Genomic DNA, 56122 nt, shown 5'->3' on the forward strand with positions numbered 1-56122 from the left:
CGCCAGAATGGCTTGATCTTCAATCTGACCATCCGCTCGAGCGTATTATGCGAAACTACCCAGCTCATTATGCAGAAATTAAATTTGATAACCAGACTGTGGCGATCGGAAGAATTGCAATTTTTGGAAAATGGTCACTGGCAACTCGTGTATATGTTAACCCTGAATTTAGAGGTAAAGGTATCGGCGCTTTACTAATGCGCGCGCTAATGGCTGCTGCAAAAGGTGAGGGTGCTACTAAAATTGGCCTACAGGTAGATAGCGAAAACGGTGCAGGGCTGGCGCTCTATAAATCAATGGGCTTTCGCTTCCATCACTCCTATAACTACCGAGTTTTTTTGGATGAAAGTAAATGAGCAAATTCTCGATCTACAACACCCAGAGCCGCGACCTGCAGGCAGTAAATGTCACTGGCCGACCTGTACATATTTATTGCTGCGGGCCAACTGTTTATCGCGATGCCCATGTTGGTAACTTGCGGACATTTCTCTTAGCCGACCTGATCTCGCGAACCCTCAAGCTATCTGGCATGGAAGTTTTACTAGTTCAGAACATAACCGATGTTGGGCATATGTCGGAAGATTTTGAATCCGAAGACAAAATGCTTAGCCAAGCCAAATTGGAAAAAGTAGATCCCTTTGAGATCGCCCGTAAATATGAATCGAAGTTTCATTCCGATCTCGCACGATTAAATATTTCACCAGCTAATAGCTACCCACGAGCAAGTGAAACTATTCCAGGCATGCTCTCAAGTATTCAAACGCTGATTGAAAATGGAAGTGCATATGTCAGCGAAAGTGGCTCGGTCTATTTCAGCGCGCAATCATTTCCGAGTTACGGTGCCATTAGCGGCAATCGCCTTGATTCGCTAAAGCCCGGACATCGCTACGAATACTCAGATGATGGAGAAAAGAAGTTCCACGCTGATTGGGCGCTCTGGAAATCAGCTGGCAACCGTAGCGAAATGGTTTGGGATTCACCGTGGGGTCGAGGATTTCCAGGTTGGCATATCGAGTGCACTGCGATGTCGCTAGATCTTTTGGATAGCCATGTTGATATTCATGTTGGCGGAATTGATTTGCGTTTTCCGCACCACGAAAATGAACGTGCGCAATCAAATTCCATTGTCGGAGGCGAGGCGGTAGACCTTTGGGTGCATGGAGAACACCTGCTTTTTGAAGGTCGCAAGATGTCAAAGAGCGCCAATAACGTTGTACTTGTCGAAGATTTAATTTCCAAAGGTTTAGATCCGCTATCGCTGCGTCTGGCGCTGATGGAGAACCGCTATAGATCGCAAATGGATTTAACTTGGGATTCGCTTCGTGCGGCAAATTCAACCCTTAACCGTTGGCGTAGTTCAATGGCTAGTTGGGGTAACTCAGAAACGATTGGTTTTGACTCCGAAATTCATTCTTCCTTGCTTGCAGATTTAGATACTCCCCGCGCCTTACTGAGATTGCGCGCTATAGAAAAAGATCAATTACTTACTTCGGTGCAGAAGCGTGAAATCTTTAACTACGCCGACCAAGTATTTGCCTTAGATTTGAAACGAGTGGTCGAGGTTAAGCCACTGACTTCTGAACAATCTGCTTTGCTAGAAAGCCGAGCAACGGCCCGTGCCAATAAGAATTGGGGCGAGAGCGATCGCATTCGAGATTTGTTAGCCCTTGATGGAATTATCGTGAGCGATAACCCAGAAGGTCAGAGCTGGGCTTGGTCTAACTGACCATTTTTAATTCGCTGGTAAAAGAAGTGCTGCGATAATTGCAATAAATGAGAAGGCTAGAAAATAGTTTCCTAAAGAATCTCCCTGGATAAAGATCTCATTTCCATTTCCGAAAGATGCACCGCGAGTGAAGATAAACATCCAAGCCAACGTTGCTAATACTTTATATTTGCGTTTTCCATAACTTCTGCCAACGGCCCAAATAGCGGTAAAGGTTCCAATGACCGCTAAGGCGATACCAAAAGGTGGAAGAAAAAGATGTAGAAAGACTGCGGCAACCCCGGCTGCTGCCCCCGCGACAAGAGAAGCAATTATCTTCATTTAAAGTTTGACTCCGGCAAATATGTCGCGCTCTCTACCATTTTCATCAAATGGCTCTGCTTTATCACCGCGAACCAAGGTGTAATACTCGTCGCCCCAGACTTGAAGCCCTAAATTATTTGATAGCGCAAAGAAAGGGCCATCGGTAGAAATTTGAGTTACATGGGCCTTCATCGCCGCCATTTTTTTCTCTACTTGTGAATTACCGTCGATTAGCGTTGTTACAAAGTGATCATCTTTTGCAAAGGGGAGATCATCAACGCTCTCGGCTCCGAAGAAATCTGAGCCAAGCTCTTTCATCTTTGCCATGCTTTCGGCGATTACCGATTTTGGCATTGTGTTCCAATAAATCTTTTGAATCTGCCAAATCGATTCATCCGCCGCCAACATCGCAATCCGGTGAGCCTGTATGTGATCGGGGTGGCCATATCCCCCAATTTCATCGTAGGTAATCAAGACATGTGGCTTAACTTCATCAATTACCGATACGAGATATTGCGTTGCTTCTGCGAGATCTGCCTGCCAGAAAACATCTGGGCGGTTATTTGGATCCGTACCCATCATTCCGCTATCTCGGTAAACCTTCTTACCTTCAGCTAAGAAACGGTGATCGGTTATGCCCAACTCGTTCATTGCATCGGCAAGTTCAGTAATTCGGTGCTCGCCTAACTTATCTGTGGCGCCACTTGCTAGATGTGTTAGTTCTGGAACAAGAATGTCGCCTTCTTCACCGCGCGTGCAGGTCACGAGCGTTACAGATGCGCCAAGCTCTGCATAAAGTGCCATAGTCGCGCCATTGTTTATCGTCTCGTCATCGGGATGTGCGTGAACAAGTAGCACGCGATAACCCGAATAAGACTTTGTCATTAACGCTGCTCTTTAATAAACCGGCAGAGAGGTATCGATTTGCTTGGCCCAAGCGATGACTCCACCAGAAACATGCGAAGCGCCTGAAAAACCTGCTCCTTTAAGGATGGCAAGACATTCAGCCGAACGTACCCCACTCTTGCAGTGCAAAATAATTGGTTTATCTTGCGGAAGATCTGCCAGAACGGTTCCGTCTAAAAATCCTTGTTTAGGTAGCAGATGCGAACCTGGGATACGAACAATTTCAAACTCGCTTGGCTCGCGCACATCAATAAGATAGAAATCTTCTTTATTATCCATCTTAGATTTGAGTTCGCCTACAGAAATTGTTGAGTCTTTAACTGCAACTTCTGCAGCATCTGACAGAGTTCCACAGAATGCTTCATAATCAGGGAGAAGCTCAGTCTGAGTTGGATTGTCACCGCACAATGGACACTTCGGATCTTTGCGAATCTTTACTTTGCGGAATGACATTTCAAGTGCGTCATAGACCATGAGTGAGCCAACCATCGGTTCGCCAACACCAGTAATAACCTTTATTGCTTCAGTGGTTTGAATAGATCCAATGGTTGCGCAGAGAACTCCTAGTACGCCACCTTCGGCACAACTTGGCACCATTCCAGGAGGTGGAGGTTCTGGGTATAGACAGCGGTAGCAAGGTCCGTATTCGGCCCAGAAAACGCTCGCTTGTCCATCAAAGCGATAGATCGAGCCCCAGACATAAGGTTTCTTTAACAAAACGCAGGCATCATTTACGAGATAGCGCGTTGCAAAGTTATCTGTTCCATCAACAATGATGTCGTACTGCGCAAAAATTTCCTTCACATTTGTAACATCAAGTCGAACTTCATGAGTAATCACATTTACATAAGGATTAATCTCTGAGATTTTCTCTTTCGCAGATTGCGCTTTGCTCTTTCCAATATCGGATTGACCGTGAATTATCTGGCGCTGCAGATTAGATTCATCGACGGTATCGAATTCAACTATTCCGAGAGTTCCGATTCCGGCTGCAGCTAGGTACATCAGCGCTGGCGAACCAAGTCCTCCTGCGCCTACGCAAAGAACCTTTGCATTCATCAGCCGTTGCTGACCCGTCATAGCAACATCAGGAATAATTAGATGCCGGCTATAGCGGCGAACTTCATCAACAGTTAGCGCAGGGCCGGGTGAAACTAACGCTGGTATTGAATCGCGCTGTGAAGTCATGGTTCGTATTCTGCCGTAGCCATCGGCTGAGTGCCAATTCGATAACTTTCTTGCTGCAAACGACTCTCAACTGCATATCTCTCTTTCGCATTTGCCAGTATTGCCTCTACGATATGCGCAATGACTACTGTTGATCTAAATTCAAAAGGCGACAAAGCCCGCTTGCCACGCGATGAGCGTCGTGCAATTCTCTTAAACGCGGCGCTAGAAGTATTCACTGCAGCTGGCTACCACTCCGCTGCAATGGATGAGATCGCAGATCGCGCCAATGTCAGCAAGCCGGTTCTTTATCAGCATTTTCCATCGAAATTAGATCTTTACTTAGCGGTTTTAGACCTTCACATTGACTCTCTGGTCTACGAAATTCAAAAGGCAATATCTTCAACTCCAGATAACGCAAAGCGTGTACATGCCACAGTGGTTGCCTACTTCGAATTTATCGAAAATGAGGGTGAAGCATTCCGCCTCTTGTTCGAAAGCGATATGAGCGTTGAACCACAAGTTCGTGAGCGTTTAAATCGCATGACCTACGATTGTGCAGCTGCAGTAAGCGCTGTAATTTCAAATGACACTGGACTTCCTAAAGATGTCGCAATGCTCCTTGGCGTAGGTTTAATTGGCTATGTTCAAGTAGCTGCTCGCCACTGGTTAGAACGTGACGGCAAATTAACTAGACAACAGGCCGTTGAACTCGTTGAGAATTTGATGTGGCGCGGAATTTCAGGATTCCCGCTCTCTGGCGGCAATTAACTAACCTTTTATCGCTTAATTCCTGGCAGATCTCACTGATCGTTTTGCCGATAGGATATGGACATGAGTACAAAGAAGAGTGATTCAGGCGCAGCAACCCAAGTGCGCATCTCCGTAGCAAATATTGCAACAGATCTTGTCTTTGAGACTAACTCCTCTGTTGCTGAGGTAAAGAGTGCTGTCGCTGCAGCACTGGCAGGCGGCACCGCCTTAAATCTCCAAGATTCACGTGGCCACGAGATCATCGTTGCTGGCGACAAGATCGGCTTCGTCGATGTCGGCGTAGCAACTGATCGTCGCGTTGGTTTCGGCGCTCTCTAAGGTGTCTATAACTTTTGCCGATCTCCCGCTGCGTCCTGAGACTCAAGCGGCTCTTGCTGAACATGGTTTCAAATCGCCCTTTCCAATTCAAGAGATGGTTCTACCAATCGCACTCGGCGATGGTGATGTAATCGGTCAAGCAAAGACTGGCACTGGCAAGACGTTGGCTTTTGGTATTCCCCTTATCGAACGAGTAATCGCACCGCTGGATAAAGAGTGGGATGCACTTGTTGCAAAGGGGCTGCCCCAGGTTCTTGTTGTTGTTCCAACGCGCGAACTTTGTGTGCAAGTAACAAAAGATATTGAAGAGTTAACCGGTAACCGCGGAATCCGCACCTTAGCTGTTTACGGTGGACGCGCCTTTGAACCGCAAATCGAAGCCCTTGAAAAAGGCGTAGAAATTGTGGTTGGCACACCGGGCAGACTCTTAGATCTATATCGCCAAGGACAATTAAAGTTAAAGGAAGTCTCTCGCGTTGTTCTAGATGAAGCTGATGAAATGCTCGATCTAGGATTTCTTCCGGATGTAGAAAAAATCTTCACGAGCACTCCAAACCGCGCGCAAACAATGCTTTTTTCAGCAACAATGCCTGGAGATATCATCGCTTTGGCGCGTAGGTTTATGAACCAACCAATTCATATTCGCACTCAAGATAATGAAGATGAGGGCGCGGTTGTCTCTCGCATCAAGCAGTATGTTCTGCGTGCACACGCCCTCGATAAGATCGAGATGTTGGCGCGAATTCTGCAAGCCGATGGCCGCGGACCAACCATCGTTTTCTGCCGTACTAAGCGCACCTGCCAGAAGACATCTGATGATTTATCAGAACGTGGCTTCCGCGCTGCTTCAATTCATGGCGATCTTGGACAGAGCGCGCGCGAGAAAGCGCTTAACGACTTTAAGGCCGGTAAATCTGATGTTTTAGTTGCAACAGATGTAGCCGCTCGCGGAATCGACATTGATGGAATAACTCACGTAATTAACTATCAATGCCCGGAAGATGAAAAAACTTACGTGCACCGTATCGGCCGCACTGCTCGTGCTGGTGCAGATGGAATCTCCGTAACTTTTGTTGACTGGGATGATTTAGCGCGCTGGAAGATGATTGATACTGCGCTAACTCTGGGCCTAGGTGAACCTGAAGAGACGTACTCATCATCAGAGCACCTATATGAAATGTTAAATATTCCAGCAGGTTCTACCGGTCGAATGGTGAAAGCTAAGCCAGTAAGTGAAGCTCCAAGCAAAGAGCCAGCAAAGTCCTCTCCAACTAAAGACAAGTCGGCAAAAGAGAAGAACGAAGACCGTACCGCTCGGGTACGAACCCGCACCAAGAAATTTACTTCTTAACTACTCAAGCCCTAACTTTTCCAGTATTGAGTAGCCAACGTTTCTAAAGCTTTCTGCACTTTCACTCGCCTTGTCATGAGTCAAAATTGAAAGCTTGGTTGCGGCAGCTGCCTCTAACTCAGTTGATTCAAGGAGCGGCTCATCAATTAGCTCTGCCGGAGCGATTAGTGTGTTTTCACCGATCGCTAGAGCCTTAACCTCAACGCCTGCTGAAATAGATTTAATCTGTAAATAGCCCCTCAGGGAATGCAGGTTATTTCTAACTGGCACTACGACTAGTTGAGAAATGGAAAGCGCCATAGATAAAGGCTGAGATAAAGATCCTGGCAGATCCAAGATGACTACGTCATAACTCTTGGGCAGATCAGATATGACATTTAAAAGTGCTTCTACCGAGAAATTAGCAACGAGTCGTGAGTCAGCAGGAATGAAATCAAATCTCTCTGAAGTTGTTACCAGGTTGGAATCAGTTACCTTGCTGCCGTTGAGGAAATCTGCGATTGAGGTGCGCGGATTCTCAAAACCCAGACGAAAAGTTAGCGCCCCAGCGGGATCTAGATCAATCAATAAAGTCTTCTTACCGAACTCGGTAAATGCGACTGCCAGACAGTGCGCCAGAGTTGTCTTGCCTACGCCGCCTGCAGAGTTGGCTAGTGAAACGATCTTCATTAGGCGGCCACAGATTTCCAGCGAATCACTGCCTGCTTGTAAACAGGTGGAGCGAGTAAAACTTCAGGAATTACTCCGAAGGTTGAACGAACTGCCTTAAGTGAAATATCGGTAATCAAATTCTGACCAGGTATCTGCGGAGTTCCATAAAGCTTGCGCGCCCATTGCGGAAGAGAACTTGCCGCAAGAAGTGCAAGCGAAGCCCAGGCAGGAGCTGCAGGGGTGGCAAATCTAACTGCGCTTGGCATTGGTGGAATGGTTAGAAATAGCGCTGCTCTCTTTGCATCATCAGATGCGCGCAGTTCTGGAGCAATATTCTGAAAGTAGCTCTGCATCTCTGACGCATTAGCCGGAACATCGGCAGTTGGAACTCCAACTAACTCTGCGAATAAGACCATCTCAGATACATATTGATCCGCCTGCAGATCGCTAATCGTCATTCCCGAGCGGCGAGCGATATCAAGGAATGAATCGACCATCGACATATGCACCCAGAGAAGCAGATGAGGATCATCCAAACTAAGAGAAGTGTGAATTTTTCGCACTCGCGCGGCAAGTGCTTGCGCCTGACTTCTTTCTCCAAAGGTAATTGTTGAAACATAGTCACCAGTGCGTTGTAAGCGGCCCCACGCATCTTCGCGAAAGTTTGAATTCTTTGCCACGCCATCCATGGCAATCGGATGAAGTGCTTGCTGTAGAAGGGCGCGTATTCCACCGACTGCCATCGCGGGATCTGAATGAATCTTCCAGGCCATTGTTTCGGGTGAGAAGAGTCCGCGGGGATCTTCAAGTATTTGCGTTGTCATAAATTATCTTTGCTCGCTACTGCGCGGTGAAGGCTTTGATCGCATCAACCAACATCTGAACGGCAATAGCGGCAAGTAGCAAGCCGGCGATGCGCGCTAACAAAGTGACTCCAGAATCTTTAATGATTCCGAGGATTGTTGTCGAAGCCATAAGTGAAATAGCAATCACAACGTGTACTGCAACTACTGCTGCAATTAAGCCGAGGCTTTGCGCAGGAGTCTCGATTTGTTGGACGAAAATCATCGTTGCAACGATCGCCCCAGGGCCAGCTAATAACGGCGTACCTAGAGGTACAAGGGCAATGTTCTTATCTTTACCATCGGTCTCACCTAGATCTCTGCCGGTGAGAAGTTCTAACGCGACATAAAGAAGCAATAAACCACCAGCGGCTTGCAGAGCTTCGATGGAAACGTTCATGTATTCGAGAATGAAACGTCCAAAGATTGAGAAGAAGGCGATAACAATTAAGGAAACCAGCGCTGCTTGCCAGGCAAGTTGAATTCGCTCGCGCTTACTTTTATCAGCAACTAAGCCAAGAAAAATTGGGGTGGCACCTGGCGGATCTAAAATCACCAAGAGAGTAACGAATGCTTGAATAGAGAAAGTTAAGGTGCTGACTTCAGCAATATTCATGGCGTAACCACCCTTCTTTGACTTGCCAGCGACTCCAAGCGCTCCCATTGTGCAGGATCAGTGAGGTTTTCGCCTAATGAATTTAGCTTTCCTTGGCCGTGATAGTCGCTTGCCCCAGTAATTACTAGATTTAACTCGGCTGCAACTTGCCTTAACTCAGTGCGCTCACTTGAAGTGTGGTCACGATGATCGATCTCGATCCCGTGCAATCCTGCCGCAACTAAATCTGAAAAAATAGAAGTAGAAATTACATCTCCGCGCCGCGATGCCATGGGATGGGCTATTACGGCAACTCCCCCTGCTGCAACGATTGTGCGGATGGCCACTTCTGGTGTTGGCGTTGCATGGGTTACGTAATACTTTGAATCGTTTGTTAATAGTTCTGCAAAGGCTTCATCTCGCGATTTAACTACGCCATTTTTGACTAGCGCATCGGCTAAATGTGGTCTTCCTAGAGTTGCACCTTCTGGAGTCGCTGCAATTACATCTTCCATCGTTATAGCGAATCCATCGCTACGTAGTAGTTCAACCATCTTCTTCATTCTGGGAATACGGGTATCTCGGGCGTCAGATAACATCGCTTGGATCTCAGAATTTTCTCCATCGAAGAGTAAACCGAGCATATGAACGCTAATTCCATCTTCGGTTAGCGTAGAAATTTCTGCACCAAGTGCCAGCGAAATTGGTTTTCTTGCAGCTGAAACCGCTTCTGCCCAACCTGAAGTTGTATCGTGATCGGTTAATCCAAGAACTGTGATTCCAGCAGAAAGCGCTTTGTTAACTAGCGCAAAAGGTGAATCAGTTCCATCGCTTGCGGTGGTGTGGGTATGTAAATCGATCATTATTCAGTCGCTACTTTATCTGCAGGGCTTGTGGGGCGCGTACGAAGAACAACAAGGGCGCAACCGAAGAGAATTAGTGCGATTCCTGGAACTACACCGAGAGGTGGACGTTGATCCATCCACCACATTGCAAGGATCGCGCTAACTGGAACTTCAAAGAATACGATCAATGAAACGACAGCGGGTGAAACTCTCTTCAGCACCGAGTTAAACATGGTGTGGCCAAGGAACTGTGCGCCAAATATTAGTCCCAGCAGGATCCACCATTCACGCGCTTCAAAGTTAAAAATTTGATTTCCGGCGATCAGCGCCATTGGTAGCGCAGTTATGGCGCAGAAGAAATAACAGATCGCTGTATATGTTGAAGTTTCTAAAGTCTGTTGGGCCTTTGACCCAACCAACATATAAACAGCCGCTAGCGCTGCAGAGATAATCGCTGCTAAGTCACCGAGAAATGCTCTAAATGAGATTTGTAGGTCGACTCCGGAAATCAAGAGAACTCCCCCGAAGCTAACAAACATTCCCATCCATGCGCGTGATGGAATATCTCCACCAGTTAGCTTTACAAAGAGCGCCGCAAATATTGGTTGAAGTGCAACGAGGGCAGTTCCTGCAGCAACAGTTGTCATTCGCATAGCGAGAAAGAATCCGATGAAGTGAAGTGCAAGAACGACTCCTGCAAATGTCGCCCATTTTGCACCTGTCCGATCGATGCGATGGCGTAGTGCAAATGGCGCAGTCATTAGCGATCCACCTAGATTTCTCCAGAAGATCAAGGTGAGTACTGGCATTGCGCTCATGGCAATCAATGGACCTGAAGTCCCGATGCCAATAATTCCGAGGCCTAAGCGAATTAAATCTGGACGCGCAGGAATTTGTGTGTGGTTATCACGAGATAAAGGCTGCGACATGGAAGTAAAGGTAGCCGATACCCTTATCCAATGAAGGGAGGCCGAAAATGAGCGTTAGCCAAATAAATCGAGTCTTTATCGCCCGTCTAGCGGGTACCGCAGTATTTGATCCAAATGGAGATCCAGTTGGCAAAGTTCGCGATGCAGTTGCAACTCTGCGCAGCAACAATCAGCCTCCCCGAATTCTCGGCCTAGTTGTCGAGGTTCCGTTACGTCGTCGTGTCTTTGTTCCGATTACCCGAGTTACTTCTATCGAATCTGGCGCAGTTGTCATCACCGGCTTAGTAAATATGCGTCGCTTTGAATCACGAGCTGGCGAGTTGCTGGTTCTTGGCGAACTACTCGATCGTTCAATTAATTTAATTGAAAGTGGCGAATCGGTTGTTGTTGAAGATATGGGCATGGAACAAACTCGCACTGGTGACTGGTTTATCAACCGAGTCCATATTATGAAGAAGGGCAGCGGCCTACGTCGCAAGGGCGCTACCTCAACTGTTCAATGGGAAGAAGTAACTGGTTTCGCCCTACCTGAACATAACCAAGGCGTCACTAACTTACTATCAACGATCAGTAATTTGCGCGCTGCCGACCTTGCTGCCGTTATTCAAGATCTAGCGCCAAAGCGTCGTGTGGAAGTTGCGCGTGCACTCGATGACGAGCGACTTGCTGATGTGCTGCAAGAAATGGATGAGGCAGAACGCGTTGCTCTCTTAGCTGAACTTGAAGGTGAACGTGCTGCAGATGTCCTTGGTGAAATGGATCCAGATGATGCTGCAGATTTGTTGCGTGAGGTTGGTGAAGAAAAGGCGCAAGTTCTAATTGATTTGATGGAACCAGAAGATGCCGAAGATGTTCTGCGTCTTATGACTTACGAGGATTATTCAGCCGGCGGAATGATGACTACCGAGCCGATCGTGATGAGCGCTGATTATTCAGTTGCTGATGCGTTAGCAAGTGTCAGAGCCCGTGAAGTATCTCCGGCTCTGGCATCGCAAGTATTTGTCTGTCGCCAACCGCTAGAAACGCCAACTGGGCGATATATCGGAATGGTTCATTACCAGCGTTTATTACGCGAGCCGCCTTCAACTTTGCTCGGTTCTATCGTCGATACAGATACGCAAGGGTTAAATCCCAACGCATCTCTGCATGAGGTTTCGTCATACTTGGCTAGTTACAACTTGTTATCTGTGCCTGTTGTAGATGCAAATGAGCGTCTACTTGGCGCAGTTACTGTCGATGACGTGCTGGATCACTTGCTGCCTGAGAACTGGCGTCTAGAACATCGCGACTCAACCCGCGGAACTGGGCCAAAGTTAAATCTCTCTGATGTAGCAGGTTCAGAAGTTAGTGAAGAAGATCTTGAATTAGATAATCAGATGGAAGAGGAGGCGCGCTAATGGCACGTTCAACAAGCCCTCGCAATAATGGACTCGATACTCCACGTGAATCACGTCGTTCCATACGTCCTAATTACGATCCAGAAGTTTTTGGCCGACTATCTGAGCGCTTTGCACGTTTTCTAGGTACCGCTCGCTTCTTGGTCTACATGACTGTCTTTGTACTTTCATGGGTCTTCTGGAATGCGCTTGCACCACGTGATCTGCGCTTTGATGACTATCCATTTATCTTTCTTACCTTGATCCTCTCGCTGCAAGCTTCATATGCTGCACCGCTCATCTTGCTTGCCCAAAATCGTCAAGCAGACCGTGATCGAATTTCGCTAAATGAAGATCGGGCCCAGAACGCGCGCTCAGTTGCAGATACCGAATACTTAACGCGCGAACTAGCAAGTCTGCGTATAACACTTGGCGAAGTTGCTACTCGTGATTTCTTGCGAAGTGAACTTGAAGATTTAGTAAAAGAGTTAGGTGCTAAGCCCGAGTCGGACGCCAAGTAGCGAACTGCTTCGCACAACTAATTTTTCAGCGATCGCATAAATAGCTTGCGCACTAGGAGAATCCGGTGCGGCAATTACGATCGGTGTTCCTTCATCTCCCCCAGTGCGCAGCTCGGTACTAAATGGAACTTTTCCAAGCAGTGGAACATCGCTGCCCACTAAGTTAGACAGACGAGCCGCAGTTTCTTCTCCGCCGCCTGCACCAAATAAGGCAATTTCATCGCTGCAATGTGGACATGGAAATGCTGACATGTTTTCGATAACACCGACCACGCGCTGATGAATTTGGTGAGCAATGCGACCGGCGCGCTCTGCAACCTCGGCAGCGGCGATTTGTGGAGTTGTTACAACGACAATTTCAGATGTTGGAATCAACTGACCAAGCGAGATCGCTAAATCGCCAGTTCCAGGTGGTAGATCAATCAACAGTAGATCTAAATCTCCCCAATAAGCATCAGAGAGCAGTTGTTCAAGGACTCTGTGAAGCAGCGGACCGCGATAAGCCACAGCATCAGCGCGCTCTGGCTTAAACATTTCCATTGAGACAACTTTTACGCCATACGCCTCAAGTGGAATAAACATCTGGTCGATAGCAGTTGGTCGTTGCCCCATCAAACCCATCAACCTGGGAATTGAGTGGCCATATACATCTGCATCTAAAATTCCAACACGTAAATCTTTACGCGCTGCAGCAACCGCCAAGTTAGTGGTAAGCGAGGATTTTCCTACTCCGCCTTTTCCTGATGCAACGCCGATGACGCGAGTAAGTGATTCGGGCTGTGCAAATGGGATGAACTTCTCACGGCCGCCGCGCAATAACTTCTTTACATTATTGCGCTGTTCTTCATTCATGACACCGAATTGAACTTCGACAGTTGAAATACCAGCGAGTTTAGATACCGCTTCAGTGATGTCGCCGCGCAACCTATCTTGCATTGGACATCCCGAAATAGTTAAGAGGATCTTAAGTTTTGCCACACCTTGCGTGATTTCTACTGATTCAACCATTCCAAGTTCCGGAAGAGGGCGATGAAGTTCAGGATCAGAGACAGTTGCTAGCGCAGCGTTAACTTGCTCTAGCAATTCAGCGGCGTTGGTCATGGCAGGTCTGGATCAATCTTGGCGTTGAACTTTGGGGCTTTCTCAGCCGCATCTACTTCATCTAGCGCGTTTGCAATATGTTTTTTGATGAAAGCCTTGGGACGCAAATCTGAAGGTGAAAGATCTTCAAAGCCTGGTCCAAGATTTTCGCGCAGTTCGCTGGTGGCGCTATTTGCCATGGCTCTAACTTTCTTAATCAGCTTTGCCGCATCTACTGCTAACTGTGGAAGACGTTCTGGTCCTACCAAAATCACAGCAAGAACGCCCAAACCAAATATCTCACCGGCGCCAAAATCGAAGAACATAGTTGTTGATACTACTCTTTAATCAAAGATCCACACGCCGACTATTTGCCCGCGGTGAGAGTCACGGTTGTGGTGGCAGTTACATCGTTTCGGATGTAAGTAAGTTGTACTTTATCGCCGACGCTCTTGGAGCGAATAGCCACAATCAACTCTTCCGAGGTCTTGATTGTTCGGCCATCAAATTTGGTAATTAGATCTCCTGCTTTGAGACCGGCCTTAGCTGCTGGGCCACCTGGCAAGATCGCCTTATCGTTAGCGGCAATTCGTGCGCCATCACCTTCAAATTTCATATCTATTGATACGCCGAGTACTGGGTAGGTTGCCTTGCCGTTCTTAATCAACTGATCTGCAGTCTTGCGCGCTTGATTGATCGGGATTGCAAAACCAAGGCCGATAGATCCAGATTGCGAACCAAATGATGAACCAAGAGTTGCAATTGCGGAGTTAACGCCAATTACCGCACCAGTTGAGTCAATTAGTGGGCCACCTGAGTTTCCAGGATTAATTGCCGCATCTGTTTGAAGTGCGTTAATAAATGAATTATCACTTCCGGTTTCACCAGCAGTTACCGCGCGATCTTTTGCACTGATAATTCCGAGTGTGACTGTTCCAGAAAGTCCAAGCGGTGAGCCGATTGCGATTACTGAATCTCCAACTGCGACTTTGTCGCTATCTCCTAATTGAAGGGCGGTTAAACCAGTTGTTGCAATCTTTATTACCGCTAAATCATATGAGGCATCTCTTCCGATAATTTTGGCAACGTATTTCTGGCCATTATTAAGAGTCACATCAATATCACCGTTATTGGTTGCCGCTTCAGCAATCACGTGGTTGTTGGTGAGGATGTATCCATTGCTTTCGATGACAAATCCTGTTCCCGTTGAGCCACCATCTTTTGAACTGGCTTCAATTGAAACAACTGAAGGAATTACGCGCTGCGCCAGGTCGGCTACTGATCCAGGTGCGCGTTCCACAGAATTTGTGACGCGTGAAAGGTTTATTGATTGACCAAATAGGGAACCTGATGATGATGCGCCAAAAATTGCACCGACAAGACCTGCAACAAAGGCGAGCAATATGGCATTGGCGCGGGTAATGAAATTAGCTTTACCGTTTCGAGAAGCCGGCACCCACCAAGGTCCTGTGTTTGGTCCACCAATTTGCGGAGAAGTCATTACGCCATCTTCCTATAACTTAGTTGCTAGTAACAAACCATCGCCAGTTGGAATGAGTGAAACCACCCAATTCTCTGACTCGTTTTTCAAGGATTTCCCAGATTCGCGCAGCGCTACGGTTTTTGGATCGCGCTGTGCCGGATCTGAAACCTTTGATCCACCAAAGAAATTATCGATCACAAACACTCCACCACTGCGCAATATGCGATGCGCTTCGGTGATTGCATAAGGCAAATCTTCTGGGTTGTGGCGAAAAATAACTAAGTCATAAGCGCGATCTGCGAGTTTATTCATTACATCCATGACCGGATTGGTAATCAATCTAAAGCGCGCTGGTGCAATATCAGCATCCTGAAACGCTGTCTTTGCAATATTGCTATGTTCCATTTCGTCATCAATTGATGTCAGCGTTCCGCTAGCTAGCATTCCTTCAAGCACCCAAAGGGCACCAACTCCTGAGCCAGTACCGATTTCGACTACTGATTGCGCAGAAAGATTATGTGCCAAATGTTTTAAGTATGCACCTGCTCCAGATGTCGCATCGATGACGCCAATTTCTTCACCGCGAGAACGGGCGCTCTTCTTAACTTCATCTTCGGAGATAAAGCTCTCAGCATAAGAATGTGGATCGATGATCATGAGAGAGATGTTAGCCATTCGATGAGCAATCGCACGCCGAAACCTGTGCCGCCTTTAGGATTTTCTCCAGAGTCGCTTTCGCTGCGCGCAACGCCTGCAATATCAAAGTGAATCCAGGTGCGATCTCCCGCAAAGTGCTCTAGGAATAGGGCTGCGGTGACTGAACCTGCACTGAAATGTTTCTTCGATGTGATGTGGCTTAAATCTGCAATTGGACTTTCCAGCGCTTCCTTATAGTCATCCACCAACGGCATATGCCAGACGCGGTCTCCGGATCGCTCCCCTGCTTCTGAAAAACTCTTCGCTACTTTCTCATCTCGCGTATACATCGCAGCGTGTTGTCTACCTAAGCCAAGTGTTGCCGCGCCAGTAAGTGTTGCAATATCGATTAGGTAATCAGGATTCAAATTTATATCGGCATAGGCCAGGCCATCGGCAAGTACTAGGCGACCTTCTGCATCTGTATCTAATACTTCAACGGTCTTGCCACCGTAGTGGGTAATGACATCACTTGGGCGTTGGGAAGTTCCAGATAGCGCATTTTCGGCGAGCATCATCAAGACTGTTACTTGCACTTGTGGCTGGAAATATGGAAGAGCTGAGATAGCGCCTAACGCCGCAGCAGAGCCAGCCATATCTGATTTCATCGCTGTCATAAATTCGTAAGGGCGCTTTAGGGATACACCGCCGGTGTCGAAGGTGATTCCTTTACCAACAATTACAACGTGCGGAAGTATCCCTGCAGATTTTTTCTTACCCTTTGGGTGATATGAGATTTGAACGAAACGTGGTCCGGGCTTTGGTGATGAATTACCAACTGCACGCAAGCCACCAAACTCTGCCAATTCTTTACCTGCTAAAACCTTTACTTCTAAACCGCTATCGGCGGCGATCTTCACCGCTTCATCTGCCAGCCAGAGCGGGGTCTTGATATTTGATGGGGTATGAATCAGATCTCTTGTGCGAGAAATAGCGCTTGCGATCGTTGATGCATCATTAATTACCACTGGGGAATCTGTATGAAATAGAAAGAGTGGGATTTCTTGGGTTGGTCCAGTTTTCTGTGTCCAAATATAAGCACCGAGTTGGACTGAGATGGCAAAGGCTTTTAACTGTTGTTCGTCTGAAACGCAGAGCGATGCGATTGTTACCGCTTTGCCTCGACCTTTTCTTCCAAGCGCCGCACCTGCTTGTCGTATCGCAGAATTTGACTCATCTCCAAGTCCGATTAAGAGAATTCGATCGGCAACAAATTGATTTAATGAAACAGGAATTTCAAAAATCTCTCCAGCTTTTCCAGTTGCTGCGAAGAAGGCCAATTCATCGCGCAGGTCTATCTCAAAAGTTTCTTCTAATTTTTCAATTAACTTAAGGTGCGACGGGAAGTTGTATTCCGGTTTCTCTTCTTTATCTGGATTTTTCTCTAGATTTTTCTCTAGATTTTTCTCTAGATTTTTAATTGCTTGCGTAAACCCAATTGCAATAGATTGCGCATCAGCGAGCGCATCAGATAAAGATTTAAGGTCTACAGCAATGGGCTGAAGCACAAAAGTTACTTACTTCTTGATAAGTGCTACAGCTGCTTCAAGGGCGGCGCTGAGATTATTTGCTTCTTGGGGGTTGAGTTCGACGACAAGGCGACCGCCACCTTCTAGCGGAATACGCATAACTAGCGAGCGCGCTTCCTTGGTCACTTCCATGGGTCCATCACCAGTACGGGGTTTCATGGCTGCCATGGGGAGAACTCCTTTGATACATAAATGTCGGCCAGATTGCGCCGTTGGTTACTTAAGAGGAGAAGTATCTCGCAGAACTGGCTGAGTATGAAATCGGAGGTTGAATTAGCCCATTCCAAGCAGGGCGGTAATGCGAGATTTTCCCGAAGCCATCACCGTTGAGACTGATTTTTCAGGAACGCCTAAAAGGGTGGCGATATCTCCGACCGCCATCTGGCGAAGGTAATGGAGCGAGAGGATTATCCGCTCCTCCTCGGGCAACTGCGCCAAGGCCTCAGCCAAGGTAAGGGGCGCAGTCATAGCCCCAAGGTTACTCGCGTGGGCGCAGTGATGTGGAGAGGCGAGCCAATGAGATTCGCACCCCAACCCAGAGAAACGGTGCGATCGCTAGAAACTTTAAGCGAGAACACTCAATTGTCTCTGACCAATTGAATTTTGTTGATGTGGAGTTAATCGGTGAAAGTACAAAAGAACCGGTTCCTTTAAGAACTTTTCCCGTGTGCACCACATCGCAAATTTCAGGTGGTTGCCACTTTGTTACAACCATGGTGTCTAAAAGACCGAGCGATGAAAACTTCGGATAGAACTTATAAAACGGACCCGTAAATGCTGATATCGAAGTTCCGGCGCCTTCGCGAATTTGTGAAGTAACCCAAACTTTAGTATGCAGCATCCAGTTGCCTTGTGATTCCCAATCTGCAATCGCCGCCCAAGCGCGTTCTTGAGGGCACGGTAGGTCAATTGTGATTCTAAGTGTGTTTGACATTTGCTTACGCTACTTACTACTCGAGTTAATAGTTGCGATATCGAGAGCTTGGTCAACGCTCTTTGCCCAATGTAGAAGCTCTCGCTGCCCTGGCTTCACAAAACCATGCTCTTCTAGATGATCAATCAAGGTAGCAAGCGGGGCATATAAATCGTAAGGATCTAAAATGATGACCGGCTTATTGTGAAACTTTAAGAATCGCCCAACCCAAATTTCAAAGAGCTCTTCCAGTGTTCCGATGCCACCAGGTAGTGCAATAAATGCATCGGAAAGATCTTCAATCATCGCCTTTCGATTGCGCATCGAATCCACGATATGCAGTTCATCGCACTCTTTATCGGCAAATTCAATATCTACTAAGCGCTGCGGGATAACTCCGATTGTTTTGCCACCGGCTTCGCGTGCACCGCGGGATACCGCTCCCATCGCCGAAATATGTCCACCGCCTGAGACCAATTCCCAAGAGCGAGCGGCAATTCCTGCACCCAACGAATGAGCCAGGTCGATGTATTTGGGATCGATGGCAAGGGATGAAGAACAGTAAACGGCGATGCGCATGTGGGAAAGGATAGGGGTTAGGCTTATCGCATGTCTGCTTCGCAAAATTCGCCACATCTGGCATCTGGCCACGGAATTGCAACTTATTCTGGAGAAACACTTTTGGATGTCTGGTTCCCAGAACCAGTTCTCGGTACGAATACTTCAAAAGCGCCTGCTGCGCTAAATGAACTTGCCGGAGTTGATGAAGTTAGAAAAGTAAGACGTGAAGTTATCTCTATTGAGATAGATCTCAATGTGGCGCCGACAAGTGCTGCTGATGCCTACTTGCGCCTTCACTTACTTTCACATCGCTTAATCAAGCCACATGGCGCGGTTATGGATGGCATCTTCGGGTTGCTCACCAACGTTGTTTGGACATCTGCTGGCCCATGTGCCGTCGAAGGTTTTGAATTGATTCGAGGAGCGCTGCGCAACAAATATGGCCACGTCACAGTATTCGGCGTCGATAAATTCCCGCGCATGGTTGATTACGTAATTCCATCTGGTGTTCGAATTGCCGATGCTGATCGCGTGCGACTTGGTGCACATCTAGCACCAGGTACAACAGTTATGCATGAAGGCTTTGTTAACTTTAACGCCGGCACTTTAGGAATTTCTATGGTGGAAGGTCGAATTTCAGCGGGCGTCGTCGTAGGCGACGGTAGCGATGTAGGTGGCGGCGCTTCAATCATGGGCACCTTAAGTGGCGGCGGTAAAGAAGTGATTTCGGTTGGCGAAAAGTGTCTGCTAGGCGCCAACTCTGGACTTGGAATTTCACTTGGCAACAACTGCGTAATTGAGGCAGGAACTTATATAACCTCGGCATCAAAGGTCAAACTTCCAGATGGTGAAATTGTGAAAGCTGCATCTCTTTCTGGTGCCAGTGACTTGCTCTTCCGTCGTAATTCTCTAACCGGTGGTTTAGAAGTAGTAATGCGTACTGGAACTTGGGGTGGGTTGAATTCCATCCTGCACGCTAACTAATTTACCGAAAACCAAGCTGAAGGCAGTTTGCTACGGCTTCTAAAAGTTTCACCGCGAAGTACGGCAAATGATCCATCTGAACTAATCGCTTGAATTAGCGCGACTGATCCTGCAGGGTTATTTGATAGAACTGTTAACGAGATAACATCCGGCAACGCAAATGCTTGAGCAATAACTGCTTGAGATATTTCTCTGGTCCATGAAGCAAAGCGAGGATTAAGTGCGACATCAACGCTTGCGCTATCAGGAACGCTAACTGTGTAAGCGGTTGCAGTACCCCAGGCGTGCTCAGATGTTTCTGTTGTACCGCCCGATGATGAAGAGAAGTAAGCGGTAATTGGACGACCTTCGTAGGTAATTATCGAGCCTGCAGTTCGGTTAACTGCCGCCTTCCAAATTTCCCCAAATCTAGGTTCGCTCTCTTTTGAATAACCAGCAAAGGTTTGATCGCTGATCGTTGCGTATAAATGGCAATCACAGGCGGAGCGGATCTTTGTAGATTTTGCATAGGCATATGTTCTAGATGCGATCGCTTGCGCTTCGAGCGCTTGAGTTGGCCAAGATGAGGGCACCTCACCAATCCCCCATAGATACTCATCTTGTAGGCGCACAGAGTTGATAATCGCCAATCGCTTTCCCAAGGTTTTATCTCTAATTACTTTGAGGGATATCTGTCCATGGCGATATTTCTTCGTTGCGCCATTAGTTGTCAGCGAAATAACAGTTGGTGAACCAGCTTGATAGCGAGTTCCGGACCAACGTAGAGTGAAAGCACTTCCGGTCGTAATTGCCTTGCTAGTAGTTCCCCGCGTTGTACTAATTGCAAGTAGCCCATCAGTTAAATTCAAATTGAGTGAGGTCTTGCTTGGAAAGGTAAGTAAAGGTGTTGCCGTTTGTGTTTCACCTAAATCACCTGCAAATAGTTGAAGTTCTGCACCCTTAGAGTCACTTCTTAGCTTCGCAGATGTGAGTAAATTTCCAAGGTTAATTCGAAGGATCTGCGTATCAGTAACCGTTTCAACAATTGTTCCGGTGTAGTAATACTGCAAAATAGCGGTCGCAGATTCACCGGCTAAAGCTTTCGCTCTGGCACCGATCTGGCTCATTCCGACGCCATGGCCGTAGCCACTTCCTTGAAATGCAAAAGTTGCTGGAACTGTCTCAGCGTTGGCAGCGTTTGGTAGGAAAGTGATCGGTGAGACGGCAATTGAGATTGCAAGTGCAATCAGAGGCTTTTTAGACATCCTCATTTGCTGCTGCGCTCTTTCCGACCTGCATAAATTCGCGATACTGCTTGATAATCTCCGCTGGATTTCCGCGCGCCATCAACTTACCTTTATGTAACCAAGCAACTTCATTACAAACATCTTCGATCGTCGCCATTGCGTGGCTCACCAAAATAAGTGCACGGTCTGCGGTGCGCAGCTCTTTAATGCGGTTCAGGCTCTTCTCTTTAAAGTGGGCATCACCAGTACTGAGGGCTTCATCAACTATCAAAATATCTGGCTGCACCGTTGCCGCTACTGAAAATGCCAGACGCGCATACATTCCAGATGAATAAGTGCGCATAGGAGCATCTATTGCATCTCCAAGCTCTGAAAACTCAGCGATCGCATCAAACTGGCTATCAATTTCAGTACGCGACATTCCCGCAGCAAGTCCACCTAAGTAAACATTTGCGCGCCCGGTCATAGACGGGTTAAACCCAACACCGAGAGCCAAGAGCGTACTAACGGAACCGTGAACTTCAATGCGTCCTTGAGTTGGGGGAACGATTCCGGAGATAACTCGCATCAGTGAAGATTTGCCAGCGCCGTTTGATCCAATGACTCCGAGCACCGTGCCGTAGTGCACATCAAGATTTACGTGATCTAAAGCGTTTACAACACGAGTGTGCTTGCTGGAGCGTCCAATAGTTTTAAGGCGAGCCTTTAGCGTTGGTCGCTTAACGATCGAAGTCTTATAGGTAAGCCCAACGTTCTGCACTGAAACTGCAAGACCATTTTTCGGGTGAATTGAATTCTGTGAATTAGAGGCGGACAGCGAAATCACGCTCCCTAGATAAGAAGAAATATGTTCCTACAAAGAAGATCGACAGAGCCCAGATGAGTGCATGCGCTAACGAGAATAAATCTGGGGCTTGGGCATAGACCATTACTTGCGACCAAGCATCGAGGAGATAGAAAATTGGATTTACAATCTCAAAACGCTTTAACTCTTCCGTTAAGTCACTTGCCTGATAAAGAATCGGAGATAAGTAAAGAAGGCTGCGAGTCATGTAAGGCAGGAAACTTGCGATATCTCGGAAATAGACGTTGATACAAGAGATCAGAATCGCCATTCCAAGACCCATCAATAAGGCGATCAGCAATATCGGAATAGCCCAGAACATATTCCACGAGTACTCAAGGCCCAGCGCTGTTCGCATAATGAAGAAGATAAATAAGGTTGGAATAAATTTAAATAGCGCAATCACCGATGCAGAAATTGGAAGCATCACGCGTGGGAAGGCGGTATTTAAAATCAAACGTTGACCAGCGGTGATCGACTTAACGCCGCCACTTAAGCTATTGCTGATCAAATAAAAGAGAAAGAGGCTGGCAGTTAGATGGCCGTATCGAGTGGCATCGCTTTGGCCACCGATAATGTAGATCAATAGAAAGTAAACGCCAGAAAGAAGTAGTGGATTTAAGACCAACCAGAGCTGGCCGAAGACCGAGCCATAGTTTTGTTCACGTAGTTCGGACCTTGAAAACTCTGTGATAAATGAGCGGCGGGCCCAAAGGGAGCGCAGGTATGAACCCAGCGGTGGCATGCCAGCGCGAAAGGGTTCGTAAACGGTTACAGGAGCGCTCATATGGGTAAAGGCTACCGCAGCGTTTTAGTTGAGGTGATGAACCCCGCGCCCCAAGCGAAATGCATTGTTGGAATAATCGCTAGAAGTGAAAAAAATTCACGCATTGACCGCGAAATCAGCGCAGCAGATAGCCCTACGAAAACTCCATAAACAAAGACTGGAATATAGAGAATCGGATGAATCAAAGCTCCACCGATTACTGAAGTTACACAACCGATTAGTGTCACCGGTGGGGCTAAGTAACGTAAATTAATTGTTCCGCTATGGCTACGTGAAACTACTCTTCGCCAAGTTCCATACTGAAAATACTGCTTTGCTAACTTTCTTAAATTCGGGCGCGGGCGATATGTAACTTGAAGTCTAGGATCGAAGTAAATCAAACCACCGTTTTTGCGCAATCGATAATTTAACTCCCAATCCTGTGCGCGGGTATATCGCTCATCAAAGCCTCCTGCTTGGTTAATTGCTTCACGCTTAAATGCTCCGAGATAAACGGTGTCTACTTCTCCGGCTTCTCCACCAGTATGAAAACGAGATGCTCCAACTCCTAAAGGGCTACGCATCGCACGAGCAACCGCCTTTTCAAAGCTACTTACTCCTTCTGCAGCCATAACTCCGCCAACGTTTACGGCGCCAGTTTGCTTAAGAATTTCAACTGCCAGAGTCAGATAGTCATGTGGAATTTTTGCATGGCCATCAACGCGAACAATTATTGGATGTGTAGAAGCAGCTACTGCCAAATTAAGCCCAGTCGCTGTTTTTCCATTTGGATTGGCTACCAATTTAACTCGCGGATCTCTGGCTGATAGCGACTTTGCAATTTCATCTGTGCGATCTTGAGATGGGCCGAGAGCGAGAATTACTTCAAAAGCCCCGCGATAATCCTGGGAAAGGATTGCCGAAATGGATTCTGCTAAGTGCGCCTCTTCATTTAGAACGGGAAGAATCACGCTAACTGCTGGTGAGACAGATAACTCGCCCATAGATGTCGACATAACCCCTCTACGCTATCGCCCAAGTAGAGTTCGTATGTGAAATCGACGCGAGCAGTAAAGGTTATTACATCACTTTCTGTGGGTGTAGTTCTTCTCGCATCGCTATCTTGGATCGGATTAGGCCAAGTAAGCGGCAGGATCGATCGCATTAGCGTCTTCGCTGGGCTAGATAATCGCCCTGAGAAAACATCTAAAGCTCTTAACTATTTATTGGTTGGATCAGATACGCGTGAAGGTCTAACTAAAGAAGAGATGAAAGCCCTGCGCGTTGGAAGTACCAAGACTGCAGCTGGCGGAAGATCTGACACGATGTTGTTGGTTCACATCAGCAAGAACCGCGATAAAGCTTTTCTGGTATCACTTCCGCGTGATTCGCTCGTAACAATTCCGGCACATTTGAGCACAGATGGAAAATCGCAGATTCCTGATCGTGAGAATAAGTTAAATGCGGCCTTCGCATTCGGTGGCGCACCACTACTTATCGAAACCATTGAACGTGCGACTAATTTAAAGATGGATCACTACATTGAAGTGAGCTTCGCCGGTTTTGCTGGAATTGTTAACGCTCTTGGCGGTATTGAAGTCTGTACCAAGGTAGATATCGATGATCCAAAGAGCCACCTAGTCCTCAGCGCTGGCACACATACCCTTGATGGAATTGAAGCCCTTAAATATGTACGCACCCGTGACTTTGATGGGCGCGGCGATATCGGACGTATGCAACGTCAACAACAATTTATGAGTTCTGTAATCAAGAAGGCAACAAGCACTGGAGTACTTCTCAATCCAATTAAATTGGTTAACTTTTTAAATGCCGCGATCTCTACCGTGAAAATGGATGAGAACTTAAGCAAGAACGATTTATTGGATCTTGCTAAACAGATGCGCGGACTCTCTTCCGGAAATGTTCGTACCTTGACAGTTCCACTTACGACTGCAAATGGCAGACATCCAACCGCGGGTTCGGTAGTAATTTGGGATCCAGTGTTAAGCGCTGATTTATGGACAAGAATTCGTGATGATGCAGCGCTAGTAGATGAAGTGACTCCATCACCATCAGCAAGTTCATCTTCATCGGCATCAGCATCTGCCAAGCCAGTTATTGTCGATAAATTTAAGACGCGTACCGCAGCGGAAAATCCATGCGGGGAAATCAAATAGAAGGTGCTTTAGACTAAAACCCTATGAAACTCTCAGTTATTGGTTGTGGCTATCTCGGAGCTACTCACGCAGCATGTATGTCATCACTTGGCTTTGAAGTTGTTGGCGTTGATACCGACCAGCACAAGGTAGATCTACTCTCTCGTGGCGAACTTCCTTTCTATGAACCAGGCTTAGATACCTTGCTCGCAGCAGAGATGAAGACCGGCCGACTCTCATTTACAACAGATTTTTCAGCAGTTGCTGATGCCGACGTTCACTTTATCTGCGTGGGAACACCGCAGAGTAAAGATGGCCTTGCCGCCGATTTAACATATGTGAAATCTTCCGTTGCAGCGATCGCGCCACACTTAAAAGATGGCGCACTCGTTGTTGGTAAATCAACAGTTCCGGTGGGCACCGCCCAATCGCTGCGCGATATTTTGGCAACTTCTGCACCACAGGCTGATTTAGCTTGGAACCCAGAATTTCTTCGTGAAGGTTTTGCAGTAGAAGACACTTTGACCCCTAACCGCCTAGTGGTTGGTGTGGTTAACGATCGTGCTGAAGAGATTCTCAAAGAGGTATACAAACCGATCATCGATCTTGGAACCCCATGGATTCGCGCCGATCTTCCAACCGCGGAACTTGTAAAGGTTGCAGCAAACTCATTTCTGGCAACGAAGATTTCATTTATCAACGCTATGGCTGAAGTTTGTGAAGCAGCCGGTGGAGATGTCACTGTGCTTGCTAAAGCCATTGGTTACGACCCACGAATTGGAAATCGCTTCTTGCAGGCAGGTATTGGTTTTGGTGGCGGATGTCTGCCAAAAGATATCCGTGCCTTTATGGCGCGCGCGCAAGAACTTGGCGCTGATCAAGCGCTCGAATTCTTGCGAGAGATTGATGCAATCAACCTACGTGCACGTCAGCGTGTAATCGATGTTGTGCGTGCTGATCTTTCTGAAGATTTAACGCAATATAAAATTGCAGTACTCGGTGCGACATTTAAGCCCGATAGCGATGATGTTCGTGACTCCCCCGCACTTGATATCGCTGCACAACTTCAAGCAGCAGGTGCCACAGTTGTTGTCCATGATCCAAAGGGAATTGAGCCTGCACGTAAGCGTTTCCCAAACCTAGATTTCGCCGAGAAAGTTACCGATTGCGTTAAAGGCGCCGATGCCATCCTCCACTTAACAGAGTGGAAGGAGTACCGCGAACTAGATCCATCAGTAATCGGTCAACTCGTTAAATCTAAATTCCTGATTGATGGCCGCAACGCCCTGGATCGCGATAAATGGCGCGCAGCAGGTTGGCGCGTTCACGCTCTCGGTCGCTCAGATTAAGAGTTAAAAACCAGTTTTTGTATTTCGTCGTGCGTTTAAATTTGCGCCCTTTGCTTTAGCTTCCTTATTTATTTCGGCGAGATTTAAAGCAACTTTTGCTGAAATTTCAGAATCACTTACTCCTAGGATTCGCGCAGCGAGAATTCCGGCGTTCTTGGCGTTATCGATTCCTACAGTTGCAACTGGAATCCCTGCTGGCATCTGAACGATTGATAGCAGTGAGTCCATACCTTCTAAATTCTTAAGCGAGACTGGAACACCGATTACTGGAAGCGTTGTAAGCGAGGCGACCATTCCAGGTAAATGTGCGGCCCCACCTGCACCAGCGATGATTACCTTGTAACCCTTTGTCGCTGCATTCTTTGCAAACTCAACCATTTCTTCTGGCATGCGATGGGCTGAGACAACATCGGCGGTGTAACTAATTCCAAATGAATCAAGGGCCTTCGCCGCTTCTTCCATTACCGGCCAATCAGAATCTGATCCCATGATGATTGCTACATCACTCATCGATTTCTCCGCTCATATAGTCGCGCGCGTGGGCGATAACTTCAGTTAATTCTAGAAGGTTTTCGCCGACAACGGTAACGTGGCCAACTTTTCGCCCTTTGCGGATCTCTTTCTTATATTGATGGAACTTCAGATCCGGATTACGTGCCATTAAATGTAGGTAAGGCCGGAACATATCTGTTTTATCTCCGCCTAAGATATTTCCCATAACTGCGTAAGGGGCAACCATTGAAGGATCTCCCAACGGAAGATCGAGAATAGCGCGCAAGTGTTGTTCAAATTGGCTGGTCTTTGCGCCTTCGATAGTCCAGTGGCCAGAGTTATGTGGGCGCATGGCAAGCTCGTTAATAAACAATTGTTCGCCCTTAACAAACATCTCAACTGCCATAACCCCAATTAAGGCTAGGTCGTTTGCAATCGAGAGGGCTAAGTGTTGTGCTTTCTCGGCGAGATCGAGAGAAAGTTTAGGAGCTGGTGAAATTGTGCTGGTGCAGATCCCATCAGATTGAATGGTTTGGGTTGGCGCCCACGTAACTGCTTGGCTATGCGCTGAACGTGCAACCATTACTGCAATCTCAAAATCGAATTCAACTAGCTCCTCAATTAACAACTGAGGAATCTCGTTTAATACCTCATCTAAATCATCGTGGTTCTTTATCTTCCAAACCCCACGGCCGTCATACCCCCCGCTGATGCTCTTGGCGATAAATGGGAAATCTAACAAGTTATCGCCATCGTTGATTAACTTCCACTTCGGCGCTGGATATTCAGTTAGTCGCTGGCGCATTAACGCCTTATTTTGCGAATACTGAAAAGAGTCTGAAGTTGGGAAAACTTTTACTCCAGCTGCTTCTAACCCTTTTATTACCGCGATTGGAACTAGCTCGTGTTCAAAGGTCACGAAATCGCATTTCTTAGCGAAATCCTTTAGCGCTTCGAGGTCGCGGTAATCACCGACTACATGCGGCGCAATTTGGGCAGCGCTATCTTGGTCGCTTTCTGCAAAAAGTAAGAGATTAACTCCAAGTGCTTCTGCCGGAGCTACGGTCATTCGAGCGAGTTGGCCAGCGCCGATGATGCCGACAGTCGGGAAGCGCTCGTTCACGTCACTATCGTAGATGAACTACATCTCCGACGTTAACTTCAGTGCCATCGCTAAGAATTAGCGCGCCCTGTGCGGTGATTGCTACCGCTTCTGCCTCAATTGAATCTCGCCCAAGCACTTCAACTCGTACTTGGCGACCGATAGTCGAACTTACCTGGCGATACTTTTCTAGAAAGTCACCTCCGGAATCCCACGCTTCGAAGATATCTGCAAAGCGATTTAAGAAAGCGCTGAGCAATAAATTGCGATCTAAATTATTTGATCCAGCCAGCGCCAGTGATGTCGCAGTTGGAACCGGAAGTTCATCAGCGCTCATTGCAACATTTAGCCCAATTCCGACAATTACTCCATCGCCGATTTGTTGCGCAAGCAAGCCCGCAACTTTCCTGTCGCCAATCAAAATATCGTTAGGCCATTTTAGCGAGACTTTATCTTTAATATCTTTTGAAATAACTTCGCGCATGGCGAGAGCGGCTAAGAAAGAGATAAAACTCCAATCGCTGCGAGCACGCTTCGGTGCAACGTAAAGAGAGAATAAGAGCGCGCTCTTTGGCGGCGCTTCGAATGTTCTATCTAGGCGACCGCGTCCATTACTTTGAAATTCTGCAGCAATTACTTCACCAGATTTTGCTACTGAAGAGTTAACTAACTCTGCAAGATCGCTTTGTGTGGATGCAGTGAGATCAACCACGCTTACCCGCCAGTACTGCGAAATATTTGCGTCGATGATCGACTTATTAAGTGGCGCTCTTGGCGCTTGGCTACCCACGACTAGTACCGTAGAGCCATGAGCCCAGATCTGCATACAACTTCAGGAAAAATTGAAGATCTCCGACTTCGTGTCGAGGAAGCGGTCCATGCCGGATCAGCGCGCGCCGTTGAAAAGCAGCATGCCAAAGGAAAGTTAACTGCTCGTGAGCGTATTGATCTACTGGTCGATGCTGACTCCTTTACCGAGATCGATGAATTTGCGCGCCACCGTTCTACGCAATTTGGAATGGAGAAGAACCGTCCCTATGGAGATGGTGTTGTAATCGGAACTGCCACAGTTGATGGGCGTCCAATCGCGCTTTACTCACAAGATTTCACCGTTATGGGTGGAAGTCTTGGTGAAGTTCATGCCGAAAAAATTGTAAAGATCGCTGAGTTTGCACTTAAGAGCGGTATCCCATTAATTGGAATAAATGACTCTGGTGGAGCCCGTATTCAAGAAGGCGTGGCATCGCTTAATGGATATGGAAAAATCTTCCGTTTAAATACCCGTTCTTCTGGAGTTATCCCTCAGATCTCTTTAATTCTTGGGCCTTGCGCCGGTGGTTCTGCTTATTCGCCTGCCTTAACGGATTTCACGGTAATGGTTAATGAGACTTCTCATATGTTTATTACAGGTCCTGATGTAATCAAAACGGTTACTGGTGAAGATGTCGATATGGAAGAACTCGGTGGCGCATTTACTCACAATACGCGTTCCGGAAATGCTCATTACCTAGCTGATAGCGAAGCAGATGCTATTGATTATGTGAAGGCACTTCTTTCATATCTGCCATCTAACAATATGGATGGCTCACCGCATCTTCCTCCAACTCAGAACCTAGATGAAAACGCGGCAGATGCTGCGCTAAATACCTTGATTCCAGATAGCCCTAACCAGCCATACGATATGAAGACTCTGATCACCACTCTGGTTGATGAGGGAGAGTTCTTAGAAGTGCACGCTTTGTATGCGCCAAATATCGTCGTCGGCTTTGCGCGCATTGAAGGCGAATCAGTTGGCATTATTGCCAACCAACCTTCGCAACTTGCCGGCACTTTAGATATCAATTCCAGTGAAAAAGCAGCGCGCTTCTTACGCTTCTGCGATGCCTTTAATATTCCAATTCTTACCTTGGTAGATGTTCCTGGATTCTTACCTGGCACCGAACAAGAGTGGAACGGAATCATTCGCCGTGGCGCAAAGTTGCTTTATGCATACGCTGAAGCATCAGTTCCGCTAGTTACTTTGATTACCCGCAAAGCCTACGGTGGAGCTTTTATCGTTATGGGTTCAAAGTATTTGGGTAGCGATATTAACTTTGCATGGCCGAGTGCGGAAATCGCAGTTATGGGCGCACAAGGTGCGGTAAATATCTTGTACCGCAAAGAGATTGCCGATGCTAAAGATCCAGAGAAGGTTCGTGCAGAGCTAGTTTCTGATTACACCGAGACGCTATCTAATCCATATGCAGCCGCAGAGCGCGGCACCATCGATAGCGTAATTGAGCCTCATCAATCACGAGCCTACATAACCAAAGCCTTCCGTACTTTAAAGACTAAGCGCGATACTTTGCCGGCACGCAAGCATGGGAATATTCCGCTCTAATGAAATTTACAATCACATCTGGCAATCCAACTGATGAGGAATTGCTTGCTCTAAAGGCTGCAATTGATCACCATAAGATTCAGAATTTGGTTCCAGTAATTAAGCGCAGCGTCTTTGGTCTGCCACAATTGCGCCAACCACTTCCCCATCAGATCACCTTTGGTGCCCGGAGAAAATCTCACTAATGCCAAAGATAGTTCTTGCTTCACAATCAACTTCGCGCCGCCGCTTGCTGGAGGGCGCTGGAATTAATCCGACGATCATCGTTAGCAACGTAGATGAAGAAACCGTTTTCTTTAACGCGATGTCACCGGCTGACATGGTTATTGCGCTAGCCGTGACGAAAGCTCACACAGTTCGCGAGCAGATTGATTACCCCGCGCTGATAATTGGGTGCGATTCAACTTTTGATGTTGATGGCGTCTCATTCGGAAAGCCAGGAACTCCAGATATAGCCCGCGAACGCGCCAAGAAAATTAGCGGTCGATCAGGTTTGCTACATACCGGCCACTGCATTATCGATACCGCTCAGGGACGAGAAATAGCAGATCGAGTTACAACAAAGGTGACTTTTTCAGAGTTAACCGATCACGAGATCGAGGATTACATAGCATCCGGAGAACCGCTTCAAGTTGCAGGTGGTTTTACTCTAGATGGTTTTGGTTCGCCATTTATTCCTGTTATCGAAGGCGATTACACAAATGTGGTCGGGCTATCAATGCCGTTCTTACGATCTGCAATGTCACAACTTGGATACTCTTGGCCAGAAGTTAAGGAGATGCGATGAAACGCGTTCTAATTGCTAACCGTGGCGAAATCGCGCTACGCGTTATTCGCGCTTGCCGTGATCATGGAATTGAGAGCGTCGCTGTTTACGCCGAGGAAGACCGCGATGCCCTACACGTTAAGAGCGCTGACTTTGCCTTCTCGCTAAATGGCGTTACTGCAACTCAAACTTATTTAGATATTTCAAAGATTATCGCTGCAGCAAAGTCTTCTGGAGCAGATGCGGTTCATCCAGGATATGGATTCCTTTCAGAGCGAGCAGATTTTGCACAAGCAGTTATTGACGCTGGATTGATTTGGATCGGCCCACCTCCTGCCGCGATTAGCGCGTTAGGTGACAAGGTTTCAGCGCGACGAATCGCTGCCAAAGCAGGAGCACCGCTAGTCGCCGGAACTAAAGATCCTGTGGCAGGTGCGGAAGAAGTCACCGCCTTTGCAAAAGAACATGGCTTACCTGTCGCAATTAAGGCAGCTTTCGGTGGTGGAGGTCGTGGATTAAAGGTTGCGCACACCATGGAAGAAATTCCTGAACTATTTGCATCTGCTGTTCGTGAGGCTATTGCTGGTTTCGGACGCGGCGAATGCTTTGTAGAACGCTACTTGGATAAGCCTCGTCACGTAGAAACCCAAGTCTTAGTTGATCAACATGGAAACGCAGTAGTTGTTAGTACGCGTGACTGTTCGCTGCAACGCCGCCATCAAAAGCTTGTAGAAGAAGCGCCCGCTCCATTCTTAACTGATGCGCAGAATGAAGAGCTCTACCGCTCAAGTAAAGCGATCATGAAAGAGGCTGGCTATGTGGGTGCCGGTACCTGCGAATTCTTAGTTGGCGCGGATGGAACTATCTCCTTCCTAGAGGTTAATACGCGCCTGCAAGTCGAACACCCAGTCAGCGAAGAAGTAACTGGAATCGACTTGGTACGTGAACAATTTAGAATTGCGATGGGCGAGAAACTTGGTTTCACGGATCCAGAAATTCGTGGCCATTCTCTTGAATTTCGAATCAACGGCGAAGATCCAGGACGTTCATTCCTGCCAGCCCCAGGTCAAATAACACAATGGAATTTACCCTCTGGTCCTGGAGTACGCGTTGATGCGGGATTTAAGAAAGGCGACACAATCGGTGGCAACTTTGATTCACTTCTAGCGAAGTTGATCGTCACTGGCGCAACGCGTAAACAAGCCATCGAGAGAGCACGTCGCGCACTTGCAGAATTTGAAGTGGATGGTTTAGCAACAGCAATCCCATTCCATCGCGCGATTCTGGAAGATCCGGCATACACAGAAGAATTCAAGGTCTATACAAGTTATATTGAAAATGAATTTAAGAACGATATCCCGGCATTTTCCGCCACACCTATTCCTGTAACAACTAAGGTAGCGGCAGAACATTTAGTTGCTGAAGTAAATGGCAAACGCTTCGAGGTAAAACTGCATACGCCAGAACCTGTTGTTAAGCGCCATCGTGCTAAAGAATCAAAGGTAAGCGGTGCAGGTGGATCAGGTTTAGCAAGCCCAATGCAAGGAACAGTAGTAAAAGTTGCAGTTGAAGAGGGCGCTCTTGTTGAGATTGGTGACTTGGTTATTGTCTTAGAGGCGATGAAGATGGAGCAACCACTGCTTGCCCACAAAGCAGGCAAAATCGCTAATCTAAAAGCGGTTATTGGCGAAATTGTTTCAAGTGGCACAGTTTTGTGCGACATTCTTGATGCATAATTTCCTTTCCTAACTCGCAATTCACAAGTTGATTTAATCCAGTTACGCTGGGGCTATGAACGCGCAGCTTTTGGCCGAAGTACAAGCCTGGATAGCCGATGATCCAGATCCAAAGACCGCAGCGGAGTTATCGAAACTTATTGAATCAGGCGACGAAACGACTTTAAGAAAGTATTTCGCAGGGTTTCTCCAATTCGGAACTGCAGGGCTGCGCGGACCAATCGGCCCAGGCCCTTCATCTATGAATCGCGCTGTTGTAGGGCGCACCGCTGCCGGTTTAGTTGCTTACATGAAAGAGCGCGGACTCAGCCGCGTGGTAATTGGACGCGATGCGCGTTACGGATCAGAAGATTTCACAGAAGAATCTGCTCAGATATTTTCAGGTGCAGGATTTGAGGTATTTGTCCTGCCGCGACCACTTCCAACTCCAGTACTAGCTTTTGCTACCCATGAACTTAACTGTGATCTCGGCGTTATGGTCACCGCTAGCCATAATCCACCGCAAGATAACGGCTACAAGGTTTATATCGGGCCAACTGCCGACGGTATTGAATACGCCGCATCACAAATCATCAATCCAACTGATGGCTTGATCGCAAAAGAGATTGATTTAGTTAACTCTCTCAAGGCTGTACCTAGAGGTAAATCATGGACTGTCTTAAATGATGTGGTTGTAGATAAATACGTTGCACGTACAGCAAAACTTGCGCCACGACCTGGTTCTCTCAAAATTGTTTACACCGCAATGCATGGTGTTGGTACTGAGACTGTAGAAAAGGTATTTGCTAAAGCGGGCTTTCCCAACTTGGTTTTAGTTAGTGAACAAGCAGAACCTGATCCAGATTTCCCAACTGTGGCATTTCCAAACCCAGAAGAACCAGGTGCGATTGATTTAGCGCTAGCAAAAGCGCGCCAAGTTGGCGCCGATTTAGTTATCGCCAATGACCCGGATGCCGATCGCTGCGCTGCTGCAGTAAATGGCCCAAGCGGTGGCTGGCGAATGCTGCGTGGTGATGAACTCGGCATAATCTTCGGAGAATGGATTGCGCGATCGATGGTGCAAGATAAGACAAAGACCGGCGCCTTTGGTAATTCGATCGTCTCTTCATCGGCGCTGAGCAAGATTGCTGCTCACTATGTAATCGACTTTAAAGAGGTTTTAACCGGCTTTAAATGGCTCGCCAAGATCGAAGATCTCGCCTTTGGTTACGAAGAAGCGATCGGTTACTCAGTCGATTCTGAGACTGTTAACGATAAGGACGGCATTTCTGCAGCACTTTTCTTAGCTCAAATTGCAACTGATCTAAACGCTGACGGAAAAACGCTCGTAGATCTATTAAATGAGGTTTGGGCTCGTCACGGTTTCCATGGCACTGAACAAATCTCAATTCGAGTTAGCGATATGTCCCGCATTACCGAACTTCTGGCGGGATTGCGTAAGAACCCTCCTGCAGAAATTGCAGGCCGTGCGGTATCGTCAATCGATGATTTGGCAGCGCCTAAAGATGGACTTCCCCCAACAGATGGGTTACGGATCTGGCTTGATGGAGGAATTCGCATCATTATCCGTCCGAGCGGAACTGAAGCAAAGATGAAGTGCTACATCGAGGTCATAACTAAAGATGAAAAGTCGGCAAACGATCTTTTGAACCAATTGCGCCAACCACTTAAGGATTTTCTCGCATGAGCTTCTATGGAATAGTCGATGGCAGTGAAGGTTCGCTTAAGAACTTTCTCTCACAACTTCCTGGCGTAGACCAAGTTGGCGCGGAAGCTCGCGCTGCCATGTTGGCAACTCGCAGCATCAAGACAACTAGCAAACGTTGGGCGATAGACACTGCCATTTCAATGGTTGATCTAACAACTTTAGAAGGTGCTGATACCCCTGGAAAGGTTCGCGCGCTTTGCACAAAGGCGGTACGCCCTGATCCAACTGATTTAACGATTCCAAGTGTTGGTGCGGTCTGCGTTTACAACGATATGGTTTCGATTGCACGAACCCATTTAGATGCGATCGGCGGCAAGCACGTTCCAGTTGCTGCTGTCTCAACTGCATTCCCATCAGGTCGCGCATCGATGGAAGTTAAGATCCAAGATACCCAAGATGCGATCGATGCTGGCGCGGCCGAAATAGATATGGTGATCGATCGTGGCGCTTTCTTATCGGGCAAATTTGGGCTGGTTTTTGATGAGATCGTAAAGATCCGCGAAGTTTGCGGTGATCGTGCGCATCTAAAGGTTATCTTTGAAACTGGCGAATTAGTTACCTATGACAATGTTCGCAAAGCCTCGTATCTAGCGATGCTCGCTGGCGCAGATTTCATCAAGACTTCAACGGGAAAGGTCGCACCTGCCGCCACTCCCCCAGTTGTCCTTGTGATGTTAGAGGCGGTCCGTGATTTCTATGCGATGACAAATCGCCGTATCGGAGTAAAGCCTGCCGGCGGAATTAGAAATACTAAAGATGCGATCAAGCAGTTAGTTCTCGTTAATGAGACCGCGGGCCCAGAATGGCTAACACCAGAGTTTTTCCGCATTGGAGCCAGCGCTCTTTTAAACGACCTTTTGATGCAACGCATGAAAATGGATGATGGCTACTACGCTAGCCCTAACTACGTAACGATCGATTAAGAGAAGGCGCAAAGGATCAGTCATGACTTTAGAATATGCACCAGCACCCGAGTCTCGCGCAATCGTTTCGATTAAACCGAAGTACGGACACTTCATAGATGGCAAATTTGTTAATGGGCGCAATCACTTTGCCACAATTAACCCAGCAACTGAAGAAGTGCTTAGCCAGATCGCTCTCGGAAACGCCAGTGATGTAGATAAGGCAGTTATTGCTGCGCAGAAGGCCTACACAAAGACTTGGTCAAAACTATCTGGCAAAGAACGCGGTAAGTACCTGTATCGCATAGCGCGCATCTTGCAAGAGCGCGCCCGCGAATTTGCAGTCCTTGAAACTCTAGATAACGGTAAGCCAATTCGCGAAACCCGCGATATCGATATTCCGTTAGTTGCCGCGCACTTCTTTTATCACGCCGGATGGGCCGATAAATTAGATTACGCCGGCATGGGTAAGTCACCAAAGCCACATGGAGTCGCCGGCCAGATAATTCCTTGGAACTTCCCGTTATTGATGTTGGCGTGGAAGGTAGCGCCAGCTCTTGCAACTGGAAATACCGTTGTGTTAAAACCTGCTGAGACAACCTCGCTGACCGCACTTTTATTTGCTGAGGTTTGCCAACAAGCTGAACTTCCAAATGGCGTTGTAAACATTGTTACTGGCGATGGATCTACAGGATCTGCGATCGTTAACCACCCTGGCATCCACAAGATCGCATTTACTGGTTCTACTGAAGTCGGCAAGAAGATTGCTCGCGCCATCGCCGGCACCAATAAGAAAGCCACCCTTGAACTAGGCGGAAAAGGCGCAAATATCGTCTTTGATGACGCCCCTGTCGATGAGACGGTCGAAGGCATTGTTAACGGTATTTTCTTTAATCAGGGACATGTCTGCTGTGCTGGATCACGTTTGATCTTGCAAGAAGGTATCGCAGATGAAATTACCGAAAAGTTAAAGGCTCGCATGTCAAAGATTCGCGTAGGAGATCCATTAGATAAGAACACTGATCTTGGCGCAATTAACTCACGCGAGCAGTTAGCAAAGATTCATGAGTTATCTGCAGCAGGAGATTCTGAAGGCGCCGAACGCTGGAGCCCGGCTTGCAACTTATCCGATAAAGGTTTCTGGTTTGCACCAACTATCTTTACCGGTGTTACGCAAGCCCACCGCATCGCGCGCGAAGAGATCTTTGGACCAGTACTTTCTATTCTCACTTTCCGCACGCCACAAGAGGCGATCGAAAAAGCAAATAACACTCCATTTGGGTTATCTGCAGGCGTATGGAGTGAGAAAGGCTCGCGAATTCTTTGGGCCACTCAACAACTACGCGCCGGCGTTATCTGGGCCAATACCTTTAACAAATTTGATCCAACATCACCATTTGGTGGATATAAAGAATCCGGCTGGGGACGCGAAGGCGGAAAACATGGCCTGGCTTCTTATCTGAAGGAGGGAAAGTAAATGTCACGTCTTGAAGTGAAGAAGACTTACAAGCTCTACATCAATGGCGCTTTCCCACGTAGTGAATCAGGGCGCATCTACGAAGTAACCGATGCAAAGGGAACTTTCATCGCTAATCCTGCGCTGGCATCACGTAAAGATCTACGCGATGCAGTTGTTGCCGCGCGCGCTGCACAGATTGGTTGGGCAAAAGCAACTGCCTACAACCGCGGACAAATTCTCTATCGCATTGCAGAGATGCTCGAAGGTCGCGCAGATCAGATTGCCAACGAAATTTCTGCCACATCTGGCGTAACTCCCAAGAAGGCGCATGAGCAACTTATGGCTGCGATCGATCGTTGGGTTTGGTATGCCGGCTGGAGCGATAAGTTGGCTGCAGCATTTGGCTCAACAAACCCAGTTGCTGGCCCTTATTACAACTTCACTATCCCTGAAGCGCAAGGCGTTATTGCAGTTGCGCCAAAAGATGAATTCTTAGCCTTTATCGATTCCATCGCGCCAGTTATTACATCTGGTAATTCAGTTATCGCCCTAGTGCCTGGTGCATCAGCGGTTCCGGCGATGACCTTTGCCGAAGTTTTAGCGACTAGCGATCTACCTCATGGAGTTATAAATATCCTTACTGGTTCACATGACGAGCTTGCTCCTTGGGCGGCATCACATATGGATATCGATGGCATGGATATATCTGGAATCGATAAGAAGAAGCGCACCGCACTTAAAGAAGCAGGCGCTGAAAATCTAAAGCGGATCCATCATTTTGACGATGCCCAGACCCCAAATCGTATCTATGCATTTATGGAAGCAAAGACGGTCTGGCACCCAATCGGGGTTTAACTCTTATTCAGCAGAAATCTTTGCAAAACCTGGCTTTACGATCTCATCGATAATCGCCAGACGCTCTTCAAATGGAATAAATGCGCTCTTTAGCGCATTGATAGTCACGCGCTGCAGATCTAAGAAACTCCAGTTAAAGGCTTTAACCAACTCGTTCATTTCGCGGGTCATCGAAGTTGCTGACATTAAACGGTTGTCGGTATTAACTGTTACACGGAAGCGAAGTTTGGCGAGATCTCCGATTGGGTGATCTGCAAAGTTTGCAGCAGCACCTGTTTGAATATTTGAAGAAGGACACATTTCCAAAGGAATGCGACGATCACGAACATAGGCGGCCAGTTTTCCAAGGCGAGCCGGTGTGTGATTCAAGTCAATATCGTCGATGATTCGTACGCCGTGACCCAAACGTTCTGCACCGCAGAGTTGAATCGCTTCCCAGATTGAAGGAAGTCCGTAAGCCTCGCCCGCATGAATTGTGAAGTGAGCATTTTCGCGGCGTAAGAATTCAAAGGTATCTAACTGATCACTTGGTGGAAAGCCATCTTCGGGGCCGGCGATATCGAAGCCAACGACGCCACGATCGCGGTATTTAACTGCTAATTCAGCTACTTCTTGCGAAAGTTTATTCTGGCGCATTCCGCACAGGAGCAGAACTGCGCGAACCTTGCCTCCAGTTTTAGCAACTTCTTTCTCGCCTTCTTGGAAACCTTGCAAGATCGCTTCAATCGCTTGGGAAAGAGTAAGACCTTTTTCAGTTAACAACTCGGGAGCCATGCGAATTTCGGCATAGACAACGCCATCTTCGGCTAAGTCGATCACGCATTCACGTGCAACTCGCACAATATCTGCAGGGCGCTGCATAACTGCAACAGTGTGCGCGAAGGTTTCAAGATAGCGGACTAGCGAACCTGAATCACATGATGCGCGGAACCACTCGGCCAACTCTGTTGCATCATAGGTTGGGAGTTCGTGGCCAATCTCTTTGGCAATATCAATAATTGTTTGCGGGCGAAGGCCCCCATCCAAGTGATCGTGCAGCAAAGCCTTAGGTAAGCGCTTGACTTGTTCTGGGGTTGGAATCAAATTTAAAGTGCTCATTAACCTATCCGCTCGATTACTAGAGGCAGACGATTTACTGTTCCACCTTCCTTGATGGAAATTGCACCTTCTAGAATTTCTAAGGCGCGTTCAAATCTAGCTGGTTCATCGGTATGCAAAGTAAGTAGCGGTGCACCTGCCTGAACATAATCTCCAGGTTTGGCATGCATCTCGATACCTGCACCTGCTTGCACCTTCTCGCCTTGCTTAGAACGGCCTGCGCCTAAGCGCCATGCACTTACGCCGACTTTCATCGCATCCATCGTGGTCATCGTTCCAGAATTTTGAGCGGTGATTACATGTTGTTCGCGTGCAACTGGCAGTTTGGCATCTGGATCTCCGCCTTGTGCGGCAATCATGCGGCGCCAATGATCCATCGCAGAACCATCTTGCAGGGCAACTGCAGGATCTTTTCCAACAATTCCGGCGGCATCGATCATCTCGCGCGCCAAAAGAATGGTTAACTCAACAACATCTGCAGGTCCCCCACCAGCTAAAACCTCAATAGATTCACGTACTTCAAGGGCATTTCCGGCCGTTAGCCCAAGTGGAACATCCATCGCCGTAACGAGAGCACGTGTCTTCACACCAGCATCGATGCCAAGTTGAACCATGGTGCGTGCAAGTTCGGCGGCTTGCTTCGGATCGCTCATAAATGCGCCGCTACCGGTCTTAACATCTAAAACAAGGGCTGAAGTACCTTCGGCAATCTTCTTAGACATAATTGATGAAGCAATAAGTGGGATCGCTTCAACTGTCGCTGTTACATCACGCAGTGCATAAAGTTTCTTATCGGCCGGAGCAAGGCCAGCACCTGCTGCGCAAATAACTGCTCCAGTGTCTTGCAATACTTTTAACATCTCTTCATTGGAGAGTGAGGCGCGCCAGCCGGGAATTGATTCGAGCTTATCGAGCGTTCCGCCGGTGTGGCCAAGGCCGCGTCCTGAAAGTTGCGGAACCGCACCACCACAGGCAGCAACTAGCGGTGCCAAAGGAAGAGTTATCTTGTCGCCAACGCCACCAGTTGAATGTTTATCTGCAGTTGGGCGATCAAGCATCGACCAGTTCATACGTTCGCCAGAGTTAATCATCGCAGTCGTCCAGCGTGAAATTTCGCGGGAGTTCATGCCATTTAGCAAGATCGCCATCAGGAGAGCTGACATTTGCTCGTCAGCAATTACTCCGCGGGTATAGGCATCAACTGTCCAGTCAATCTGTTTATCGGTAAGTTCGTTGCGATCGCGTTTGGCAGCGATAATTTCTACAGCGGCAAACGGTTCAACAGAGTTGCTAGTCAAGACGCTTTTCCATCTCTTCTGGGCCAAATGCCCAAGGCAATAGTTCAGCGAGAGTTTTGATGCCATCATCTGTTGCCAATTGCAGTTTTGAGCCGCCGTGTTCTTGAAGAAGTTGGCGACAGCGACCACACGGCATTAACAAGTTCCCTGAGATATCAACGCAGGTAAATGCAATTAAGCGTCCTCCACCAGAGTTAATAAGTGAAGAAACCAAGCCGCATTCTGCGCATAAAGTGAGGCCATAACTGGCATTTTCCACGTTGCAACCGGTCACGATGCGACCGTCATCTACAAGTGCAGCAACACCTACTGGAAACTTTGAATACGGTGCATAGGCCTGCTTCATCGCCGCAGTTGCCTGCTCTTTAAGATGCTCCCAATTAATTTGCATATGCTGCACTCGCTGCCGCATTGATCGCTGCGCTTTGGGCAGCTAACGGCTTAGATTTAATAACTATTTCAATTCCTTTATCGCTAATTCCGTAACGGTGTCCGTAGATGCCGGCTTTAGCATCAATAACATCCGAGAGTTGGCTGTTGTTAACTGCTTTGCCGATAATCGCAGATACTGCAACATCCACTCGCTTAACAACAGATGCAATAAGGTACTTCGAAGTTGCAGGAGTGACGCTTAGATAAAGATCAGGTTCGGTAATAATCAAATTAACTTCAGGGGCGTTCTTCTTGCGACTCTTTGAGGTGTTCGCCTTAACTATCGCCTCAAACAAACCATCAGCTGATCCAGTTGTGGCATCGTAGATGACATCTATACCTAGGGTAATAAGCGCCTTTGCGGAGACCACAGATTCAGTTGCGGTGTACTTTACAAAAGACCTAACGTTCTTCTTTGCTGCTGTAACGCCAAGGAGAAATCCATTTTCATAACCATCTGCATTTGAAGGCGTAGTTACCATCGCTACCTTGCCACTTTTAGTGGCTAGCGCTGCGCTATAACCCGCTAAGAATGCCGCTTCGTTCTCAGAGAAGATAATTGATGTGACATTTAAAGAAGGAATTGAGGCATCCCCGATAATGGCAAATTGGGTATTTGGAAATTCAATTGCGAGCGGTTCGATAATTTTTGCGTATTGACCGCCAACTGCAATTATTGTCGTGCAACTCTTGGTAGTGAGTGTGCGGATTCGCTTACTGCGATCGGCGTTGGTGCCATCAGTAACAACGCTTTCGAATGTAAATGAGTACTGACTCTGCGCCTTTTTAACGCCCGCTAGCGTTGCATCGTTATATGAGCGATCTCCTGGCCCACCAGTGTCATAAGCGATACAGATATTGCCTGCTGCACTGGCTTGTGGAGCGCTAAAAATCGAAAGCCCGATTGCAGCTATCGCTAGCGCTGCACGAAACTTCATTAGAGAACCAAGCCTAAATTTTTATAGGTCTGCGCCAGAGTTGCGCTGGCGACGGCGCGCGCTTTATCAGCGCCATCGTGAAGGACCTTGATTAGATGAGCCTCATCCTGCAGAAGTTCCAACGCCTGAGTGCGGATCGGACGTAGGTACTCAACAACTACTTCGGCAACCGCGCCTTTAAAGTCTCCATAACCTTTTCCGGCAAATTCATTCTCTAATTCAGAAACGCTCTTTCCGGAAAGGGCTGAATGGATAGTTAACAAGTTGCTGATGCCAGGTTTGCCTTTTTCGTCGAAGGTAACTTCGCGGCCAGCATCAGTGGTCGCGCTCTTAATCTTCTTGGTATTGGCCTCTGGCGTATCCATAACTTCTAAAACACCTGCGACAGAGCCTGCTGATTTGCTCATCTTATTTGTTGGCTCTTGTAGATCGTAAATTTTAGATCCAGATTTCAAAATGTAACCCTCAGGTATTTTGAAGGTATCGCCAAACTTTGTATTAAATCGGATCGCTAAATCACGAGTTAACTCGATGTGTTGACGTTGGTCTTCTCCAACAGGCACTTGATCTGCTTGATAAAGCAGAATGTCGGCAGCTTGCAACATTGGGTAGGTAAAGAGTCCTACGCGCGCAGTATCTGCCCCACCTTTTGCTGACTTATCTTTAAATTGGGTCATGCGGTTAGCTTCGCCAAAGCCTGCTATGCATTCCATAATCCAACCGAGTTGGTTATGTTCGGCAACATGTGATTGCACAAAGAGCGTAGATTTCTCTGGAGAAATTCCTAGGGCAATCAACTGCGCCGCAGATGAGAGAGTTCTTTTGCGAAGCAGCGCTGGATCGATATCACCGGTTAGGGCGTGCAGATCGACGATGCAGTAGAAGGCATCATTGCCGCTCTGGAGTTCGACCCATTGCTTTAGCGCACCGAGATAGTTGCCCAGGTGGAAGGAGTCACTGGTGGGCTGGATGCCCGATAGAACTCTCTTCTTTGTCATAGTTGTAATTCTCGCATGAATCGCTAGTTACGCGATATCAATAACTGCCCAGCGCGCTTGCCTTCCATAGTCAAAACAGTGATTCGAATCCCGTTAACGCCAACTACATCGTGTGCGACGGGAATTCTGCCTAAGAAATGCATCACAAAACCGCTCGCTGTTTCATATGGGCCTTCAGGGATTTCTATACCTGTCTGCTCACGTAAATCATCGATCGAAATCAGTCCATCAACCTCAAAATCACCTGTGCGCGATTCCATGGAAACATCGGCTTCATCGGTGTCGTATTCATCTTTGATATCGCCGATCAAGCATTCGACTAAATCTTCGAGGGTCACGATGCCGTCGGTGCCACCGTATTCATCGAGCACGATAGCTAAATGTTGGCGTTGATTGCGCATCTCGGTAAGGGCAGGAAGAACTCCCTTGGTGCCAGGCAGAAACATGATGTTTCGAACAAGCTCTTGAATCTTTCCGCCGGCGCTCACCAACGTTGTATCAAGTAGATCGCGAACGTGGATAAATCCAATTACCTCATCGGTTGATCCACGAACAACTGGATAACGTGAGTGAGCGCGATCAACGGCGAGCGCAATCGCCTTGCCTACAGTTAATGAGGCATCCATAAAATCAACTTCGGTGCGCGGAACCATAACTTCATGCACCTGGCGCTCTGAAGCGTTAAATACTTCTTCTACGATATCGCGTTCTTCTGCAGTCAAGGCAGCATGGCCAGTTACCAAATCAAGGAGTTCTTCTTCAGACATCTGGCTGCGTTGTTCTTTTGGATCAATTCCAAAGATACGTACAACAACATCAGTTGATCTAGAGAGCAGCCAAATCACAGGTCTAAAGAATTTGGCGGTTAAATCAATAGGGCCAGCGCTCCAAAGCGATATCTCTTCAGTGCGAAATAGCGCAAGACGTTTTGGAACGAGCTCACCAAAAACAAGTGAGAAGTAAGCGATTACTAAGGTGACGCCGATTAGCGAAGTTACATTTGCTGCATCATCTGACAGACCAAGATCAACCAACTGCGGAATGACATAAACGCCAAGTCTTTCTGCGCCAAGTGCGGCAGATAAGAATCCACAAACAGTTACGCCAACTTGAGCAGCGGCTAAGAAGCGATTTGGGTTAGAGGTAAGGACGGAAACCTTGGCGCCACGTTTACCTCTACTTGAGAGTTGGCGGACTTGGCTTTCACGAAGTGAGATCAAGGCGATTTCGGCTGCCACAAAGAATGAGCCGAGCAAGATCAGGCCAGCTACGGAGGCGAGATCGCCGATTAAAGAACCAATCGGGTAAGGGTCCATGATGGGGGTAATTCTACGGCTTAGAACTGAGAGATGTGAACTCGCCCAGAGGCTATCTCTCTAGCCCCTTCCCTATTTGCCCACGCTTGGCATATCCTTTGCGAGCCTAGCCAACCGGCTAGCACCTTCATCCTACGGACCGTCGGGCACGTACCTGCCCGGAGAAGGAGATACCTTAAATGGCATCTGTTGTATTCGAAAACGCAACACGTATCTACCCAGGCACAACCAAACCTGCAGTCGACAAGTTAAACCTAACCGTTAAAGACGGTGAATTCTTGGTTCTTGTTGGTCCATCAGGTTGCGGTAAGTCAACATCACTACGTATGTTGGCAGGACTCGAAGAGATCGACGAAGGTCGCATTCTTATCGGTGACCGCGATGTAACAAATGTTGCTCCAAAAGATCGCGATATCGCAATGGTTTTCCAGTCATATGCGCTTTACCCACATATGACTGTTGCAGAGAACATGGGATTCGCACTTAAGATCGCTGGAGTTTCCAAAGAAGAACGCGAAAAGCGCGTTAATGAAGCAGCGAAGTTGCTCGACCTTGAGCCATATCTAGAGCGTAAGCCAAAGGCTCTCTCTGGTGGACAGCGTCAGCGCGTTGCTATGGGTCGTGCGATTGTTCGCGAGCCACAGGTATTCCTTATGGATGAGCCTCTCTCAAACCTTGATGCGAAGTTGCGCGTTGCAACTCGTACCCAAATCGCTGCGCTACAGCGCCGTCTTGGAATCACAACTGTTTATGTAACACACGACCAAGTTGAAGCTATGACTATGGGCGATCGCGTAGCAGTTCTTAAGGATGGTCTATTGCAGCAAGTTGATACACCTCGCAACCTTTATGACTCACCTGCAAATGCATTCGTTGCAGGCTTCATCGGCTCACCTGCTATGAACCTTCTCTCTGCTCCAGTAAGTGGCGGAAAGGCGATGCTCGGAGATCTCGCAGTAGACGTTCCAGGATCTGCTGGTTCATCAGTAACCGTTGGAATTCGTCCAGAAGGCTTTGCTCCTGCATCATCTGGCTTCAAGGTTCTAGTTGAAGTTGTCGAAGAACTCGGCGCAGATGCATTCGTCTACGGCAAGCCTGCAGATTCATCTGTGAACTTTGCTAACTCAACTGATGAAGGCGCACAAGTAATTGTTCGCTGGGATCCAAAGCACCCACCAAAGCCAGGCGACACAATCACTGTCACCGCTGCGGCTGCATCAGTTCACCTCTTCAACTCAACAACTGGAGAGCGTCTAAAGTAATAAACAAGTAATTAATAAGTAGTAAATAACCCCCGTCACGCAATGTGGCGGGGGTTATTTACTTTAAGAGTTAAAGAGCTTTAAAGGGGCGGGCAAATTCTGTTTCTTCAGTTGCCTCTAACTCAAGTAAACGATTCCATTTCGCGGTGCGCTCTGATCCATGTGTAGAACCGACTTTAATCTGCTGCGCCCGCCAACTGGTTGCAATATCTGCCAGCCAAGAATCTTCAGTCTCACCGCTGCGGGCCGAGACAACCGTTGCAAAGTTATTTGCGTGCGCATGATCTAGGACGCGATGAGTTGAGGTAAGCAGACCATTCTGGTTGGCCTTGATCAAAATAGCGTTAGCGCTCTTTTCTGCAATACCGCGTTCCAGGCGATGTAAATTAGTTGTAAAGAGGTCATCTCCAAGAATTTGTAGATGTGCAGGAGCGCTTGCGGCAAAGGCTGACCATGAGGCCCAATCATCTTCGGCAAAGGGATCTTCAATCGATGAAATTGGGTAGGTAGTAACTAGATCAAGGATCTCTTCTACGAATTGATCTGGCGAATAAACCTGCCCAGATGTAGTTAACGAGTATTTGTGATCGGCAAAGAACTGGGTTGATGCAATATCGAGTGCCAGTGAAACTTTTCCAGATAGCCCAAGTTCTTCGATCTGCGACAAAACAAACTCGCAGGCATCGTCGGTTGTTGGGAATGAGAGTCCTAATCCACCTTCATCAGCAACTAAATGAGTAACGCCATGAGCCTTGCCATCACTTGCTGCTCGTTCACGAATTGCAACGATCCAGGAAAGGGCTTCGGCAAAATTACTTGCGGCATGAGGAACAACTAGAACATCTTGAATATCAAGGCTGCGATTGGCGTGGGCTCCCCCAGATAAAATATTTACCATCGGCATCGGCAGTAAGAGCGCACCTTCTGGCTGAAAGTATCTGACCAGAGATTTACCTGATGCATGCGCTGCTGCTTTTGCAACAGCGAGTGAGGTTGCTAGCGTTGCATTGGCGCCAATTACCTGATGACCCGGAGTTGGATCAACCTCGACGAGCAACCCATCTATCGCAGCTAAATTCAGGCTGTGGCCCAATAACTTAGGTGCAATCTTGGAATTAATATTTTCAACAGCTGAGTAAACAGATTTTCCGGCGTAGAAACTCTCTGCCTTCGTTGTTCCAGCATCTCTGAGTTCGCGTGCCTCATGTGCACCCGTTGAAGCCCCTGATGGCACTCGTGCGGTGTGAAGCGAGCCATCGCTTAAGGTAATTGTTACCGCAACAGTGGGGCGGCCTCGTGAATCGAGTACTTGATAGCCAAGTAACTTCTTAATATTCATTACTTGGCGCCTTCAAATAGCTGCTCAAAAGTCATAGTCGAATCTAACAGTGCAGACTTGGTGGTGGCTACCAGCCTTTGCTTCGCAGGCTCATCCAAGTAATTTACTGGTGATACCCCTTCAACCCGAGCCAAGGCGATGAGAGCAACATGTAGCGGAAGACTCTTGGCGATGCTTATCCGACTAGTTTCGCGATAAGAATTTAGGAAGTTCAAGGCAGTAGTGGCTAACGCATCTTTCTCTGCTTCGCTCTGCGTTCTTATAGTTTTGCATAACAGATGTGCGCTGACAAAAGCTAAATCAAAGACAGGATTTCCAGTATGTGCGACCTCGAAATCTAAGACTATGGGGCTGTGATCAGGCGTTGCCAGGATGTTCTTTGGCGAAAAATCTCCATGCACCAAGGCGATTTTCTCGGTCGTAATCTCTTCAATCAATGAGTTAATAACTTGTTGGAGATTAGGGTTCTTATCTGCAACTGCGCGATAGAAAGGACTTACTCGCAACTGCTCAAAAAGTTCGCCTTCCATAAACTTCGCCTTAATCGCTGAATCAACGGCAGTTGTGTTGTGCCACTGCGCCAATACCTTGCCGAGTTTTTCACCCATTTCCGGATGGATTCGTCCTTCCAACATATCCTGCTTCCAGTTGGTACAGGTGTTTGGAAGACGTGACATTGTTAAAGTGAAATTGGCTTCGTCGCAATCAATCAACTCTGGAACGCTATCCGGAGTAATCGATTGATAGACGCGCATCGCCTCTGCCTCAACAATTGCGCGGCGTTGATCGGCCACCCACTTTGCTTTTGTCTTTAGCTCAGGCAGAGCCTGCTTAACAACTAACTCGCGCTCGGCACTTTTGACCGCTAAGACAACACAGGAAACGCCACCTGTGAGAACTTCCACGGTGGCGTTGCCTGAAATTAATCCGCGCTCATTAAGGTAGGAAATTACCGAACCTTCATCGAGCACGAGGTTTCTTTACTTAACCCTTTAGCGAACCTGACAAGAGGCCACGCAAGAAGTAACGACCTAAGAATAGGTAGACCAGCAGCGTTGGGATCGAAACGATCAACGATGCGGTCATGTTATTTCCGTAGTAAACCTGGTTGCCAGAACCAGTGATGAAGTTAAGCGCTGTTGTTGCAACAGATAACTTCGGAGAACCACCAGTTAAGAAGATCGCAAAGAGGAAGTCGTTCCAGGCAGATGTGAATTGCCAGATAAGAACAACAACAAAGCCCGGAATTGAGAGTGGCAAGAAGATGGTGCGGAAGATACGTACCATTCCGGCGCCATCAACACGTGCGGCCTCAATTAGTTCGTTTGGAATCGCTGCGTAGTAGTTACGGAAGATCAAGGTACAGATCGGAATACCGTAGATCACGTGGGCAAATACCAATACGTAGATCGTGTTACCGATTCCGGCCCACTGATTGAACTTAGTCAGTGGAATCATGATCGCTTGGTAAGGAATGAACATTCCGAAGAGGAAAGTTGTAAATACAAATGTAGATCCGCGGAAACGCCACTTAGCAAAGACGAACCCGTTGATCGCACCGATTACCGCTGAGATAACTGAGGATTGGACTACGAAGAAGAGTGTGCGGAGCATAGGCTCGCGCAAGATCTCCCACGTTGGACCCCAAGCGCTGAAGTCGAGGGAAGTCGGTGGAATAAATGCTGCCGATTGAGTTACGCCAGTGATGCCCTTAACTGAGTTGATCACCATGATGTAGATAGGCAGAGCGGCGATTACAAAGAGAATGGTTAGCGCGAAATAGCGAAATACCAACCAGAATTGACCGACGCCATCGAGTTTCTTCTTATTGCGAACATCAACCTTGCGGGTGACGCGGGATGCGATATCTGAACTCATTTGTTCGCCTCCTCTGTCTTATTTACATAGATTAGATATGGAATGACTGCTACAGCGATCATCAAGAGGATCAAGATCGCAATTGCAGCTCCCTTGGCGTAGTTCTGGAAATCGAAGATAACTTGCCACATATAGATCGCAAGAACCTTGGTTACATAGCTCTTAGTTGCGATACCGAAGATGAGGTCGAAGACCTTCATCGAAATATGGCCCAAGATAATCAAGACCGTTAAGAATGTTGGTGATAGTTGTGGGAACAAGATGTGGCGATAGATCTTAAATTCGCTGGCGCCATCTACACGCGCTGCTTCGCGAAGATCATCTGGAATGCCACGGAAGCCGGCTAAGAAGAGCGCCATTACATAACCCGCCATCTGCCAGATAGCAGGCAGTGACATCGCATACATGGAACCAGCCTCAGATGTGTACCAGTCGCTCTGAAGAGCGCCTAGACCTACTTGCTGCAATAGGTAGTTAAGGCCTGTTGCATCTGCATCGCGGGCTGAGTCCATCAACCAGCGCCATGAAGTTCCCATAGCGATAAATGAGATCGCCATTGGATAGAGATAAGTAGAGCGGAAGAAGCCTTCGCCCTTGATTCCCTTTTCTAACAATAAAGACATAATCAAGCCGGAGAGCAAACATCCGATCATAAATACTGCAGTGAATTTTAGAAGGTTAGAGAGTGCGTGTGTAAATTCAGGATCTTGCCAAAGTTCTACATAGTTGGCGAAACCTACATAGCTAACATCTTCGGTGTATGAGTTGGTGCGATTCATCAAAGATTCACGAAGTGTGTAACCAATCATTCCGTATACGAAAACCGCCATCGCGATAATTGATGGGAGTACGAAAAAGAATCCGCCCCATGGGCTATGGACTCGATTTTTCTTTACTTTCACTTAGGTGTCGCCTCTCAAAATATTTAGACTATTTAGAAACTTAAGAATCTCTAGAAATATTAAAAGTGTCGAAGTTCTGGCGAAACCTTTCGATTCCGCCAGAACTTCGACAACTTCTTTAAAACACTTACCTAAATAACTAATTAATTAGCTATTTACGTGTGCCTTTAGAGCTGCATCGAGTGCCTTTGCAAAGCCCTTCTTATCTTTTCCTCCGCCTGAATAGAAGCGTCCAACTGCTGAGTTGTACGCAGCCATTCCAGCATTGCCCCAGTTAACGCCGTGGACAGTTGAACCGACTAGGCGATCCTTCTTCCATGACTTCATTGCTGCCTGGAGGTAGCTGTCATATAGCTTTGGATTTGAATCTGTACGAACTGCGATTGAACCCTTCTTAGGGTTGAAGGCATCCTGTCCAGCCAAAGATCCGCAGACCTTCAACCAGGCGATACCTGCATCGCGGTTTACAGCGCCCTTAGGCAATGTAAATGAATCTGATAGCCACTGGTAGATACCGTTAGTACCTGGACCTGGAGCCCATGTGTAGTCCTTGCCTAGCTTTAGGCCTTCTGACTGCCACTGTGATGAAGCCCAGTCACCCATGATGAAGAAGCCGGCTTTACCTGTTGTTACAAGCTTGCCTGCATCTGGCCAGTCAAGTGACTTGCTTGAGTTACCGAATGCAAGAATCTTTGCAAGGTAATCAATTGCCTTAGCAACTTCTGGACCGCTCCACTTTGTCTTACCTGTCCATAGACCGTTGAACTTATCTGGTCCCATTGAAGCAAGTAGTACGTAGTCGAATAGGTGAGCAATCGCCCAGTCGCCGTTACCAGCAAGTGCGATTCCGTCGATTCCGACCTTCTTGAACTTGGCCATGTCAACGAGCATTGCATCTAGTGATGCAGGAGCCTTAGTGATTCCAGCCTTCTTTGCAGCTGCTGGATTCCACCATAGAACGTTTGAACGGTGAATGTTTACAGGAACTGAGTAGATCTTTCCGTTTGTTGTAAGGGTCTTTACGAGATCCTTAGGGAAAATCTTGTCCCATCCTTCTGACTTGTAAAGGAATGAAAGGTCTTCAACCTGTCCAGCCTTTACATATGATGAAAGTTCTTCACCAGCATGTGCCTGGAATGTGTCAGGTGGATTTCCAGCTTGCATACGTGATACAAGTACGCCCTTTGCGTTAACGCCAGCTGCACCTGCAACTGTTGCGTTAATAAATGGAGTCTTTGGGTTCTTTGCATTGAACTCAGTTGTCATTCCTTCTAGACCTGCAGCTTCTCCGCCTGATGCCCACCAGGTAAAGATTTCAAGTTGCTTATCAGTTGCAGCAGATGATGCTGGAGCTGTTGTTACAACAAGTGCAAGTGCAGCGAAGACAGCTGCTACTTTTGACTTCTTTAGCATGTAACGCCTTTCTCGATGTAGAGGGATTTCCTACTACGGGATATGTATCAGCCTGGATTTTTTGGGGACCAGGAATCTACATATAGGTATCTTTGTTCGGGGTTAGGGGTGAGTCAACCCATTGCGGCCCTTTGGCGGTAACGTTTAGGTTACAAAGGGCGGGCTAAAAACCCCGCCCAACGAAGGGTTCTCTAGGTAAGAGAAGAGAGCTTGTAATAAGCGCCATTCCACTTGATTTCCTTGTGGAACTCATCGCTGGTGGTCGCGGCGCTGATGCGCAAGTGCTCTACGGAGGCGATATTGGCGAAATCATTTAGGGTCTCGATATCCAAAGATGTACTCAGGACGGTGTGGTGGGAGCCGCCGGCGTAGATCCAGGATTCGGCCGAAGTGGCAAGAGATGGGGCCGGCTTCCAGACCGCACATGCAACAGGTAACTTCTTTAACTCTTTATCTGGCTTAACAACTTCGATGTCATTTGAAACGATGCGAAAACGATCACCGAGATCCATTAAACCAACTACGCGACCTTGTGCAGGTGTTGCGTTGAAAACTAAACGAACTGGGTCATCTTTTCCACCGATACCAAGTGGATGAATTTCGCACTTTGGTTTTTGATCTGTAATTGTGGGACAGACTTCGAGCATATGTGCGCCCAAAACTTTTGGTTCGCCAGGTCCGAAGTGATAGGTGTAATCCTCCATAAATGAAGTTCCACCTTTCAGGCCTTCGGTCATGCTCTTAATAATGCGAAGTAGTGCTGATGTTTTCCAGTCTCCTTCCCCACCAAAGCCATAACCCTTCGACATCATGCGTTGCACTGCTAAACCTGGGAGTTGCTTGAGGGCTCCTAGATCTTCAAAGTTAGTTGTAAATGCGGTGAAGTTTCCGGCTTCTAAGAATCGCTCGAGCGCAATTTCAAGAGATGCCTGATAGCGCAGTGAATCGTGGCGGGCTCCACCTTTTTTAAGTTCGGCAGAAACTTCAAAGATCTTTTCATACTCGGCAACTAGCGAATCAATTGCGCTCTCTTCAACTGCAGCAACGGCGTCGACAAGTGCGTTTACACCGTATGCCTCAATAGACATGCCAAGTGCAATCTGGGCACTTGTCTTATCACCATCGGTAACTGCTACATAACGCATATTGTCGCCGAAGCGTGCGAGCTTTAAGTTTTGCGCTGTATGCCAACCAATAGCAGCGCGCATCCAATGTGCGATACGAGTTGTAACGTTCTTATCGCTTACATGCCCGGCAACTACTTTGCGCGCCATATGCAGGCGTGCTTGCACGTGGCCATGTTCGCGATCGCCGTGCGCGGCCTGATTTAGATTCATGAAATCCATATCGATGCTTTCCCATGGAAGTTCAGAATTCGCCTGAGTATTTAAATGCAGGATTGGAACTTGAAGTGCGTTAAGGCCACCGATCCACATTTTGGCTGGTGAAAATGTATGCATCCAAGTAATTACGCCTATGCAGTTGGGATTCGCTGAAGCTTCTAGACATAGCGCTTTAATCGCTTCAGGTGTTGTTAGCACTGGCTTCCAGGTCGCCTTAATTGGAAGATCACTTGCGGCATTTAGCGTTGCTACTACTTGCTTAGATTGTTCGGCAACTTGAGCCAAAATATCATCGCCGTAGAGTGGCTGGCTTCCGGTGAGAAACCAAACTTCTAAACCTTTTTCGCTAAGTGATTTCATTCTGCAGATAGTACATGAGCGTTAGTTAATGGGAAATAGATCCGTGGCTATCTCAATATCCCCACGCAAAATATGTACATTTCCACTTCCATATTTGCGCCAATTATCAGTAAGAACTAAGGCGGTATTCTCATCTATTCCCACAAGGGCGGTACCGGCATCTTTACGCATAATCGCCGCGGTAACGCGATCAGGTAGCCATCCTAAAAATTTGTCGTAATGCGGAATTACTTCGATTTCAGGTAAGAGATTTAACCCAGGACTAATGTGCGATCGGCGAATTCCAATAATCTTGCCGCAGAAGGCCATCGCTCCTGCAGAGCAACCAGCTAGCGAAGCTCCTTCACGCCATGCGCTAACTATCGCTTCCCACATAGGAGTGTCTGCAAATACTTCAGATAAATGAACTGGGTCTCCCCCAGAAAAGTAAATTAATCCGGCGCTCTTTATCGCTTCGATCCACTGCTCATTGAAAGCATCTTCACGGCTAAGCACCGGCAAGTATCTAACTTCGCAGCCAATGCGCGCTCCTTGATCGGCGCCGCGTCGTCGCCAGAAATCTAAACGGTCGTCGCCTTCTTTCCCGGCGGCGGTAGGAATCTGTACATAAGTATTTGATTTACCGCGAGAAATACCTAAGCGCAGTAGCTCTGTTTCGAGCAACTGCGCTTCGGGTAAATATTCTCCAGAACCAACTAGCGCTAAAGCACCCGGTTGGTTAACAGACATCTTTAGGCCATTGCAACTTTCAAGTTTTCATCAATTGAATTGAGGAACTCTTGAGTCGTTTGATATGGCGCATCCTTAGAGATGAGAAGAGATAGATCTTTTGTCATCTTCCCTGATTCAACAGTTTCGATGCAGACACGTTCTAGCGTTGAACAGAACTTCGCAAGCTCAGCGTTGTTATCTAACTTGGCGCGGTGAGCAAGCCCCTGAGTCCAAGCAAAGATTGATGCGATCGGATTAGTTGAAGTAGCCTTACCTGCTTGGTGATCGCGGTAGTGGCGAGTAACTGTTCCGTGCGCTGCCTCTGATTCGCAGATCTTTCCATCTGGAGTCATAAGTACTGAGGTCATCAATCCTAGTGAGCCGTAACCTTGTGCGACGGTATCTGATTGCACATCTCCGTCGTAGTTCTTACATGCCCAGACATATCCACCTTCCATACGAAGTGACATAGCGACCATGTCATCGATAAGGCGGTGTTCGTACCAAATGCCAGCAGCATCAAATTGTGGCTTGAACTCAGCTTGGAAGATCTCTTCAAAGATATCTTTAAAGCGACCGTCGTATGCCTTAAGAATTGTGTTCTTGGTTGAAAGGTAAACCGGGAACTTACGAAGTAGTCCGTAGTTAAGTGAAGCGCGGGCAAAGTCGCGGATTGAATCATCTACGTTGTACATCGCCATTGCCACGCCTGAAGATTCGAAGTTAAAGACTTCAGTGTTAATTGGCGCAGAGCCATCTTCAGGAACGAATGAGATCGTTAGCTTTCCTGGACCTGGAACTTTGAAATCAGTTGCGCGGTATTGATCGCCAAATGCGTGACGGCCGATAACGATTGGCTTAGTCCAGTGAGGAACCAATCGTGGCACGTTTGAAATGATGATTGGCTCGCGGAAGATCACTCCACCCAAGATATTGCGGATTGTTCCGTTAGGTGACTTCCACATCTTCTTAAGGCCAAATTCTTCAACGCGCGCTTCGTCGGGGGTAATAGTTGCGCACTTGATACCAACGCCATGCTTTTGAATAGCGCGGGCCGAGTCAATAGTTACCTGATCATCTGTGGCATCGCGATGTTCCATGCCGAGGTCGTAGTACTCGAGGTTTACATCGAGGTAAGGAAGGATTAAGGAATCTTTGATGAACTGCCACATGATGCGGGTCATCTCATCGCCATCTAGTTCGACGACAGTTCCGGTTACTTTGATTTTGCTCATATCTTTTCCTTACTAGAGTGTCTGAACATCTGCTTGCTTGGCGCGGACTGCTTCCGCAGCTTCCTTTAGCCCAGCAAGTTCTGAATCGGTGAGTTTTGTTTCGACAACTTTCTTTACGCCAGTGCGGCCTATCTCAGCTTCCACTCCGAGGTAAACGCCTGAGATTCCGTAATCGCCATCAACCCAAGCACAAACTGGCATTACTGCACCTGAGTCTTCGATTACCGCTTTAGCCATGCGTGCAGCTGCAGCTGATGGTGCGTAGTAAGCAGAACCGGTCTTGAGGAGCGCAACAACTTCTGCGCCACCGTTACGAGTGCGATCTACAAGTTCATCAATTTCTGCCTGTGAAAGAAGTTCAGAGAGTTGCTTGCCATCTACAGTGCAACGGCTTGGGACTGGCACCATCGTGTCACCATGTGATCCAAGAGTTAGCGTCTTGACTGAACCAACGGCAACGCCAAGTTTTTCAGCAACAAAGTTTGTAAAGCGTGCTGTATCAAGCATTCCTGCCTGGCCCATCACGCGATTCTTTGGAAAGTTAGTTGCAAGCTGAGTAAGCGCTGTCATTTCATCGAGTGGATTTGAGACCACAATGATCACTGCATTAGGTGAGTGCTTTGCAATATTTTCAGCAACGCCGCGAACGATTCCGGCATTTACACCGATCAGATCCATACGGCTCATACCTGGTTTACGTGGCAAGCCTGCTGTAATGACAACAACATCAGAGTTTGCAGTTGCTTCATATCCTGCGCCATCAGCAGTTGTAGTCGCACCGATGATCTTGGTTTCAAATCCTTCGATAGAACGTGATTGGTTCATATCAAGCGCCAAGCCTTCAGGCTTTCCTTCGAGGATATCTGTGAGCACAACGGTTTCGAAGATGTTGTATTCAGCTAGACGAAGGGCAGTTGTTGAGCCGTAGAAACCAGCTCCGACAACGGTGACTTTTCCGGAAATTGCTTTGGCAGACATAACCGACTCTTTCTCTTACGTTCTCTTGATATCGAGAGAAACTCTACAACCCGCGCGGAAGTGAAATCGCCACGGCCAAGAGAGCCAGCGCTATTCCGAGGGCTAAATACCGTTCAACTTTTCCAGTTTTCCAATGTGCGATCGCAATCACACCCATACCGATGGCGATCGCGATCGAGCCGAGGCGAACAAAGGATGCCACCCCAGCTAGAAAACCAAGGCCAATGATTAGGTATGCCAGACGCACACCGATTGAATTTATCTCTCGCATGCTTCAACAACATTCTGTAGCAACATCGCCCGAGTCATCGGTCCGATTCCACCAGGCATAGGCGCAACAAAAGAGGCAATGTTCATAACACCTGGGTCAACATCTCCGAGTAAACCAGCAGAAGTTCTAGAGATTCCAACATCAATAACAACTGCGCCCTGTTTAATATCGCTCGCCTTTAAGAAATGTGCGCTACCAATTGCAGCGATAACAATGTCGGCACGCTTAGTGTGTGAAAGCAAATCTTTAGTGCCGGTGTGGGTCAGAGTTACTGTGGCATTTTCTTGCTTGCGAGTTAGCAGCAACCCAAGTGGACGTCCCACTGTTAGGCCGCGACCAATAACCACAACTTCTGCACCTGCTAGCGGAATTTTGTAATGGTTGATTAATTCGACGATGCCTCGCGGAGTGCATGGAAGTGGTGCATCAAAACCAGAGACAAGTCGACCTAAGTTAATTGGATGTAGACCATCAGCATCTTTTACCGGATCAATTGATTCCAGAACTAATTGAGTATTTATCCCTTTGGGAAGCGGCAGTTGCACGATATATCCAGTGCACTCTTTAGCGTTGTTTAAATCCTTGATTGCTGCAAGCACATCGGCTTGCGATGCATCTGCCTTTAGATCAACGCGAATTGAATTGATTCCGACTTCTTGGCAGTCGCGATGTTTTCCCGCAACATAAGAAATAGAACCTGGGTCATCGCCAACGAGAACTGTTCCGAGACCTGGCGCAATCCCATTAGCCTTTAGCGAGGTTACGCGTGCAGCAAGTTGCCCTTTGATGGTGGCGGCAAGTGCTTTGCCATCAAGGATTGTTGCTGTCATAACTCCAGATCCTATTCGAGTTAGTTGTGGCTAGCGAAATTAGGCGTGCGAGAAGTGGCGTGTGCCAGTAAAAAACATTGCAATTCCTGCGGCGTTTGCTGCTGCAATTACTTCTTCATCGCGAACGCTGCCACCTGGCTGCACAACCGCTGTTACACCGGCATCGATCAGAATCTGTAAACCATCTGCAAACGGGAAGAAGGCATCACTTGCCGCAACTGTTCCGGCA

General features: G+C 47.6%; 61 protein-coding genes (2 of these 61 cut by a window edge). 19 read left to right on the forward strand and 42 right to left on the reverse strand.

Translation table 11 applies throughout. The annotated features are described in order from the left end of the window. Together A1s21148_RS05435 and cysS are read left to right on the forward strand one after the other, a co-directional pair. Positions 1-356: the 3' end of a GNAT family N-acetyltransferase gene (locus A1s21148_RS05435; protein ID WP_095671420.1), read on the forward strand. The gene continues 628 nt to the left of window position 1, outside the view; only the last 356 of its 984 coding nucleotides appear in the window; the start codon falls outside the window, past its left edge; it ends in the stop codon at positions 354-356. Beyond that, a complete protein-coding gene (gene cysS, locus A1s21148_RS05440; protein WP_095671421.1) occupies positions 353-1726 on the forward strand; it encodes a cysteine--tRNA ligase in 1374 nt (457 codons plus the stop codon). Before A1s21148_RS05435 ends, cysS begins: the two co-directional genes overlap by 4 nt. Positions 1727-1732: 6 nt before the next feature. On the opposite strand, the gene A1s21148_RS05445 is transcribed toward cysS, so the two are convergent. From A1s21148_RS05445 to moeZ, 3 genes are read right to left on the reverse strand one after another with little or no spacing between them, the layout of a single operon-like run. Then, positions 1733-2047: a hypothetical protein gene (locus tag A1s21148_RS05445; protein ID WP_095671422.1), complete on the reverse strand. Its 315-nt coding sequence runs from the start codon at positions 2045-2047 to the stop codon at positions 1733-1735. Beyond that, entirely contained in the window at positions 2048-2914 is an 867-nt protein-coding gene (gene mshB / locus A1s21148_RS05450; protein ID WP_095671423.1) for an N-acetyl-1-D-myo-inositol-2-amino-2-deoxy-alpha-D-glucopyranoside deacetylase, read from the reverse strand. A 12-nt stretch (positions 2915-2926) separates the two neighbouring features. Further along, positions 2927-4123 (reverse strand): adenylyltransferase/sulfurtransferase MoeZ, encoded by a 1197-nt coding sequence (moeZ, locus tag A1s21148_RS05455; protein ID WP_095671424.1) that lies wholly within the window; start codon positions 4121-4123, stop codon positions 2927-2929. Positions 4124-4243: 120 nt separating this feature from the next. Here moeZ and A1s21148_RS05460 point away from each other — a divergent pair, with 120 nt between their 5' ends. The 3 genes from A1s21148_RS05460 (at position 4244) to A1s21148_RS05470 (ending at position 6545) form a co-directional block, all read left to right on the forward strand. Next, the gene (locus A1s21148_RS05460; protein WP_095671425.1) at positions 4244-4873 is read left to right on the forward strand and encodes a TetR/AcrR family transcriptional regulator; all 630 of its coding nucleotides are present in this window, start codon (positions 4244-4246) and stop codon (positions 4871-4873) included. Positions 4874-4936: 63 nt separating this feature from the next. Further along, the gene (locus tag A1s21148_RS05465) at positions 4937-5194 is read left to right on the forward strand and encodes a DUF3107 family protein (RefSeq protein ID WP_190276872.1); all 258 of its coding nucleotides are present in this window, start codon (positions 4937-4939) and stop codon (positions 5192-5194) included. A gap of 1 nt (position 5195) precedes the next feature. Next, on the forward strand, positions 5196-6545 hold the full coding sequence (locus tag A1s21148_RS05470) for a DEAD/DEAH box helicase (RefSeq protein WP_095671427.1): 1350 nt from the start codon (positions 5196-5198) through the stop codon (positions 6543-6545). On the opposite strand, the gene A1s21148_RS05475 is transcribed toward A1s21148_RS05470, so the two are convergent. From A1s21148_RS05475 to A1s21148_RS05495, 5 genes are read right to left on the reverse strand one after another with little or no spacing between them, the layout of a single operon-like run. Continuing rightward, positions 6546-7214: a ParA family protein gene (locus A1s21148_RS05475; RefSeq protein WP_095671428.1), complete on the reverse strand. Its 669-nt coding sequence runs from the start codon at positions 7212-7214 to the stop codon at positions 6546-6548. Then, complete coding sequence (locus tag A1s21148_RS05480) at positions 7214-8020, reverse strand: oxygenase MpaB family protein (RefSeq protein ID WP_095671429.1); 807 nt, start codon at positions 8018-8020, stop codon at positions 7214-7216. Before A1s21148_RS05480 ends, A1s21148_RS05475 begins: the two co-directional genes overlap by 1 nt. A gap of 16 nt (positions 8021-8036) precedes the next feature. Continuing rightward, the gene (locus A1s21148_RS05485; RefSeq protein ID WP_095671430.1) at positions 8037-8654 is read right to left on the reverse strand and encodes a MarC family protein; all 618 of its coding nucleotides are present in this window, start codon (positions 8652-8654) and stop codon (positions 8037-8039) included. Beyond that, entirely contained in the window at positions 8651-9496 is an 846-nt protein-coding gene (locus A1s21148_RS05490; protein ID WP_095671431.1) for a PHP domain-containing protein, read from the reverse strand. The genes A1s21148_RS05485 and A1s21148_RS05490 overlap by 4 nt, the downstream gene beginning before the upstream one ends. After that, the gene (locus A1s21148_RS05495) at positions 9496-10407 is read right to left on the reverse strand and encodes a DMT family transporter (protein WP_095671432.1); all 912 of its coding nucleotides are present in this window, start codon (positions 10405-10407) and stop codon (positions 9496-9498) included. The genes A1s21148_RS05490 and A1s21148_RS05495 overlap by 1 nt, the downstream gene beginning before the upstream one ends. A gap of 47 nt (positions 10408-10454) precedes the next feature. On the opposite strand from A1s21148_RS05495, the gene A1s21148_RS05500 reads away from it, so the two are divergent. Both A1s21148_RS05500 and A1s21148_RS05505 read left to right on the forward strand, forming a co-directional pair. Beyond that, positions 10455-11804, forward strand: a complete 1350-nt coding sequence (locus A1s21148_RS05500; RefSeq protein WP_095671433.1) for a magnesium transporter MgtE N-terminal domain-containing protein — start codon at positions 10455-10457, stop codon at positions 11802-11804. Beyond that, positions 11804-12304: a DUF1003 domain-containing protein gene (locus A1s21148_RS05505; RefSeq protein WP_095671434.1), complete on the forward strand. Its 501-nt coding sequence runs from the start codon at positions 11804-11806 to the stop codon at positions 12302-12304. Before A1s21148_RS05500 ends, A1s21148_RS05505 begins: the two co-directional genes overlap by 1 nt. Here A1s21148_RS05505 and A1s21148_RS05510 read toward each other — a convergent pair. The 9 genes from A1s21148_RS05510 to A1s21148_RS05550 form a co-directional block, all read right to left on the reverse strand. After that, positions 12272-13405, reverse strand: a complete 1134-nt coding sequence (locus A1s21148_RS05510; protein ID WP_095671435.1) for an Mrp/NBP35 family ATP-binding protein — start codon at positions 13403-13405, stop codon at positions 12272-12274. The genes A1s21148_RS05505 and A1s21148_RS05510 overlap by 33 nt on opposite strands. Continuing rightward, positions 13402-13710, reverse strand: coding sequence for a sec-independent translocase (locus A1s21148_RS05515; RefSeq protein ID WP_095671436.1), 309 nt, complete (start codon positions 13708-13710; stop codon positions 13402-13404). The genes A1s21148_RS05510 and A1s21148_RS05515 overlap by 4 nt, the downstream gene beginning before the upstream one ends. A 41-nt stretch (positions 13711-13751) precedes the next feature. Further along, complete coding sequence (locus tag A1s21148_RS05520) at positions 13752-14885, reverse strand: S1C family serine protease (RefSeq protein WP_095671437.1); 1134 nt, start codon at positions 14883-14885, stop codon at positions 13752-13754. Positions 14886-14897: 12 nt separating this feature from the next. Then, positions 14898-15524, reverse strand: coding sequence for an O-methyltransferase (locus A1s21148_RS05525; RefSeq protein ID WP_095671849.1), 627 nt, complete (start codon positions 15522-15524; stop codon positions 14898-14900). Further along, positions 15521-17071 (reverse strand): leucyl aminopeptidase family protein, encoded by a 1551-nt coding sequence (locus A1s21148_RS05530; RefSeq protein WP_223299372.1) that lies wholly within the window; start codon positions 17069-17071, stop codon positions 15521-15523. Before A1s21148_RS05530 ends, A1s21148_RS05525 begins: the two co-directional genes overlap by 4 nt. A gap of 9 nt (positions 17072-17080) precedes the next feature. Then, entirely contained in the window at positions 17081-17260 is a 180-nt protein-coding gene (locus A1s21148_RS05535; protein ID WP_020045748.1) for a DUF3117 domain-containing protein, read from the reverse strand. A gap of 105 nt (positions 17261-17365) precedes the next feature. Further along, entirely contained in the window at positions 17366-17560 is a 195-nt protein-coding gene (locus tag A1s21148_RS05540; RefSeq protein ID WP_190276873.1) for a sigma factor-like helix-turn-helix DNA-binding protein, read from the reverse strand. Positions 17561-17570: 10 nt separating this feature from the next. Continuing rightward, positions 17571-18026, reverse strand: coding sequence for an SRPBCC family protein (locus A1s21148_RS05545; protein WP_095671438.1), 456 nt, complete (start codon positions 18024-18026; stop codon positions 17571-17573). Positions 18027-18035: 9 nt separating this feature from the next. Further along, on the reverse strand, positions 18036-18584 hold the full coding sequence (locus A1s21148_RS05550; protein ID WP_095671439.1) for an LOG family protein: 549 nt from the start codon (positions 18582-18584) through the stop codon (positions 18036-18038). A gap of 30 nt (positions 18585-18614) precedes the next feature. On the opposite strand from A1s21148_RS05550, the gene dapD reads away from it, so the two are divergent. Next, positions 18615-19550, forward strand: coding sequence for a 2,3,4,5-tetrahydropyridine-2,6-dicarboxylate N-succinyltransferase (gene dapD, locus A1s21148_RS05555; RefSeq protein WP_095671440.1), 936 nt, complete (start codon positions 18615-18617; stop codon positions 19548-19550). Here dapD and A1s21148_RS05560 read toward each other — a convergent pair. The 4 genes from A1s21148_RS05560 to A1s21148_RS05575 are packed head-to-tail and all read right to left on the reverse strand — an operon-like array spanning position 19547 to position 23402. After that, on the reverse strand, positions 19547-20794 hold the full coding sequence (locus tag A1s21148_RS05560) for a SpoIID/LytB domain-containing protein (protein ID WP_095671441.1): 1248 nt from the start codon (positions 20792-20794) through the stop codon (positions 19547-19549). The genes dapD and A1s21148_RS05560 overlap by 4 nt on opposite strands. Further along, complete coding sequence (locus tag A1s21148_RS05565) at positions 20787-21602, reverse strand: ABC transporter ATP-binding protein (protein WP_223299373.1); 816 nt, start codon at positions 21600-21602, stop codon at positions 20787-20789. The genes A1s21148_RS05560 and A1s21148_RS05565 overlap by 8 nt, the downstream gene beginning before the upstream one ends. Beyond that, positions 21580-22407, reverse strand: coding sequence for an ABC transporter permease (locus tag A1s21148_RS05570; protein ID WP_095671442.1), 828 nt, complete (start codon positions 22405-22407; stop codon positions 21580-21582). The genes A1s21148_RS05565 and A1s21148_RS05570 overlap by 23 nt, the downstream gene beginning before the upstream one ends. A gap of 11 nt (positions 22408-22418) precedes the next feature. Beyond that, a complete protein-coding gene (locus A1s21148_RS05575) occupies positions 22419-23402 on the reverse strand; it encodes a glycosyltransferase family 2 protein (RefSeq protein ID WP_095671443.1) in 984 nt (327 codons plus the stop codon). Between the two features lie 36 nt (positions 23403-23438). Here A1s21148_RS05575 and A1s21148_RS05580 point away from each other — a divergent pair, with 36 nt between their 5' ends. After that, positions 23439-24563: an LCP family protein gene (locus A1s21148_RS05580; RefSeq protein WP_095671444.1), complete on the forward strand. Its 1125-nt coding sequence runs from the start codon at positions 23439-23441 to the stop codon at positions 24561-24563. Positions 24564-24586: 23 nt separating this feature from the next. After that, positions 24587-25891, forward strand: a complete 1305-nt coding sequence (locus tag A1s21148_RS05585) for a UDP-glucose dehydrogenase family protein (RefSeq protein ID WP_095671445.1) — start codon at positions 24587-24589, stop codon at positions 25889-25891. A 3-nt stretch (positions 25892-25894) separates the two neighbouring features. Here A1s21148_RS05585 and purE read toward each other — a convergent pair whose 3' ends face one another. The 3 genes from purE to A1s21148_RS05600 are packed head-to-tail and all read right to left on the reverse strand — an operon-like array spanning position 25895 to position 28311. Then, on the reverse strand, positions 25895-26401 hold the full coding sequence (gene purE / locus A1s21148_RS05590; RefSeq protein ID WP_095671446.1) for a 5-(carboxyamino)imidazole ribonucleotide mutase: 507 nt from the start codon (positions 26399-26401) through the stop codon (positions 25895-25897). Further along, positions 26394-27506, reverse strand: coding sequence for a 5-(carboxyamino)imidazole ribonucleotide synthase (locus A1s21148_RS05595; RefSeq protein WP_095671447.1), 1113 nt, complete (start codon positions 27504-27506; stop codon positions 26394-26396). The genes purE and A1s21148_RS05595 overlap by 8 nt, the downstream gene beginning before the upstream one ends. Positions 27507-27510: 4 nt before the next feature. Next, positions 27511-28311 carry a biotin--[acetyl-CoA-carboxylase] ligase gene (locus A1s21148_RS05600; RefSeq protein WP_095671448.1) on the reverse strand — a complete coding sequence of 267 codons (801 nt, stop codon included), beginning with the start codon at positions 28309-28311 and terminating at the stop codon, positions 27511-27513. Between A1s21148_RS05600 and A1s21148_RS05605 the strand changes: the two genes are divergently transcribed. The 8 genes from A1s21148_RS05605 to A1s21148_RS05640 are packed head-to-tail and all read left to right on the forward strand — an operon-like array spanning position 28294 to position 37291. After that, positions 28294-29865 carry an acyl-CoA carboxylase subunit beta gene (locus A1s21148_RS05605; RefSeq protein WP_095671449.1) on the forward strand — a complete coding sequence of 524 codons (1572 nt, stop codon included), beginning with the start codon at positions 28294-28296 and terminating at the stop codon, positions 29863-29865. The two genes, A1s21148_RS05600 and A1s21148_RS05605, sit on opposite strands and share 18 nt — an antisense overlap. Further along, positions 29865-30050, forward strand: a complete 186-nt coding sequence (locus A1s21148_RS05610; protein ID WP_095671450.1) for an acyl-CoA carboxylase subunit epsilon — start codon at positions 29865-29867, stop codon at positions 30048-30050. Before A1s21148_RS05605 ends, A1s21148_RS05610 begins: the two co-directional genes overlap by 1 nt. Then, positions 30050-30652, forward strand: a complete 603-nt coding sequence (locus A1s21148_RS05615; RefSeq protein WP_095671451.1) for a Maf family protein — start codon at positions 30050-30052, stop codon at positions 30650-30652. The genes A1s21148_RS05610 and A1s21148_RS05615 overlap by 1 nt, the downstream gene beginning before the upstream one ends. Next, positions 30649-32367, forward strand: a complete 1719-nt coding sequence (locus A1s21148_RS05620; protein ID WP_095671452.1) for an acetyl/propionyl/methylcrotonyl-CoA carboxylase subunit alpha — start codon at positions 30649-30651, stop codon at positions 32365-32367. The genes A1s21148_RS05615 and A1s21148_RS05620 overlap by 4 nt, the downstream gene beginning before the upstream one ends. A 55-nt stretch (positions 32368-32422) precedes the next feature. Further along, positions 32423-34054: a phospho-sugar mutase gene (locus A1s21148_RS05625; protein WP_095671453.1), complete on the forward strand. Its 1632-nt coding sequence runs from the start codon at positions 32423-32425 to the stop codon at positions 34052-34054. Beyond that, positions 34051-34998 carry a deoxyribose-phosphate aldolase gene (gene deoC, locus A1s21148_RS05630; protein WP_095671454.1) on the forward strand — a complete coding sequence of 316 codons (948 nt, stop codon included), beginning with the start codon at positions 34051-34053 and terminating at the stop codon, positions 34996-34998. Before A1s21148_RS05625 ends, deoC begins: the two co-directional genes overlap by 4 nt. A gap of 22 nt (positions 34999-35020) precedes the next feature. Beyond that, on the forward strand, positions 35021-36454 hold the full coding sequence (locus A1s21148_RS05635; RefSeq protein WP_095671455.1) for an aldehyde dehydrogenase family protein: 1434 nt from the start codon (positions 35021-35023) through the stop codon (positions 36452-36454). Further along, entirely contained in the window at positions 36455-37291 is an 837-nt protein-coding gene (locus A1s21148_RS05640) for an aldehyde dehydrogenase family protein (protein WP_095671456.1), read from the forward strand. It abuts the gene before it with no gap. A gap of 3 nt (positions 37292-37294) precedes the next feature. On the opposite strand, the gene A1s21148_RS05645 is transcribed toward A1s21148_RS05640, so the two are convergent. Genes A1s21148_RS05645 through A1s21148_RS05670 form a run of 6 tightly spaced genes read right to left on the reverse strand, consistent with a single transcriptional unit; the run spans position 37295 to position 43371 of the window. Further along, positions 37295-38389, reverse strand: a complete 1095-nt coding sequence (locus A1s21148_RS05645; protein WP_095671457.1) for an adenosine deaminase — start codon at positions 38387-38389, stop codon at positions 37295-37297. Beyond that, positions 38389-39687 (reverse strand): thymidine phosphorylase, encoded by a 1299-nt coding sequence (locus A1s21148_RS05650; protein ID WP_095671458.1) that lies wholly within the window; start codon positions 39685-39687, stop codon positions 38389-38391. The genes A1s21148_RS05645 and A1s21148_RS05650 overlap by 1 nt, the downstream gene beginning before the upstream one ends. Continuing rightward, positions 39680-40078 (reverse strand): cytidine deaminase, encoded by a 399-nt coding sequence (locus A1s21148_RS05655; RefSeq protein WP_095671459.1) that lies wholly within the window; start codon positions 40076-40078, stop codon positions 39680-39682. The genes A1s21148_RS05650 and A1s21148_RS05655 overlap by 8 nt, the downstream gene beginning before the upstream one ends. Continuing rightward, on the reverse strand, positions 40068-41057 hold the full coding sequence (locus A1s21148_RS05660) for a BMP family ABC transporter substrate-binding protein (protein WP_095671460.1): 990 nt from the start codon (positions 41055-41057) through the stop codon (positions 40068-40070). The genes A1s21148_RS05655 and A1s21148_RS05660 overlap by 11 nt, the downstream gene beginning before the upstream one ends. Continuing rightward, positions 41057-42055, reverse strand: coding sequence for a tryptophan--tRNA ligase (gene trpS / locus A1s21148_RS05665; RefSeq protein ID WP_095671461.1), 999 nt, complete (start codon positions 42053-42055; stop codon positions 41057-41059). Before trpS ends, A1s21148_RS05660 begins: the two co-directional genes overlap by 1 nt. Before the next feature lie 23 nt (positions 42056-42078). Then, positions 42079-43371, reverse strand: coding sequence for a hemolysin family protein (locus A1s21148_RS05670; protein WP_095671462.1), 1293 nt, complete (start codon positions 43369-43371; stop codon positions 42079-42081). A gap of 179 nt (positions 43372-43550) precedes the next feature. Here A1s21148_RS05670 and A1s21148_RS05675 point away from each other — a divergent pair, with 179 nt between their 5' ends. Further along, positions 43551-44633 (forward strand): ABC transporter ATP-binding protein, encoded by a 1083-nt coding sequence (locus A1s21148_RS05675; protein WP_095671463.1) that lies wholly within the window; start codon positions 43551-43553, stop codon positions 44631-44633. A gap of 70 nt (positions 44634-44703) precedes the next feature. On the opposite strand, the gene eno is transcribed toward A1s21148_RS05675, so the two are convergent. From eno to purH, 12 genes are all read right to left on the reverse strand, one after another. Next, positions 44704-45972 (reverse strand): phosphopyruvate hydratase, encoded by a 1269-nt coding sequence (gene eno / locus A1s21148_RS05680; RefSeq protein WP_095671464.1) that lies wholly within the window; start codon positions 45970-45972, stop codon positions 44704-44706. Continuing rightward, entirely contained in the window at positions 45972-46943 is a 972-nt protein-coding gene (locus A1s21148_RS05685; protein WP_095671465.1) for a phosphotransferase family protein, read from the reverse strand. The genes eno and A1s21148_RS05685 overlap by 1 nt, the downstream gene beginning before the upstream one ends. Before the next feature lie 13 nt (positions 46944-46956). Continuing rightward, positions 46957-47850: a carbohydrate ABC transporter permease gene (locus tag A1s21148_RS05690; RefSeq protein ID WP_095671466.1), complete on the reverse strand. Its 894-nt coding sequence runs from the start codon at positions 47848-47850 to the stop codon at positions 46957-46959. After that, entirely contained in the window at positions 47847-48680 is an 834-nt protein-coding gene (locus A1s21148_RS05695) for a carbohydrate ABC transporter permease (RefSeq protein WP_095671853.1), read from the reverse strand. Before A1s21148_RS05695 ends, A1s21148_RS05690 begins: the two co-directional genes overlap by 4 nt. Before the next feature lie 219 nt (positions 48681-48899). Then, positions 48900-50165: an ABC transporter substrate-binding protein gene (locus A1s21148_RS05700; protein WP_095671467.1), complete on the reverse strand. Its 1266-nt coding sequence runs from the start codon at positions 50163-50165 to the stop codon at positions 48900-48902. A gap of 191 nt (positions 50166-50356) precedes the next feature. Next, positions 50357-51868, reverse strand: a complete 1512-nt coding sequence (gene araA / locus A1s21148_RS05705) for an L-arabinose isomerase (RefSeq protein ID WP_095671468.1) — start codon at positions 51866-51868, stop codon at positions 50357-50359. A 21-nt stretch (positions 51869-51889) separates the two neighbouring features. Continuing rightward, positions 51890-52597, reverse strand: a complete 708-nt coding sequence (locus A1s21148_RS05710; RefSeq protein WP_095671469.1) for a Type 1 glutamine amidotransferase-like domain-containing protein — start codon at positions 52595-52597, stop codon at positions 51890-51892. A gap of 2 nt (positions 52598-52599) precedes the next feature. Beyond that, positions 52600-53814, reverse strand: coding sequence for an NADP-dependent isocitrate dehydrogenase (locus A1s21148_RS05715; protein WP_095671470.1), 1215 nt, complete (start codon positions 53812-53814; stop codon positions 52600-52602). A 12-nt stretch (positions 53815-53826) separates the two neighbouring features. Beyond that, positions 53827-54792: a malate dehydrogenase gene (mdh, locus tag A1s21148_RS05720; protein WP_095671471.1), complete on the reverse strand. Its 966-nt coding sequence runs from the start codon at positions 54790-54792 to the stop codon at positions 53827-53829. 43 nt (positions 54793-54835) lie between these two features. Next, positions 54836-55063: a hypothetical protein gene (locus A1s21148_RS05725; protein WP_095671472.1), complete on the reverse strand. Its 228-nt coding sequence runs from the start codon at positions 55061-55063 to the stop codon at positions 54836-54838. Beyond that, positions 55051-55893 (reverse strand): bifunctional methylenetetrahydrofolate dehydrogenase/methenyltetrahydrofolate cyclohydrolase, encoded by an 843-nt coding sequence (locus tag A1s21148_RS05730; RefSeq protein ID WP_095671473.1) that lies wholly within the window; start codon positions 55891-55893, stop codon positions 55051-55053. The genes A1s21148_RS05725 and A1s21148_RS05730 overlap by 13 nt, the downstream gene beginning before the upstream one ends. Positions 55894-55932: 39 nt before the next feature. After that, positions 55933-56122, reverse strand: partial view of a bifunctional phosphoribosylaminoimidazolecarboxamide formyltransferase/IMP cyclohydrolase gene (gene purH / locus A1s21148_RS05735; protein WP_095671474.1) — the final stretch only. 1352 nt of this gene lie beyond the right edge of the window; the window shows 190 of its 1542 coding nt (coding positions 1353-1542); the start codon falls outside the window, past its right edge; it ends in the stop codon at positions 55933-55935.

Source organism: Candidatus Planktophila lacus (assembly GCF_002287925.1).
GTDB classification, from domain to species: domain Bacteria; phylum Actinomycetota; class Actinomycetes; order Nanopelagicales; family Nanopelagicaceae; genus Planktophila; species Planktophila lacus.

Excerpts from the sequence above, each read along its gene's own strand:
- A1s21148_RS05730 (WP_095671473.1), bottom strand. The coding sequence starts at position 55,893 with ATGACAGCAACAATCCTTGATGGCAAAGCACTTGCCGCCACCATCAAA.
- A1s21148_RS05460 (WP_095671425.1), top strand. The coding sequence starts at position 4,244 with ATGACTACTGTTGATCTAAATTCAAAAGGCGACAAAGCCCGCTTGCCA.
- A1s21148_RS05670 (WP_095671462.1), bottom strand. The coding sequence starts at position 43,371 with ATGGACCCTTACCCGATTGGTTCTTTAATCGGCGATCTCGCCTCCGTA.
- eno (WP_095671464.1), bottom strand. The coding sequence starts at position 45,972 with ATGAATATTAAGAAGTTACTTGGCTATCAAGTACTCGATTCACGAGGC.
- A1s21148_RS05490 (WP_095671431.1), bottom strand. The coding sequence starts at position 9,496 with ATGATCGATTTACATACCCACACCACCGCAAGCGATGGAACTGATTCA.
- A1s21148_RS05620 (WP_095671452.1), top strand. The coding sequence starts at position 30,649 with ATGAAACGCGTTCTAATTGCTAACCGTGGCGAAATCGCGCTACGCGTT.
- A1s21148_RS05570 (WP_095671442.1), bottom strand. The coding sequence starts at position 22,407 with ATGAGCGCTCCTGTAACCGTTTACGAACCCTTTCGCGCTGGCATGCCA.
- A1s21148_RS05640 (WP_095671456.1), top strand. The coding sequence starts at position 36,455 with ATGTCACGTCTTGAAGTGAAGAAGACTTACAAGCTCTACATCAATGGC.
- A1s21148_RS05600 (WP_095671448.1), bottom strand. The coding sequence starts at position 28,311 with ATGCAGATCTGGGCTCATGGCTCTACGGTACTAGTCGTGGGTAGCCAA.
- A1s21148_RS05710 (WP_095671469.1), bottom strand. The coding sequence starts at position 52,597 with ATGTCTGTTAACCAACCGGGTGCTTTAGCGCTAGTTGGTTCTGGAGAA.
- A1s21148_RS05545 (WP_095671438.1), bottom strand. The coding sequence starts at position 18,026 with ATGTCAAACACACTTAGAATCACAATTGACCTACCGTGCCCTCAAGAA.
- mdh (WP_095671471.1), bottom strand. The coding sequence starts at position 54,792 with ATGTCTGCCAAAGCAATTTCCGGAAAAGTCACCGTTGTCGGAGCTGGT.
- A1s21148_RS05500 (WP_095671433.1), top strand. The coding sequence starts at position 10,455 with ATGAGCGTTAGCCAAATAAATCGAGTCTTTATCGCCCGTCTAGCGGGT.
- A1s21148_RS05560 (WP_095671441.1), bottom strand. The coding sequence starts at position 20,794 with ATGTCTAAAAAGCCTCTGATTGCACTTGCAATCTCAATTGCCGTCTCA.
- moeZ (WP_095671424.1), bottom strand. The coding sequence starts at position 4,123 with ATGACTTCACAGCGCGATTCAATACCAGCGTTAGTTTCACCCGGCCCT.
- A1s21148_RS05535 (WP_020045748.1), bottom strand. The coding sequence starts at position 17,260 with ATGGCAGCCATGAAACCCCGTACTGGTGATGGACCCATGGAAGTGACC.
- A1s21148_RS05585 (WP_095671445.1), top strand. The coding sequence starts at position 24,587 with ATGAAACTCTCAGTTATTGGTTGTGGCTATCTCGGAGCTACTCACGCA.
- deoC (WP_095671454.1), top strand. The coding sequence starts at position 34,051 with ATGAGCTTCTATGGAATAGTCGATGGCAGTGAAGGTTCGCTTAAGAAC.
- A1s21148_RS05525 (WP_095671849.1), bottom strand. The coding sequence starts at position 15,524 with ATGATCATCGATCCACATTCTTATGCTGAGAGCTTTATCTCCGAAGAT.
- trpS (WP_095671461.1), bottom strand. The coding sequence starts at position 42,055 with ATGACAAAGAAGAGAGTTCTATCGGGCATCCAGCCCACCAGTGACTCC.
- A1s21148_RS05480 (WP_095671429.1), bottom strand. The coding sequence starts at position 8,020 with ATGACAACGCAAATACTTGAAGATCCCCGCGGACTCTTCTCACCCGAA.
- A1s21148_RS05715 (WP_095671470.1), bottom strand. The coding sequence starts at position 53,814 with ATGAGCAAAATCAAAGTAACCGGAACTGTCGTCGAACTAGATGGCGAT.
- A1s21148_RS05655 (WP_095671459.1), bottom strand. The coding sequence starts at position 40,078 with ATGCAAATTAATTGGGAGCATCTTAAAGAGCAGGCAACTGCGGCGATG.
- A1s21148_RS05700 (WP_095671467.1), bottom strand. The coding sequence starts at position 50,165 with ATGCTAAAGAAGTCAAAAGTAGCAGCTGTCTTCGCTGCACTTGCACTT.
- A1s21148_RS05615 (WP_095671451.1), top strand. The coding sequence starts at position 30,050 with ATGCCAAAGATAGTTCTTGCTTCACAATCAACTTCGCGCCGCCGCTTG.
- A1s21148_RS05445 (WP_095671422.1), bottom strand. The coding sequence starts at position 2,047 with ATGAAGATAATTGCTTCTCTTGTCGCGGGGGCAGCAGCCGGGGTTGCC.
- A1s21148_RS05465 (WP_190276872.1), top strand. The coding sequence starts at position 4,937 with ATGAGTACAAAGAAGAGTGATTCAGGCGCAGCAACCCAAGTGCGCATC.
- A1s21148_RS05540 (WP_190276873.1), bottom strand. The coding sequence starts at position 17,560 with ATGACTGCGCCCCTTACCTTGGCTGAGGCCTTGGCGCAGTTGCCCGAG.
- mshB (WP_095671423.1), bottom strand. The coding sequence starts at position 2,914 with ATGACAAAGTCTTATTCGGGTTATCGCGTGCTACTTGTTCACGCACAT.
- A1s21148_RS05635 (WP_095671455.1), top strand. The coding sequence starts at position 35,021 with ATGACTTTAGAATATGCACCAGCACCCGAGTCTCGCGCAATCGTTTCG.
- A1s21148_RS05515 (WP_095671436.1), bottom strand. The coding sequence starts at position 13,710 with ATGTTCTTCGATTTTGGCGCCGGTGAGATATTTGGTTTGGGCGTTCTT.
- A1s21148_RS05575 (WP_095671443.1), bottom strand. The coding sequence starts at position 23,402 with ATGTCGACATCTATGGGCGAGTTATCTGTCTCACCAGCAGTTAGCGTG.
- cysS (WP_095671421.1), top strand. The coding sequence starts at position 353 with ATGAGCAAATTCTCGATCTACAACACCCAGAGCCGCGACCTGCAGGCA.
- A1s21148_RS05725 (WP_095671472.1), bottom strand. The coding sequence starts at position 55,063 with ATGCGAGAGATAAATTCAATCGGTGTGCGTCTGGCATACCTAATCATT.
- A1s21148_RS05660 (WP_095671460.1), bottom strand. The coding sequence starts at position 41,057 with ATGAAGTTTCGTGCAGCGCTAGCGATAGCTGCAATCGGGCTTTCGATT.
- A1s21148_RS05495 (WP_095671432.1), bottom strand. The coding sequence starts at position 10,407 with ATGTCGCAGCCTTTATCTCGTGATAACCACACACAAATTCCTGCGCGT.
- A1s21148_RS05550 (WP_095671439.1), bottom strand. The coding sequence starts at position 18,584 with ATGCGCATCGCCGTTTACTGTTCTTCATCCCTTGCCATCGATCCCAAA.
- A1s21148_RS05675 (WP_095671463.1), top strand. The coding sequence starts at position 43,551 with ATGGCATCTGTTGTATTCGAAAACGCAACACGTATCTACCCAGGCACA.
- A1s21148_RS05625 (WP_095671453.1), top strand. The coding sequence starts at position 32,423 with ATGAACGCGCAGCTTTTGGCCGAAGTACAAGCCTGGATAGCCGATGAT.
- araA (WP_095671468.1), bottom strand. The coding sequence starts at position 51,868 with ATGAAATCACTTAGCGAAAAAGGTTTAGAAGTTTGGTTTCTCACCGGA.
- A1s21148_RS05485 (WP_095671430.1), bottom strand. The coding sequence starts at position 8,654 with ATGAATATTGCTGAAGTCAGCACCTTAACTTTCTCTATTCAAGCATTC.
- purE (WP_095671446.1), bottom strand. The coding sequence starts at position 26,401 with ATGAGTGATGTAGCAATCATCATGGGATCAGATTCTGATTGGCCGGTA.
- A1s21148_RS05690 (WP_095671466.1), bottom strand. The coding sequence starts at position 47,850 with ATGAGTTCAGATATCGCATCCCGCGTCACCCGCAAGGTTGATGTTCGC.
- A1s21148_RS05645 (WP_095671457.1), bottom strand. The coding sequence starts at position 38,389 with ATGAGCACTTTAAATTTGATTCCAACCCCAGAACAAGTCAAGCGCTTA.
- A1s21148_RS05510 (WP_095671435.1), bottom strand. The coding sequence starts at position 13,405 with ATGACCAACGCCGCTGAATTGCTAGAGCAAGTTAACGCTGCGCTAGCA.
- A1s21148_RS05475 (WP_095671428.1), bottom strand. The coding sequence starts at position 7,214 with ATGAAGATCGTTTCACTAGCCAACTCTGCAGGCGGCGTAGGCAAGACA.
- A1s21148_RS05610 (WP_095671450.1), top strand. The coding sequence starts at position 29,865 with ATGAAATTTACAATCACATCTGGCAATCCAACTGATGAGGAATTGCTT.
- A1s21148_RS05505 (WP_095671434.1), top strand. The coding sequence starts at position 11,804 with ATGGCACGTTCAACAAGCCCTCGCAATAATGGACTCGATACTCCACGT.
- A1s21148_RS05695 (WP_095671853.1), bottom strand. The coding sequence starts at position 48,680 with ATGGCGGTTTTCGTATACGGAATGATTGGTTACACACTTCGTGAATCT.
- A1s21148_RS05605 (WP_095671449.1), top strand. The coding sequence starts at position 28,294 with ATGAGCCCAGATCTGCATACAACTTCAGGAAAAATTGAAGATCTCCGA.
- A1s21148_RS05520 (WP_095671437.1), bottom strand. The coding sequence starts at position 14,885 with ATGACTTCTCCGCAAATTGGTGGACCAAACACAGGACCTTGGTGGGTG.
- dapD (WP_095671440.1), top strand. The coding sequence starts at position 18,615 with ATGTCTGCTTCGCAAAATTCGCCACATCTGGCATCTGGCCACGGAATT.